Raw genomic sequence first — 57,671 nt, forward strand, 5'->3', positions numbered from 1 at the left:
GATATTTGTGCTTTGATTGCACCCAGCATCGCTCAAGGGTTATATGGGATTGTTAGTCAGATATGTCCTTCGACCGACGTCAGATCGGTGAGCCGCGCAAAACGACGCGTTTGTTTGAAGCGAGCCGGCGATTGGTCTGTTGCGAGTTTGCCGATTGCGATTTACGGTCTTATAATAATCTCCGATGGCACTTCTATTTCCTGGTATCCTTGCCCCGGGAACCAAAGTCTTAATGCCGCGTGGTTACCCCGGATCCGCAGAAGCTGCCAAGGCTTATCAGTTCCCATTCTCAACTTACGTGTCGAGCCATCGGGATATACGAATGGAATATCGATCGGTCGTGCAATTGCTGCCAGATGTGCCGTGTTGTGCCAGGCGATAAAGCTGTAAATCGACGCCATGGTAAGAAACAGCAGTGTGGTCGAAGAGAAAAGTCTGCCAATTTGTATACGTTTGAAGATCGCGTTTACTCTCGCTGCGAGTGGCGCGCGATAATGACGCCGGGACGAAAGGTCCGTCCTCAACGAACGTGTCAATCGTAAAGCGTCTGCGCGAGTGAGCAGCGGATCGGCAAAGTGGGCGATCCGCTCGCTCGGCAGCAATTGTAATAATTTATTTAGGCGCGCCTGGCTTGAGCGTTCTACAGCGTGGAGTACGCGCGCGAAGCGCTCCGCCGCTTCGGCGTACTTCGCCTCCATCTGCTGTTTTGCGGTGGGCATGCCCGTTACCCAACCAGCCATTCAGCCAGCGGCCTCACTGCCTGCATGGCCTCCAGCCGGAATTTTTCGAGATCGCGATGGATGCGAAGGGAAGGGCCGATCCCATGCTTTTCCCGCAGCTTCGCCGGATCGAGCTTGGCGATTGTAGATAAACCGCCGGCCTGCAAATATCCATCCGCACCTTCCTCAAGGGACTGGTGCTCAAAGGATGAAACGATGACGCCTTCGGTCATCTTCTTGAGCGCGTTTGGGAGCACGACGCCGTGCAGGCGATTTTCGATTAGGAAGAGAGCCTTGGCCCACGGTTTAGCGAGCGTCAGCAGGTTCGGAGCTTCAGCGAGGGCGCCCGGTTCGTTGGTCACCACCACGCACACACCGAACTCGATGCCTTCGCTTGCGAAGAGGGGGGCGGCTTCCGACAGGACCTTGAGGAACGTCACGGACGTGTTGGCGCCGACGTCAACGATGGTTGCTATCGAGGCTTTCTCGATCGCGCTCAGAACGGCGTCGAACTCGGCGCGTGAGGCTTTCCCACCCGTCTTCTCGATCGCCTCCCGGTCCGCACGCATTTTGAAGAACTTTACGCGGTCACCCAGTTCACGCATGCGATGGCTCGAGTCAATCTCGATGACGGGAGCACCGTCAACGGCTTCGGCGAGGGCGCGCGCGAAAACCGTTTTGCCAACGCCACCTTTTTCTTGCGCGATCAACAAAATACGAGCCATCGATTAGTCCTTTTTCAATACGCTTTTGATGTTTTCATAAGCCGCGCTACGAAGCTCGTCCTCGGTCGAAGACGGCTGAGAATCAGGCGGCAAGGGACGCGTTGCGAGATCCGGTGACAGAGATGGACGAAGGGATGGCCCGGTTGGAAGAAGCGGGGTGTCGCTCCTGACGCGGTTGCTGGCCTTGCTTGCCTTTTTGCGGTCTTGATCTTCGATCTGGCTAACAATCGCTGTGAGCCTTTTCGTCGTCAGGGGTATCCGGTCTTTGCCTTGTACGACGCCTTGAGCGGCAAGAGCCTCAGCGATCGCCGGCCAGGATACGCCGTCCTTGCGTAGCTGGTAGATGACCGGCAGGGCGGTCCTGATGGCTTTGGTCGTGCCCGTGCTCTCCCGACCGACTGGACGGGCGTCCTGGAGGCGTCTGGCGTCTTGGCGGAGTTGTTTGGGATCGAGGGACATCTGCGGACCAGACTATAGGCCGCAAAGCTAAACTAGCCAGCACTAGTGGGACTAGCGGTTACCAGTGTCAGGACTAGTCAATTACCATTTATTCTTATTTGCACACCATACGCACTAAATTGCTTAACCCAGGCCAAAGGCCCTTTGCGGAGCGGCTTGCCGTATGCCCCGCGGGGTGCGAGGTCTAAGGATAGATTGTTCTATTAATAGCTGTACGAGAGAACTTTTTATGCCTTCGGTTGAGTATAAATTCCAGGTGGACCGTGATTTTGCTGACCGACTCGAGAAAGCGTCAAAGACCGCCAAGATTCCAGTGGAGGAGTTGATCATCGAGTGTCTCGGCCAACACCTCGATTTTGCGACCCGGCATCGGCTGCTTTTCGAGCGAATAGAGATCGTTGACCAAGCGCTCGTCGAGCTCGCGGAGTTCATTGGTGAAGCAACCGCGGAAAGCGGTCAAGTCGATCTCTCACACCTTTGCAAGTACGCCTCCGTAAAACCATGACGGCCTCTCTTCATGCTCTCGGCACCGGAAGAGACGCCGGCCTGTACTATGTCAATGATCCCAATCGTGAAGCACGTCCGCACGCACGGGACGAGTATTATGTGCGCGACGGTGGTGGGCTATGGTGGTCGAGTGGCCAGCGGATCGTCCGGCACGGAGCCGAAATCGATCGCGACACTTTTCGCGACTTGTGTGCAGGCAATAGCCCCACGACTGGAAAACCTCTTGTTCGCGGTTCCGGCGCAATGCACCGCGCCGGTTGGGATATAACCTTCTCGGCACCGAAAACATTATCGATTTTGTGGCTCGCCGGCGATAAACAGCAACGCGAGATGCTGCATGAGATTCACCGCGACGCCGTCGAGAAAGCCTTGCAATTTCTCGTTGACGACAAAATGCTCCAAGTTCGCCTGGGAGAAGGCGGTTACCTCCGGGAAGAACCCAACGACGTTATCGTCGGGCGATTCGACCATTTTACTTCGCGTGAAGGCGACCCGAATATTCACACGCACTCCGTGGTACTCAACGTAAGCGGCTCACGTGACAAATTCCGCACACTTGAACCTAAAAAGGCTTTCCAGAACCTGATGGTCCTTGGACTCGTCTATCGTAGCAGCCTCGCCAAAAGTTTAAGTGAGCGTGAATTTCAGCTACGTGCCGCCGGCCGAGGGCAATTTGAAATCGCCGGAATTCATGAAGACATGATTCGAAGCTTCTCGAAACGCTCTTTACAAATCGAGGAATTGGTCGGCCGCGACGCCAGCACCGCTCAAAAAGAAATCGCAGCTCTCTCCACGCGTGGCGCAAAAAGCGAAGTGCCTGTCGGTGAAGCCCTGGAGGAGCGTTGGAAAGATGAGCTTGCCCAGTTCAAGATTGATCCCTGGGTTGCTACGCGCGACTTCGTCGCGCAGAGAAACGAAGAGCAACAGATTGATCGCGATTTTGATCCACCGGCTATCGAAGGAAGCGGTCCTGTCGCGATCGCAGCGTCCGCACTTTTCAAACATCAGAGCGTTGTCAGCAGAAAGGAGCTCCTCGTTCGTTCACTGGCAGAAGCAACGTTTATGTCGAAAGGAATCGACGACGTCATCTCGGAACTCAGTTTGCACGAGACGCAAGGTCTTCTCCTTAAATTGAACCAAGAAGATTTGGCGGAATGCTGGACAACGCCAACGATCGCAGCGGCCGAGGCGAGCCTTCTCAGAGCAGCAGACAGACCGAATGAGAGAAATTGGTTTGACGATGCGGCTCTCGACATCGTTCTTGATAACGCATCCCATCTGTCAGAAGAACAGTCCCAGGCCGTTCGATTTGCATGTAACCGCGACGGTGTAACCATATGTGATTCGGCTGCGGGTACAGGGAAAACAGTTCTTGCAAATTCTCTGGTAGCCGCTGCGCATAGTTCCGGCCTCCGCGTTTTAGGCTTGTCACCAACCTGGATTGCCGCAGACGAACTTTCACGATCGTGCGGTATTGAAGCCGTCGCAATTGCGAAATGGAGATACGACCACAGCAAAGGTCTCGGCCAGACCGTCGACAAAAGCACATTGATCGTCGTTGACGAAATTGCAATGGCAGGCATTCACGATCTCGCGTTCACCCTGAATACTGCGCGAGACGCGGGGGCAAAGGTGGTCTGTTTCGGCGACAGGCGTCAGCTCGAATCCGTGGCGGGAGGCAGCGGTCTAAAGGCGATATCAGATGTTGTTTCGCGTCGTACGATTTTGTCCGAAATCCGCCGTCAGCTCGTCCCGTGGCAACGAGCGGCATCGACAGTGATGGCGCAGGGAGACTCCGAGGCAGGTCTGAGAGCTTACGCCAACAAAAATAAGATCGAACTTGTTTCTGGTGAAGCCGTAGCCCGAGATCGGACAATCGAAGCATGGACTGAGCTTCGCCAAAAGTACGGCAGCGACGTTTTAATCATCACACGTCGTAATTCCGATGCAAAACAACTCAATAGTGCAGCCAGAACTAAACTGCTCTCTGAAGGCGTCTTGCAGGGACCGGAATTCACGTTGCGCGCAGTTGATCGAGATAAGAAGGTCGTTTCGATTGACCTAGCCGTCGGCGACCAGCTTCGCTTCGGCGAAAACTTAGAGCAGTACAATATTAGAAATGGTACTCGCGGCAGAGTTGAAGCGATGCAGGAAACGAAGGAAGGTCTGCGAATAACTATTAGGCTCGAAGATGGCCGGCTGGTCGACGACATGTGGTCATCCTTCGTTCGACAATATCCCGGTAGCGCGAAGTCGCCGCCGCGGATTAGCTTGGCGTACGCTGGAACCGCGTACTCGGTGCAAGGTCGCACAGCAGCAGCATCCGTTTTACACATAGCGAGGCAGACCAACGCGAGGGAGGTTTATGTAGGGCTCACTCGCCATCGAAAAGAGGCTCGAATCATCGTTGAGAAAGATCGGTTATCCGCAGCCGCAGTTCAGAAGCGGCCGGAGTTGAAAAGATTTCCATCCGATTTTGTTGCCAGAGAACAATTATTTGCTGAGTCGCGATCTTACTCAGAGAAGGCGAATGTCGTCGACTACGTGCGGGATCGTCTGAATTTTATTCGTAGTGGCGAAATCGTTCTCATATCCCAGCGGCCATCACTTCATCTTGGTCGAATTGCCACATCGGTCAAACGAGCTGTTGAGATTGCGCGCAATATCGGCGGGGACATTGATCGAGCTAAATCTCTCCGGCGTTTCTTACGACGTTCCAATGTACTGAGCCGCACCGTCCCAGAAAAGGTCGCGCAATTAATTGCGGCAATTAAAAGCAGACTTGGGTCACACGATCGAAGCCGCCGGGCTCCTCAGCAGGAGCGAGACAGTTCGCGAACTCCGGAAAGGTAGAAAAAAGTTTCATTAAACGGGATTACCTCCCATATTCCGGTCGCCATTGACCACGTCGTTTCTTTCTGCTCCTGAACCTATGAAAGCCGCATATCGAACCCTGGGCAATAATGGCGTTCAATCTGGGTGGCAAAATCACATCTTCTTCACGGCATCTCCGGGCATGCCGTCCCTAACATTGGGTAGCAATCCGCTCCGCTGCGCTTACGTCCTCCGACATTGATCCGCTCAAAGGGTCGGGCAGCTACGCGCTGGCCCCCCCGCCGGGTTCAATTATGCGCTGCCCTCTTGCCTCGGTTGCCGGCTTTGAAGCCGACATATCCTTTCTGAGCATGATCGAGAGGAATGCGACCCTGCCCCCAACGCGGCCCTTATAGACGCTGATATTGAAGGAGGCCGTACAGACCTCGGCACCGTGCGGGCACGATTTGGCTACGGCATTGCCATGATAACCAGTCTGCATGAACGAGGCGCAATGGCGCCATCGCTTGCTTGCCGATCATGGTGTTCGCTGCAACGTTTTACATTGGGAAGCCGTCGAAGAGTTATGAAGGTCATTCAAAGACGCCATCCATCCTATGCGTTCAGCGACTTGCATCTGACCCTTGGGCTGGATCGCGTCGGGTGATCAAGCGCAGCTATCCGGACTTGCATCATGCCCACCTGATCCAGAACTGCATTCCTGAATTACAGACCCGTACCGCATGCCGGGCGCCGCAAGCGGCAGCATTTCCTTCTACGACAGTCGATAACCTATCGCCTGCCGTGACCGACGGGGGCGAGGATCGCTGCAAGTCATCCCACAAGACGATGTCGGCAGCGCCATGGAATTCGGGTTTCCAGTCGCATCAATTCTATGGGCCGTTGGACAGCCGCCGAACGGCAACGCTGGTCGAGACGCCGAGCAACACCCAAAACACTAAGCTTGTCAGCGTTACCGCCACGACGAACCTGTGTGACAGCGCTGCGGGGACGTCGGTATGTGCAGCGGCGACGACCGGCGCGCCGATCAAATGGGGGATGACAATCAGGGCGAGACCAAGACCCGCGGCCCACGGTTGTCGCTTGAAGACGAGCAGGCAGATGCCGGCCGCCGTCGCCGCAGCGGTGGAGAACCACCATAACTGACGCGCGGCGAGCTCCGCTACCGGCATGCCTGGAAGTTCCGGTGGAAGCCCCAATCCGGGCGCTACGGTGAAGACTACGAAGCCGCCGAGCCCCCATATCATGCCATCACGCCAGCTCACGGAGTGACGACGTAACGTGAAGGCGCCTCCCAAGAGCAGGGAGAATCCTATCGCGGTCAGGATGTTGGCGCCGAGCGTAAAGCTCGTCCGCTGGAAGCCATCGGCAGGCTCCCATTCCGCTGCATGGTGGCTATTCGCGGCAGCAGGTGCCGCACTCTCCAGAGCCACGGCTTCGCTCATAAAATGGCCGTGCGTGGCACCCAGCGCTTTCTCGTAGGTTTCCGCCTGCTGGATCAGCGGAATGGTGCCGATGGATTGGACGGCTGTGATCGTTATGCCGACCGCGATGCCGGCCAGCACGGCGGAAAATACGATAGACCTGAAAACGGACATCGGAAATCGGACCGAATGTCAGTGGCAGGGAAAAGCGTTGGCGTGGCGGACATCGTGCGCGGCGTTATGCACGGCGCTTATATGGGAGAATCCGACCATCCCGACGACGATCAATCCGAGCGCCATAGCCATGGCCGCCTGCACTACGACGTTGGCGGTGGTCGTCACCCGGATCGCGGTGTCCGATTCTGGATTCAAGGTGTGGGCGTTGCTCATGACATTCCTGCTTTCGGCCGCAAACTAACATGTAATACAAGTCGGCGCGAGACCTGATTTACGCATCTGTCTCAACACGTCCCGACTGGTGATGTGGAAATTGTCGAAATCGGTGATCTTGGCGCGCAGCACCTTGGCGCAAGCCGCGGCCTCGAAGGTCTCTCGGTGACCGATGAAGAATTCGGAGCAGTCCTTTTCGGACGGCAACCGTCTCAGCAGCGTTCGGAACGCGTGACGGTGTACCACGCAGAAACCGTCGCGCCCGCCAAACCGGAAAGCCAGCGCCTCGACGTCTTCACGCCAAACGTAATCCTCAATCATCGATTGCAAAAACTCTTTCGTGGCGCGTTCCCATCGCGGAACATAAAATCAACCTGCGCCTACTGCGCGAACGTAGGGCTAGAGTTGGCGGGAACTGCATGGGTGGGATCCTGTTCGGTTCCGGTAGATTTCGAGCAGCACCAACTGCCTCAGCGCCGAGACTGAATACCTAACTCGCGCCATCCGTTGATTTGCTCGACTAGCGAACAGCTTGACTTATGTTCGTCTTCGATCTCTTTCAAGGCAACCCAAAAGTCATCTTCGAGGCTCAAGCTGATCCTGTGACGGAGCAAATTGACTGACCGCCCTGCGATCTGCAACTTCATTATTTTCTCACCCGTGTCTACCTGAGAAAATTCAGTCCTTTTCCGCCGATCGCAGAAGAGACAACTCAGCCCTTGAAGAAGATAGGGGCGCGCATCCTGTTGCAGATCGCGTCAAAGTTTGCCCGCGGCCTTTGTTTGACGTCGTTGCATTTTTTTTGCTGTAGAGAGGTCGCCTGCCATGTCGATTCGATAGATCTCGAACGATGCCGCACAAGTTGCCCAACATTTGACGGAACCGGTTGTAATTCCTCATCTGAAGCGGCAATTTCAATCTTCCGCCCCGAATCGCGATCCGTTGTCAGTCCTATATATTGTGGCGCGATGACATCGCCCACCGTGTGTACACGGGCGCCCGAAGGCGCCCGTTCAAATTGGCCGAGGCTTACTTATCTGTGGTCATGACCGCCGTCGCCATGGCCTCCTCCACCGTGACCGATGTAGCCGCCGTGATGCCCGCCGCCGTGACCGAAGTCGTGGTGGCCATGTCCGAAGCCGCTGCCGTAACTGTAGCTTGTTCCGAAGCCGCCGAACGAGCTGCCGTAGTAGCCTGCACCATAGTAGGAAGGCTGATATCTGCCGTAATCGCCGTAGCCATAGTTTTCGGAATACGCCGGCTGGCGATAGTACGACCGCTGATACGTACGCGGGTAAGTGACATAGTGCTGTTGCCCGTGCACGTGTCGGCGATGCGAGTGATGATGATGGCGTCGACTGGCGCTGATGTCGGTTGCATTGTCCGGCTTTCCGGAAGTCGCCTTCTGCGACGGCTGCAGAGCGGCATTTGCGCCGGTGCTCGCGAGCGTACCACCGAAGGATAGGGCTGCTGTCAAGAGGGTGGCATTTATTAAAATCATCATCGTAGTTCCTTTAGTGGCTCCCAGCACAGACCAATGTTTCTTTTGCCCGCTGTTCCCGCGACAGAGCGACGCGGCAGTCGAACCAATGCAGGATGGACATACGTTTTTCATCAAACCTGTTCTGCATTATCCAACGACGAGAAGCTCGACAGACTCTAAGCCGGTCTCTCGGCAGATGCCAAGCGTCGGTTATGAAAAAATCCGATCGTCAGCATGACGACAATGGCGAGCTGCGCTGAGATTGTTTCCAGCGTCGGATATAGGCCAAGCAACTCGCTCCTCGGAACGCCAGCCCAAAGAGTGACAGGCAGATAGCCAGCCTCCTGGAGCGCCGCCGATCCCTTGCCCATAAGCACCACGGCCAGCACGGCGATCAGCCCGGAACTGTACGCGAAGAACTTCCCGATCGGGAGCGCGCGGCTGTACCGGAGAATCACGAAAGCGATGAATGCCAGCACGACGGTCGCGGCGGCCCCGCCTCCGACGACGGCACCACCATTTCCCTGCCCCCAGATCGCTGCGTAGAACAGGATCGTCTCGAACACCTCGCGGTAGACGACGATGAAGGCGAGCGCGAACAGGAACCACGCGGAGCGCCGGTTCAGCGCGCTACCTAGTCTCTCGCGGATATAGCGCTGCCAAGTATCCGCGTGGCTCTTGCCGTGCATCCAGATGCCGACCCACAATAGCACCAGAGCAGCAAACACGCCGCCGAACCCTTCCGTCAGCTCGCGGCTCGCCCCGCTGATCGAAATCAGCCAGGTGGCCGCGCCCCATGTGCCAGCGCCGGCGACGAGCGCGGCGATCCAGCCGCCGTGCACGTATGGCAGGACGTCCCGGCGGTCGGCCTTGGCAAGAAACGAGAGCATCGCGGTCACGATCAGGATCGCTTCGAGCCCTTCTCGGACAAGGATCGTGAAGGATGCCAGGAAACTCGAGGTCGGCGACGCAGCCCCTGCGCCGAGCACGGCTTCGGCGTTCGCGAACAATCCGTCGAGCGCCGCGACGCGGCCGGCCACGACGTCCGCGGGATCGCTCCGCGCGATGGCGGACCGCAGGTCCGCCATCGCACTTTCGATCCGAATCATGAGCGGCTTGTCGCGAGCCGACAATATGGCTTCCACCGGCTCGAAACCGTCGAGATAGGCCGACAGAGCGAGATCGGTGGCGGACCTACGCTCTCCCTTGCGGTACGCTGCCATGGCTTCGTCGAGCCGGGTGCGCGCCAGAGTGAGCGAGGCCGCGGCTGGAACCGCCGATTTGGTCGCTTCGGGATGACGTCTGAGGTAGGCGACGAGCTGCCGCGCTTTTTCATCGCCGATCTGAGACGCGAGGACCGCGGGGCGCAGGCCGACGAGATTCTGAAGATCGAACTGGGTACGCAGCGGAGGTTCGGTATCCCAGATCGACTGGCCTTGAGTCGCCATGTCGGCCGGGTATGCAAGCGTACCGACGTAGAACGCCAATGCCCACCTGTCGGCCGCCGGCAGATCGGCGAAGCTTGCCATGCTGGTGCCGTCGATTCCCTGCTCGATCACCTGATAAAGCGCGAGGACGCTGCGTTCGCGGGCCCGGGCCGCGTCCGTGAATGCGATCGGCGGAGGCTCGAGCCCGGCGGCCTGAGCTCCATCCCCCCTTCCGTCTGCGCCGTGACAGGCCCCACAATGCTGGGCGTATAGGGCCTGGCCACGCGCCAGATCGGGCGCTGCGGCCGGTGACAGCGGGATGGGGTAGGCCTTCACGAGGTCGACACCCAGACTGCGCGCGGCGACCGCGATCTCAGCAGGCGTGGCCTTCGACGCGATGTTCTGCTCCAGCGCGCGTGCCTTCGCTTTCAGGTCCGGGCTGTTCGGCGTTTCCGGAAGGCCGCCGATGAGCTTGCTTGCCGTCGCCGAGAACTCCTTCATCTCGTCGTATTCGGTCTGACTGACGATCTTTCCGTCCTGGACGGCTTCGGGGTAGTCGACCGCGACGTAATCCAGCAGGCGCCAGATGGTCTGGGGCGCGGTGCTCTGGGCCGAAGATGGCGTCGCCAAAACGACCGAGATCATAAAGACGAGCGCCAGCCCAAGCATCGGAAAAAAGGACAAGTGCAGGATCGTTCTGGCACCACTTTCGGCAGGCCTTATGCGAGCGGATGAACACGGCGTGTACATTCAAAACTCTTTCGGTTGGCGACGAGTTTGGCATTCAAATGAAGCCCAAGTCGTCCTTGGTCCAAGCGGTTCGCAGCTTGCACACTGCGCCCTCCATGGACCTGCGGATCTGGGGTCACCGACCTTCGCCGGACGGACGGTTTAGCGGCCGAAGAATTCTAATACGCGGCTTCGTCGCCGTCACTTCCGGATAGCGGCATTAGCCGGATGTAGACGAGCGAGGCGGTCAACTTCACCAGCGTCTGCGCTACTATGACAGCCGATATTATCGAAATGGCACCCGGCACGGCGAGCGCAAGGGGGAGGACGACGAGCGGATTGCGTGTGGCACCGCTGAACGCTACGGCGCGACCGGCGGGCGCCCCCAAGCCGGCGATACGGGCGATGACCAGGCCCGCCCGCGGGCCAGTTCCGCAAAAACAACGTAAAGCGGTGCGGCATTGAGTATGGCCGCCTGTGCCGGGGTCCACGGGAGCACCGCCTAGATCACGATGGATCGGACGACCGCTGCCGCCGGCAAGTCGAGAACAGCGGGGCAAGGCTTACGACTCCCATTCCATCGTCATGACATACTTTCCCGTTGCCAAACGCAGCGCAGCATGCCCTTTCTCCGTCAATCTGTAGAGGGTTGATATGAGGCAAATCATTGTCATCGTTGTCTGTGTGGCAGAGATTGCATCTGACATAGCGGTCGCAGATGTGAGCCGAGCTCAGTCTAAAAATAGAATAAACTGGTCCGGGCCATTCATGGGTGCCAACGTTGGCTATTCGGTCGTAAATTCTCAGTTTTCATCGAGCAGCCCTGCATCTTCGATTTCAACCGGGGCGCTGAGCACGTCCGATCTTGATGCTTTTAAAGGGACGGGCAGCTACGCGATCGGACTCGCCGCCGGGTTCAATTATGCGCTGCCCTCTCGCCTGGTCGCCGGCTTCGAAGCCGACATATCCTTTCCGAGCACGATCGAGGGGAATGCAACCCTGCCCTCGGTGCGGCCCTTGTCGATGCTGAATGAGGCCGTACAGACCTCCGGCACCGTGCGCGCAAGATTTGGCTATGCGCCAGGAGCATGGCTTTTCTATGCCACGGGTGGTCTGGCATGGACCAAAAATCAGGTGACGCTTGAACCGCTCGCGGCATCGGATGGCGAGATACATGATCTGACCAGACTTGGCTATGCATGGGGCGCGGGGGCGGAATTCGGGTTGACACCAAACTGGTCGGCAAAATTCGAGTATCTCGACACGAGGTTCGGGTCGCAAGCAGCGACATTTTCTCGAGGCGCGCAGCAGGTCACGTCGGATTGGACGGTCCATACGGCACGCTTAGGGTTCAACTATCGGCTTGGCGGGGACGACCGGCAACTGCTCTCCGAGGGAGTGAAGCCACTGGAAACCGATTGGTTCAGTTTGCGGGGGCAGACAACGTATCTGTAGCAATATGCAGCGCCCTTCCGCACTCCGTATCGCGGCGCGAACAGTCTCATTCCCAACCAGACCCGCGAGACGTGGGACGTCACCCTCTATGCCGGCATTCGGCCATGGGAGGGAGGTGAATTGTGGATCAATCCGGAGATCGATCAGGGGTTCGGTCTCAGCTCGACGCTGGGCGTCGCGGGATTTCCCAGCGGCGAAGCTTACAAGGTCGGCTCCGCCGTTCCCTATGCGCGGATACCACGGGCCTTCTTTCGCCAGACGTTCGACCTAGGCGGCGAAAAGAAGAAGGTCGACGGCGACATCAATCAGTTCGCGGGCACCCAGATGAACGATCGAATCGTCTTGACAGTGGGCAAGTTCGCCGTGACCGACGTGTTCGACACCAACAAATACGCGCACGACCCACGGAAGGACTTCATGAACTGGTCGCTGGTGGACACCGGGACCTTCGACTATGCGGCGGATGCCTGGGGCTACACGTACGGCGCGGCGATCGAATGGTACACTGGAGCCTGGACGTTCCGTGGAGGCGTCTTCGACTTGTCCCGTGTGCCCAATAGTTCCGAGCTCGATCCACGCTTCGAGCAATTCCAGCTGGTCGGGGAAGCAGAACACAGGCATGAGATCTTGGGCAAGCCCGGTAAGATCGCGGTAACCGGCTTCGTCTCGAGGGGGCGCATGGGGCGCTTCGACGACGCCGTGGCGCTTGCCCAGGCGATCGGCGGGCCGGCCGACACCGCCTCCGTCCGGACCTATCGCAGCCGTTCGGGGCTCAGCCTGAACATCGAACAAGAAATTGCCGATGATCTGGGGATCTTCGCACGCGCAGGCCTCGCGGACGGTTCGGTGGAGTCGTATGAGTTCACGGACATCGACAGTACAGTCGCCGCAGGGCTCCTGCTCTCAGGTACCCGGTGGAAGAGACCGGACGACACGGTAGCTTTGGCCGGAGTAGTGAACGGCATTTCAAGCGCGCGGCGTTCCTATCTCGATGCCGGAGGGCTCGGCATCCTCGTCGGTGACGGCAAGCTGCCCAATCCGGGTCCTGAAAAGATAGTCGAAACCTCTTATAGCTTCCCAATATCGATATGGCGCGCGACCTTGAATTATCAGTTCATCGCAAATCCAGCGTACAACCGGGATCGGGGACCGGTGTCGATCTTCGGCGCCCGGCTGCGCGCGCAGTTTTAGCATCTCAATCCGGCGCCTGCCGTCGGAACGAAGCTCGACGATGACTCTTGGAAGTCACGAATTATGGAGGGCCGCCGTTCCGGCGGGACGAAACTCTTTTCAAAGCATTCCGTGTCGTTCCAAAATGGGCGCTTTACTTCGACCATGTTCTTGAGAGTTGGCTAGATGATTTTGCAGGATACCGACAAGGCAGGTCCCAGTCCCGTCGTAAGCGGCAGCAAACCGCGGTTGCTCGGTGCCCTCGGTCCGGGTCTCATCACAGGCGCATCGGACGACGATCCGAGCGGCATCGCCACCTACAGCCAGGCGGGCGCCCAGTTCGGGTACTCGCTCACTTGGACCATGTTGTTGACGTACCCGCTGATGGCGGCGGTCCAGATGATCAGCGGCAGAATCGGAAGGACGACCGGCCGGGGTCTGGCGGGCAATCTTCGCCAACACTATCCGAACTGGCTTTTGCAGACGTTTGTGGCCCTGTTGACGACCGCCAACACGATCAACATCGGCGCCGACCTCGGCGCGATGGCCGATTCCATCGGTCTGGTCGTTGGGGGGCCTAGAGCCCTTTATGTAGCGCTGTTCGGCGCCATTTGCATCGGCCTTCAGGTCCTTCTGCAATACACGCGCTATGTATCCTATCTGAAGTGGCTTACTCTGGCGCTGCTCGCCTACGTTGCGACCCTATTCATGGCGAATGTCCACTGGGGCGAAGCCCTACGCGAGCTCGTCCTGCCGACCTTCGTTTGGAAGACCGAGTACATACAGACGATCGTCGCCGTCTTCGGCACGACGATCAGTCCCTACCTGCTCTTCTGGCAAGCCTCCCAAGAGGCCGAGGACATTCGCTCCGTGCCCGAGCGACAGGTCCTCAAGCGCGCGCCAGAACAGGGTCCGGACGCGATAAAACGGATCGAGATCGATACCCTGATCGGCATGGGGATCTCGAACTTCATCGCCTTGGCCATCATCCTGACGACGGCTGCGACGCTCAACGTTTCCGGCGTGACCAACATCGAGACGTCCGCCCAGGCGGCCGAGGCGCTTCGCCCGATCGCGGGAAACTACGCCGCGACGATATTCGCGTTGGGCGTGGTGGCGACAGGCCTTCTCGCCATTCCCGTGCTTGCCGGTTCCGCCGCCTACGCGGTCGGCGAAGCTCGCAGGTGGCCGATTGGCCTGGCCCGCCAGCCTCGGGAAGCGAAGGCTTTCTATGCGACGATCGTGGTGGCGACAGCGGTAGGCGTGCTGCTGAACTTCACGCCGATCAACCCTATCAAGGCGCTGATCTGGTGCGCCGTGATCAACGGCGTCGTCGCCGTCCCGGTGATGGCTCTGATGATGCTGATGGCCGCCAACGAGAAGATCATGGGTCAGTTCACGATCGGCGGTTGGCTGACGTGGCTAGGCTGGACCGCAACCGCCACCATGGCCTTGGCTGCGCTTGCGATGGGTGTCACTTACCTCATGTAATTGCATCGATGTGGACGGCGATAAGATGCGAAACGGCGGATAATACCGAGAGCACGATCGCTTCGTGCCATTCCGACAGGCGGCCGACCAGCGGTCTTCCTCTCCCAACGGCAAGACCCGCCTGCACAATCGAGCTCAGGCCACCGAACCCTGCCAGGTAACGAAATGCCGACGAAAGTGTGCCGTTCGTTCCAAGTGCAAGCGCCGCCGCTAGAGCAACGACAAGGCCGATCTTCCAACCGACTTTAACGAGCCATTCGCGTAAGGAGGTGGTCAGCATGATAAATCCTACGAAATGCCTCAGCCAGCTCCGGATTCTTTGATTAGAAAGCGATCCCGGTCCTCAAGCTGAATTTGCGTTGCATGAAAACGCAACCTAATCGCTTCCGGCGCGTTTTTCACTCCCGAACCCGAAGGAGTCATCATGACCGATACCTCTCAGATCAAAGAGCACATGGATGTTATGTCGTCCGACAGGAAGACAGTAGGCAAAGTCGATCACATGGACGGCGCGGACAAGATCAAGTTGACGAAGCAAAGCTCGCCCGATGGGGCTCACCATCATTTTATTCCCGTTGCCTGGATCGATCACGTCGATCAGCACGTTCATCTCAGCAAATCGGCTGATGAAGTCGCGAAGCATTGGGAGCACGGAACAAGCTAACTGAGGGGAAGGGGGTCGGCGGACGAGGCCGGCCCCACCTTCGAACACCGCCAATGGCTTCTTTCTCCCGAAGTTCAGGTGTATTCAAACATCTTTCAATTTCAGTCCGGCCAGCGAGCCTCGTTTATGAAGCTATTTTTCAGCCATTGATTCCTTCGCATGCAAGTCGGCCCCATCGCCCTTAGCCGAATATCTAAGCGTCAGGTATGTGACAGCACTCAATATGACTGCGATATCGTAGAGACCGTAGCCGACCGCAGCTCCCAGTGCGCCGATCGCCCATAGGCTGGCTGCTGTCGCGGTGCCGAGAGCTTTCGTTCCGTGCTTGAGGATGGCGCCGCCGCCGATGAAGCCGATGCCTGTGATGAGCCCCTCGATGATCCGCGCTTGCCCCATGGATTCGGCTCCCAAAACCCGCACGGCTATGAGCACGAAGCCGCAGGCAGCCATCGCGACGAGCGGGAAGGTGCGCACGCCAGCGCTCCTCTCAGAGCGCTCCCGGTTCCAGCCTATCGGCCACGCAAGGGAATATGCAATCGCGAGATTGACGAGGTGGGACAGTGCTTCCCAAGCGTTCGCGGCGAGCGACATCTACGTTCCTAAATGCAAGATTGGCATCGAATTTCAGACAACATCAGTCAGACCATCTTCAAATCATGCTGGGATGCCCCTAACGTCTACCGTCGGCGTCGTGGTCGGCTAGTTCGCCCCCACACCATCAGGCCGGCGGCGGTCTTGGTTCTAACAGATCGCCACCAACTCACGGAGGCAGTGGCCTCGCGAGATCATTGTTTCACCTCGTCGGGTCTCTTTCCGCGTGCACGGATCAACGACCGCCTGCGGCTTACCAGTATTGCAAGGCCGACCCCCGCTGCGGCCGCGCCGAAGGGGCCTACGACAGTGAACCAATAGCTATCCGGTGGCGCCCTTAACAGGATAGCTCCTATCGCGGACAAAGTGCCTCCGATAAGAACGCCTATCGTCAATACGGTGAATTGGCCTGCATTCATGCTTCAATCTCGCTTTTGCCTGTTTGCAGCAGCCGCGTAGGACAGATCATGCGGTCCGTACGGTGCCAGATGTACTCACGGGTTCGGTGCGGCGACGCACCATTCTTGGCAACGCTCGGCCGACCCTCTGAGCTCGTCGAAGGTGGCTCATTCAACGTCGTCATCATCGTTCTCAAAAGACTCGTTTTGCGGTCGATCTCATTGCTTCCTCGACAGATCTACGCACGTCGGAATACCCCGGCGCTCGAGCCAGCCCGTGCCCCAATCATACAGACCGAGCAGTAGAGGTCCGATCGACCGCCCTTCTTCCGTAAGTGAGTAGTCGACCCTGGGAGGCATCGCGGCGAAGACGCCGCGCTTAACGAGCCCCTCGTCCTCCAGCTCGCGCAACTCCTTCATGAGAAGTCGGGGCGAACAGCCCGGCATATGTGCCTTCAGGATATTGAAACGTAGCGTCCCTTCGAGCAGGCGATACAAGATTACGCCCTTCCAGGATCCGCCGCCGATGAGGTTCATCACGGTTTCCATCGAGCAATCAGGCGCGGCCTCTTGGTGTCGGTATTTCGGCATATGTTTCTCCGTTCGGCCTCAATGGTAGACAGATCGAAACGAAACCGTGGGTTGGCCGCCTCAAGAACATCGGTCGCACTCCAATCGAAGGAAGTTCCTTGCGCGATTTCGACATTCCCGCATCGACGTTCGTCGATGACGGCGCATCCTGCCTACCTCATCGAAGACATCGCCCCTCAAGTCTTCGCCGGCTGAATGTGCTGACCTCTGGTTCGTTGGTACGAATGACTAGGCACGCTGATGCGCTACACGTGAAGCTCTGCCTCATCCCTTCTCAAGGCCTCATCTTCGACCTGGATCGTCGTGTGATCTATTTTAAAGTCGTCCTTCATGGCGCGCCGGGCTTCCCGCAGGACTTCACTGGCTCCGGACATGTCCGCAACGACGAGGTGACAACTCATCGCGTCGAACCCGGAGGTCACCGTCCAGACGTGTAGGTCGCGCACCGCGGTCACGCCTGATATGCGCGCCAGCTTTTTCTCAAGCAGCGTGATATCGACGTTCGCGGGCGTGCCTTCCATGAGGATATGCGTCACTTGCTTCAGCAATATCCAGGTGCGGGGGACGATGAACAGTCCGATGCCCGCCCCGATGATGGGGTCGGCCAGAACCCACCCCTTCCACATCATGAGCAGCGCGGCGACGATGACTCCGATTGAACCTAGCATGTCGCCGAGGACTTCCAGATAAGCGCCCTTGACGTTGAGACTTTCGGACGAGCCTCCAGCCAAGAGCTTCATGCTTATCAGGTTCACGACGAGCCCGATCGACGCTACGATGAGCATCGGCCCGCTGAGAATTTCGGGGGGCGCCTGAAAGCGCTGGTAGGCTTCGTAGAGGATGTAGACCGTGAGAAGCAGCAGGACGACCGCGTTCGCCAGCGCCGACAGCACTTCCATCCGCAGGTAGCCGTATGTCCGCTGCGGAGTGGCCTCCTTGGCCGCGAAGCGGATGGCCAGCAGCGCGAGCCCGAGTCCGCCGACGTCCGTCAGCATGTGCGCTGCGTCTGCCAGCAGGGCAAGACTGCCGGTGACGAGCCCGCCGATCACCTCGGCGATCATATAGGTCGCTGTCAGGCCGAGCGCCCAAGCGAGCCGCGTCGCGTGTTTGGCCGCCGCCGTTCCTGTCGATCCGCCGCCGTGCATTTCAAGTCTCCGTATGTAAGTGGGTTGGCGGCGGTACGACGTCTCCGAGAGATTTCCGCAGACTGGCTTCGAGTTCGTCCAAAAGGAAGAAGCTGACGTCGTCGAGCGAGCCGTGCCCCTTTGCGAAGGGTTGCTCGAGAAGTCTGATCAGATAGAGGGCATAGACGAACATGTAGGAGATGAAACCGAACATAATCGCCGAGGCGGGGTCGCCTTCAGTCTTCAGAAGTAGCATCATCAGGACGATCGCAAAGACAAGGGTCTGAACGAGAACATGAACCGACGGGACAAATTCCACGCGCTGTATGTGATAAATCCTCAACATTGACCTGCGAAGCAAATCCTGGGCTCCTCTGAGCCTGACGACAAAGTTGGCCGCCATCCCCATGCCCTCGAGACGTCCCAGGATCGGGGTGAGCTTCGCTATTTCGGCGAGCACCGGCGGAAGGTTCGTGTGGTCGTGCGCGTGGCTAAGACCGGAGCGAAGCTTGTCGAGGATTGAAACCAGTATCTGGCGGCAGGCGGCCAGATCGAATTCCGGCCTGACCGCCGAGAAGGATTCCAAGTCTCCGTCGATCGCTTCGATAGACATGCGAACATCCGCAGGAATGCGTTCCGCTTCCTTGTAGTCGGCGAGGATGCTCGAAAGCAGAAAGCCAATGATGAAGATCGCGCCGCCGATCCCGCTAGTCAGCAAAGCGTTCAGCTCAAGGAATTCCATGCCGAAGTAATGGACGGCCGTCTTGACGCATCCGAGCAGGAGCACAACGATGGCAACGACAAAAAACAGCCTGAACTTCTTGCGGTAGCTCAAATTCGCGCCTCCGAGGTGAAGATGCTGCAGTATCGAAAAGTGCATTCCTAATGTCCGTCTCTCGTTTTCACCGGCACGAAGGCCCGTCCACTCCAGAGTAAATTCCGCCACTTCCCGCCCTGCGAGACCTCGATGCCGACGACGCCTCCCGCGTTGGTCATCTTGACGTCCTCCACGTAGGCGCTGAATACTACCCGGTGCCGCCCGCCGGACTCCGCGAAGATTTCATGGAGACAGGCATCGCCTCGGCATATTTGCGCGCGGTCAGCGCAAGAGAAGTCTTCAAAATGCAGCGATATGAACCGCTGCCCGCGCCCCTCGATCGAGACCGCGAAATAGTGCCCGGCAAACGCGCTGCTTCCGCAGGCGCGCGCGCGTCCAATCACTTCGCGGCGGATGTCTTGAGGTAGCTTGTCGATGTGTTCCGCCGCCCACGGATTTTCCGTGGCGAAGCTTGCCGCGGCCGGGGCGGATGCAATGATGACGAGGGCCGTGCATGTGGCCCACAAGTTGACGATTGACCGTATTTTCATGCCACCCTCCTTCGCGCGACGGTGCTCTTAGTCGACGCTCTTCTCCGCCTTCTCTCCGAGCTCCACGATGTCGCCATCCTTGAACAGGATGCCTTGAAGCTCCTTTCTCCAGTCACCCTTCTTTCGCAACAGGAACTCGAGGTTCATGCCGAAATGCTTGAACTCTTCCTTCTGGGCGTTCGCCATGATCGCCTTCGCGTCCTTGTCCTGCTCGACGGACATCCGCTGTTCGTACCAAATGTTGGCTTCCGCCTCTTCGATCAGAGAGGTGATCATGCGTGCGAAGGTGCGCGTCTCCTGCGAGAGTTCTTCCGGCGGCTCATGATACTGATCGAAACCCATGTCTTTCTCCTCCTCGATTAGATTCAATATGTGCGGGCTAGGTCTTGGACGGCTTCAGAAGTCTCAGGGCATTCATCGTCACAAGGACGGTCGCCCCGGTGTCCGCGAGGATGGCGGGCCACAGCCCGGTCAAGCCGATCACCGTGGTGACGAGAAATACGGCTTTCAAGCCGAGTGCGACGGTGATGTTCTGCTTGATGTTGAGCATCGTGCGTTTCGAGAGGTCGACCATTGCGGCCACATCGGAGACCCTGCCGTGAAGAACGGCCGCATCGGCGGTCTCAAGGGCGACGTCGGTGCCGCCGCCCATGGCGATCCCGACGTCTGCGGCAGCGAGCGCTGGTGCGTCGTTGATGCCGTCGCCGACCTTCGCGACCGTGAAGCCCTGCGCCTGGAATTCCGCGACGATCCGCTGCTTGTCCTGAGGCAGAAGCTCCGCCTTCGCTTCGATCCCGAGCTGCTTCCCGATGGCGGTCGCCGTGCGCCGATTGTCGCCGGTCAGCATGATCGTCCGGATTCCAAGGTCGCCCAGAAGCTTCAGACCCACGGCCGCGTCGGGACGAGGCTCGTCCCGCATGGCGATGGCGCCCGCCGCCGCGTCGCCGATCACCACGATGGAGACCGTCTTGCCCTCGTCGTTAAGAGCCGCGATGCGACCTTGGTGCTCGATGTCCAGGACGGCGATGTCCAAAGCGGCCTGGGGCGATCCCAGAAATATCTGCCTGCCATCGACGGTGGCCCGGACGCCCTTGCCGCCGACCGCCTGCGATCCCAAGGTCGGCGGCGGCAGGATCCCGCGTCTAGATGCTTCGGCAAGGATCGCGATCGCCAGCGGATGGCTGGAACCCGTCTCCAGCGCCGCTGCAAGGCGCAGCACCTCGTCTTCAGAAGCGCCGAACGACAGCACGTCGGTCACGACCGGCTTCCCGGCCGTCAGGGTGCCGGTCTTATCGAAGCAGGCGATCGTGATCTTGCCTACCTGCTCGAGGACTGCTCCGCCCTTCAACAGCAACCCGCGCCGGGCGCCGGCGGACAGGCTGGCCGCGATGGCAGCCGGGGTGGAGATCACCAGGGCACATGGACATCCGATCAGAAGGATCGCGAGCCCCTTATAGACCCATTCGTTCCAGACGCCGCCGAAAAGCAGGGGCGGAGCGACAGCGACCAGGAAGGCGACCACGACCACCCCTGGCGTATAGTACCGCGAGAAGCGGTCGATGAACCGCTCGGTGGGCGCCTTGGATTCCTGCGCCTCCTCGACCAGCCGGACGACCCGCGCGATGGTGTTGTCAGCCGCGGCGGCGGTGACGCGAACACTGAGCAGGCCATCGCCGTTGATGGTGCCTGCGAAGAGATTTTCATCAGGGCCCTTGCGGACAGGCGTGCTCTCCCCAGTCACCGGGGCCTCGTCGATCGAACTCTCACCGGCCACGATCGCACCGTCGGCCGGGATACGGTCGCCGGGTCTGACCTGGATCATCGACCCCACCACCAGCGTGTCCGCCTGGACCTCGCGGACTTGGCCGTTCTCTTCGAGCCTGGCCGTCTTCGGGACCAGTTTGGTGAGGTCCTGGATGCTCGCCCGCGCCCGGCTTGCGGCGACGCCTTCCAGCAGTTCGCCGATCAAAAACAGGAAGACGACGGCAGCGGCCTCTTCCGTCGCGCCGATGAAGACCGCGCCGATCGCCGCGATGGTCATCAGCATCTCGATCGAAAACGGCGTTCCCGAGACCGCTGCGGCGAATGCGCGGCGCCCTATCGGGATCAGTCCGACCAGCATCGCGAGCAGAAAAGCCCACTTCTCCGTCGCCGGCGCGACCTTCCCCACCAGGAAGGCCGCACCCAAGGCAGCACCCGAAGCGATCGTCAAAATGCCTTTGGAAGTCCGCCACCACGATCCGTCGGTTGGTCCGTGGTCGTGACCGTGCGCGTTGCCGTGGTCATGGTCGTGATCATGAGAGGCACCGCCGTGGTCATAAGACGCTTGGACGCCCTTCTTGTCGGCAGCCGCGACCTTGTAGCCTAGTCCGGCGATCCGAGAGCCCATCGTGCCGATGTCCGCACCATCGTGTCTTACGGTCACGTTCCCGGCCGCGACCGAGACTTTGACGTCGGTCACTCCGGGCACACGCCGGAGCGCGTTCTCGATTTTGACCGCGCAGGACGCGCAGTCCATGCCTTCGACGCGCATCCGGGTCTCTTCGGCACCACCAACGTTCGTCATGACAATCTCCGCGATCTCGTTAAATGGTCCGCCAGAAACGATGTGGCGTCCTGATGTATCTCCGTATCCCGCTGGACACGGGCATTCAGAATGGGCAGCGCCGGCAGCCGAGGGCGCACATAGAAGTCGCGACGGGACCCGACGCCGGGTCCAGGAAATATGCTATTCCGGGACATCAGCTGTCCCCCGCCAATTTGCGGAGCTCTTCAGGAGGATCTCCCTTGAAGACGGCGTTCGCCATCACGTCGTAGGCGCGCGTCGCCGCCATCAACCTGCTGACCTCGTCGGCCGGGTTGACGTTCGCCGTCTCCAGGACGCCGATAGCCAGTCTTCCTTTTCCGGAAGGGACATCGACCGGAGACGAGACGGAAGAAAACAGGCCGCTGCCTTCTGGCTGCAATTGCCGCCGATCCGCGAACGTTACCAACCGCAAGCCTGCGATGCGGCCCTTTGCCGTCGACACGGTGCCATCGGATCCGATGTTGACGGCACCGTCGCGCGGCTGGACAACTAACTGCCCGGTCGACGTCACGACCGGAAGGCCATCAAGCGTTACCAGCTTTCCGGTGTCGTTCAGCGTGAACGCGCCCGAGCGCGTGTAACGCCGTCCCGCCGGCGTATCTACGACGAAGAACGCGTCGTCGGTGATGGCGACGTCCAGCGGATTGCCCGTCGCACGGAGTCCTCCCGTGGAGAAGTCAGTGAAATGACTGGTGTCCACCAGCGAACGCTTTTCGTAGGATGGCGCCTCGCCCTCCTTGGCCGCTGTCAGATACTCGCGGAACTGCGTTCTTTGGGCCTTGAATCCCGATGTGGTCTGATTGGCGACGTTGTTCGCGAGCGTGTCCACGTGACGCCGCAGGGCCATCAATCCCGAAAGGCCGATCATCAGCTTATCGCCCATGGAAACCTCCTATCGGCTTCATCGACTTACCGTTGGCCACCAGTTCATCCGGATCCGCGATTGGGCGCTCTCCCGCGCCCTGGCCTTCGCCTAGCGACCTGCTCTTCTTGGACCAACTCCGGAAGTAGGCGACGCCGACCATCGCGCCGATGCCCGCCGCGCTCACTACGAATTGGGCCAGAAGCGAACCGTCGACCAAGTCGAGCGCGAAATAGGCGACGGCTGCGAAGAACGTTCCCGCGCAGAAAACTTCGAGCGAATGCTGCCCGCTGACGATCAACGGCCGCCAGACCGGCCAAGCCAGCGCCGGCGCGTTTCTCGGAACGAGACGCGCCACGATGATTGCCAGGGACAGGAAGTGGGCGATGCGGTACGGGGCGAGGTTCGTCTTGTCGTTCATCGAGAAGACGAGGCGCAACGTATCCGGCATCATCCAGTCGTTTCCAGTGCGCAGCGCGACGGTCACGATCGCCGAAAACGCGACGACCGCGATGGCCAGCGGCAGCACGATGCCCGAGCGCAAAGTCCTATCCAGCGTGCCGCGATCGACGGTCGCCGTCCACGCACCGATCACGAACAACAACTGCCATGCAAAAGGGTTGAAATACCACGACCCGGACGGGTACCCGGGCAGATTCCAGCCGAACGACCGGGCCGCCGCGTAGAGGGCGATCGAGCCCGCCAAGGTGACGCCTGGCGCCTTGGTCAACGACCAGAGCACCGCGGGAAACGGAGCCATCAGGGCGATGTATAGCGGCAGGACGTCGAGGTTGAGGGGACGGTACTCGAGCAGCAGACCGTGCTTCAGGAATTCGACCGGATCGGCGATCAGGCTGCGGATGTTGTATTCGTCGAGCAGATGGGCGTGGCCATAACGCTGCGCGACGTAGCCGACCGCGACCACATAGAATACGAAAAGGAGCACGTAGGCGACGTAGATCTGCCAGACACGGCCGAGAATTCCGGCGGCCGCCGCGAGAAGCCCCTTCGCACGCAGCATCTTCGAGTATACGAAAGCGACTGTGAACCCCGATACGAAGACGAACAGTTCCGCCGCATCGCTGAATCCGTAGTTCCGCATGGTGAGCCAGGCGACCACGTTGTTGGGCACGTGATCCAGGAAGATCGCCCAGTTCGCCATGCCACGGAACAGATCGAGACGCAGGTCCCGTCCCGTACCGCTTGATTTCGTTGCGTCGTTCATGATGTCCATTCGGAGCGCCGCCGATACGGCGCTCCCATCGGTTGTCGAGTTTCCGGCCTAGTTCTTGAACTTCGCCTGACCCGACTTTCCGTCGGCGGCCTTGAGGGTGACCGTGACAGCAGATCCGGGGGCGATGTCCTTCTTCGCTTCGGCCTTGAGCGCATTGCCTTCCGCAACAAGCGGCAGCACTTCTCGGTCGCTTCCGGAGGTCAGCAAAGCGGTACCCGAAAATCCCGTAGTGGCGACCGGCTTCTTAGCTTCGTCGAAGACGTTGAACGTGAGGGTCTTGCCCTTGGCGACCATCTCGACATCGACGCCGGCGACGTCCTCCATCGGGCCGCCATTCGGGCCTTTCTCATGCGCGTGCTGCGCGATGGCAGGTGCAGCGAACAAAAGCGCGGACACGACGAGCAGTATCTTCTTCATTAGTGGTCTCCTTTGGTGGCGTGGACAGGCACCGCCTCGACTTCGGCAGGCGATGATTCTCGGCGGAACAGGATGTAAAGCGCCGGAAGTACAAGAAGCGTCAGGATGGTGGACGAGATGATCCCGCCGATGACGACGGTCGCCAGCGGACGCTGCACCTCGGCGCCGGCGCCAGTGGCGATTGCCATAGGCACGAAACCGAGCGAGGCGACAAGCGCCGTCATCAGGACGGGCCGCAGGCGGGTCAGCGCTCCTTCGTGGACGGCCTCCATGATGGTCTTACCCTCATGACGCAGCCGCTCGATGAAGGTGATGATCACCAGACCGTTGAGCACCGCGACCCCTGAAAGGGCAATGAACCCGATGCCCGCGCTGATCGACAGGGGTATGCCCCGCAGAACCAACGCGAAGATGCCGCCAGTCAGCGCGAGCGGCACGCCGCTGAAGACCAGGAACGCATCGGCGGCCGATCCCAGGCTGATGAACAGCAGAAGCAGGATCAGAAGTAGTGCGATCGGGACCACGATCGTCAGGCGCTGCGTCGCCGAAACGAGCTGCTCGAACTGGCCGCCCCACCCGATCCAGTACCCCGCAGGCAGCTTTACCTTCTGGCCGATCTGACTCTGGGCATCCGTCACGAACGAACCGAGATCCCTGCCCCGGACGTTAGCAGAAACAACGATGCGCCGCTTGCCATCCTCGCGGCTGATCTGGTTCGGACCAGGCGCAACGGAGATTTCGGCGAGTTCCGACAGCGGCGCGTAGCGCATCTGGTTGAGCGGCGAAGAGCCGAGGACCGCCGTTTGCACCTTGGCCTGGCCATCGAGAGGCGGCAACGGAATCGGCAGCGCCTTCATCGCTTCGATGTCCGAGCGCCTGTCTTCGGGTAACCGGACCACCAGATCGAACCGGCGGTCACCTTCGAAGACGAGACCGGCGCTCTTTCCGCCGACCGCGATCTCGACCAGGCTTTGGACGTCGGTCACGCTGATCCCGAGACGGGCAAGGGCCTTGCGGTCGAGCTTCACCGTCAGCACCGGCAGACCGTCGACCTGCTCGGTCTTTACGTCCGCGGCCCCCGGCACTGCCTGCAGCACCGTCTGTACCTGGCCGGCGACCTGCGTCAGCACCTCCAGATCGTCTCCGAAGATCTTCACGCCGACGTCGCTCCGGACCCCGGATATCAGTTCGTTGAAGCGCAGCTGGATCGGCTGGGACAGTTCGTAGCTGCTGCCGGCGACCTCCTCGGAAGCCTCTTCGATCGACTTTACGACTTCGGCTTTCGGCTTCTTCGGGTCCGGCCACTGGTCGCGCGGTTTGAGCATCACGTAGCCGTCCGAAATCGAAGGCGGCATCGGATCGGTGGCGACCTCGGCGGTACCGGTGCGCGCGAAAGTCTCCTTCACCTCCGGTATCTTCAGCAGACGCTTCTCCAGAGCCTGCTGCATCTCCAGCGACTGGGTCAGGCTCGTTCCCGGTATGCGGATCGCCTGAATAGAAACGTCGCCCTCGTCCAGGCTCGGGATAAATTCGCCGCCCATGCGGGAAGCCGCATATCCGCTCGCGACCATCAGCACTACGGCAACCACGGCAACCACGGCCCGGAAGCGGATGGCCAAGTCCAGCATCGGCACGTAGGACCGATGGGCCAGTCGCATGAACCAGTTCTCCTTCTCCGACACCCTGCCCGTGACCATCAGCGCGACGGCAGCGGGAACGAACGTCATCGAAAGCAGGCTGGCGCCCAACAGCGCGATCAAAACCGTCAACGCCATCGGCGTAAACATCTTGCCTTCGACGCCCGTCAGCGTCAGGACCGGCAGATAGACGACGGCGATTATCAACGTGCCGAAAAGGCTCGGCTTGATCACCTCGCGCGAGCCCGCGATGATCGTCTCGAAGCGCTCTTCTCGCGTAAGAATCCGGCCCTGCTTCGCTTGTTCATGGGCAAGCAGGCGCAGGCAGTTCTCCACGATGATCACGGCACCGTCGATGATGATGCCGAAGTCGATCGCGCCGAGGCTCATCAGATTGGCGCTGACCTTGTTCTCAAACATGCCCGTGATCGTGAACAACATCGCCAGCGGAATGACCAACGCCGTGGCGATCGCCGCCTTGAAGTTGCCGAGGATCAGAAACAGGATGACGATGACCAGCAGAGCGCCTTCGACGAGGTTCTTCTCCACGGTTGCGATCGTCGCATCGACCAGATGGGTCCGGTCGTAGATCGCCCGGACGGTCACGCCATCGGGAAGCGACTTGCCGATCTGCTCCAGTTTGGCGGCCACGCGCTGCGCCACTGTCCGGCTGTTCTCGCCGATCAGGAGCATCGCGGTGCCCATGACCATTTCGTTGCCATCGAGGGTTGCCGCGCCGGTGCGCAGGTCTTTGCCTTCTTTCACTTCGGCGACGTCGAATATCCGCACGGGAACGCCGCTGCGGGACCCGATCACGATCTGCCGAATCTCTTCGAGGTTCGCGACTTGGCCGGGCGTCCGGACGAGGTACTGCTCGCCGTTCTTCTCGATGTAGCCTGCGCCGACGTTCGCATTGTTCGCCGCCAGCGCGGCCATCACGTCGCGGAAGCTGAGGCGGTACGCCATGAGCTTGCTGGTGTCCGGAAGGACATGGAATTGCTTCTCGAAACCGCCGATCGTGTTGACCTCGTTCACGCCGGTGACGTTACGAAGCTGAGGTTTGATGATCCAATCCTGGACCGTCCGTAGGTCCGTCGGGCTAAACGGCTGGCCCTCGGCGTTCTTCGTGCCCGGCTTGGCTTCCACCGTGTAGAGATAGATCTCGCCGAGGCCGGTCGAAACCGGACCCATCGCCGTCTCGATCCCCGTCGGAAGAACGTCTTTCACCCGCTGCACGCGCTCATTGACGAGCTGCCGCGCGAAGTAGATGTCGATTCCGTCCTTGAAGACGATCGTCACCTGGCTCAGGCCATAGCGGGACAACGAGCGGGTGTTGACGAGGTTTGGCAGGCCACCCATCGCGGTCTCGATGGGAAAGGTGATGCGCTGCTCGACTTCGAGCGGGGAGTAGCCCGGCGCGTTGGTGTTGATCTGCACCTGCACGTTCGTGATGTCCGGAACGGCGTCAATCGGCAGTCGGCTGAAATTCCAGGCTCCGAACGCGGCCATCAGCAGGACGCCGATCATCACCAGCCAGCGCTGGCGGACCGAAAAGGCTAGGATGGCATCGATCATAGCAAGGCTCCGGAAACGAAGTAGTGCGGCCGGTCCCCGACGGCGGAGAGCAGATACTGAAATGCGAGCGCGCGCGACGACGGCGCGCTAGGGCGGAATTTAGTGCTCATGACCGGCACTGCCCTTCCCGAGTTCCGCCTTGACGATGAAGCTGTTCTTGGCGGCGTACTTGTCACCCTCCAGAACGCCGAACACGATCTCCACGTTTTCAGGATCGCGCGCGCCGATCTCGACGTCCCGAGCCTCGAACTTCGTCCCGTTCCGGACGAACACGACGTTCCGGTTCTCGACCGACTGGATCGCGGCCGCCTTCACGGCGACCTGGACCTTCTTTGCGGACAGGATCAGCCGAGCGGACACGAACAGTCCCGTGCGCAGGCGGAGGCCTTCGTTCTGGACGACGGCGCGCACCAGCGCGCTCTGGGTGTCGCTGCTACCCACCGGCGAGACGTAGGAAATCTTGGCTTCGATCGGTTTTCCTCCGTCTCCGACGTCGATGACGACGGTATCACCCACCTTCACGCGCGACAGGTCGCGCCGGTAGACGGACAGGTCGACCCAGACGGTCGAGATGTCGGCCACGATGAAGGAGGGCTTCTGCTCGGAAGCGTACTCGCCGAGCGAAATCTGGCGGTCGATCACCGTTCCGGAGATCGGAGCGCGCATTTCGTACGTGGTGAGGCTCTGGTTGCTCTCGATCTTGGCAAGCAGTTCGCCCTTCTCGACGGGATCGCCGATGCGCTTCTTGATCTCGCGGACGACGCCCGGAAAGCGCGGCGTGACCTGCACCAGCATCTCCTGATTGGGCTGAATGATGCCGTTCAGGACGATCGAGTCGTTCAACGTCGCCTGCGAAGCGGAAAGGATTTCGATGTTCGAGGACGAGACCTTCGCGTCGGCCATTTCGACGACGCCCTCCTCCTCACGTCCCTTCTCCTCTTGCTTCGCTTCCTTCGAGGCCGGTTCGGACGACTTGCCGGGCGTTGCGGCATAGAGCGCGGCACCGGCCGCAAGAACGGCGAGTGCGCCGACGATCATTACGATAGGTTTCTTCATCGTGCGCTCTCCCGCGCCAGTGCGAATGGATTGCCGACGAGCCCCTCGATGATCGCGACGGCGACGTGGAAGTTCTGCTGGGCCTCCTGCTCGCGCAGGCGCGCCTGAGCGACGCTGGCCTGGGCGTCGAGGACCTCGAGCAGCGTGAAGCGTCCCTGGCCATATCCCTCGAAGATCGCATCGGATGCCTGACGCGATTTCGGGATCGCCGAATCCCTGAGGATGGCCAACTCGCGCAGAGATCCCTGCAGGGTGTCGTAGGCCCGCCCGGCCAGCACGATCAGAGAATTGCGGTTGGCCTCCCGCTCGGCTCGGGTCTTGGCGAGGCTTTCCTGCGCCGAAAGGATGTTCCCCTGGTTCTGGTCGAAAACGGGGATCGCGACGGTGACGCCCAGCCGGACGGCGTCGTCGCCGGTGTCGTTGAAGTGGCGCCAGCCTGCGTTGACCCGTACGTCCGGATAGGGACGCAGCCTGGCGATCAGCAGCTCCGCATTGCGCTGCGCGTATACGGCGGTCCAGCGCATCAATTGAGGGTTTGCATCGATCGCCGCGATCACGGCGTTGAACGACGGCGGGCGACCGGTGGCGTCCAGCCGTCCGGAAACCGCCGAAAACTTCGGCGCGGTGTCCCCCATAAGCACTGCCAGTTCCCGTCTCGAAGTGGCAAGCAGCGATCGGACGCGCTCACGGTCGGCCTTCACAAGAGCCGAAGCCACTTCCGCGCGTCCTATCTCGGCGACCGAAGAGGCGCCGGCATCCACGCGCCGCTGCAGCAGCGGCGTGATGCGGTCGATCTCGGCGATCTGTTCGTCGAGTATCTGAATGCGGCGCTGTCCTCCGAGCACATTGAGGAACGCGCCTGCGGTCTCGGCCAGTACCTCCAGGCGGATCGCCTTGCGCTGGATCGCGGCGGTCTCGACGCCCGCTTGGCCTGCCGCGATGCGGGCGTCGCGTTTGCCGAAAAGCTCGAAAAGCTGACTGATCTGCAGCGTGGTCTCCGCCGAACGGGTCCCGCGATAGTTACGTGAGCCGAACGAGTTGTCCTGCTCATAGGACAGTTCCGGATTGATCAGCGCGCCGGCCTGGATGCGCTGGCCGGAGGCGATCCCGATATCGCGTTCCGCCGCCGTCAGACGCGGGCTGGTGGTCAGCGCGCGTTGCAAGGCGGTCTGCAGAGTGATGGTCTGCGAGTAGGACACACCGGTCAGCACTGGACTGACAAGCAATGTCGTCGCGCACGCGATGAGCGTGGCGGCGCTTCTGATGGACATGAATCTAGAAACCTGAAGAACGACCGAGTCTAGGCGCTCGCGCGCCCGGCGAATGCGTTCAGGTCAGGAATTTGGGTGGAGGGGTGTCGAGCCGCGAAAGACCGGCGATGATCACTGAAGCTGCTGTCACGACTGGCGCGGCAGGAACGGCGGTTGGGGCATACGCAACCGAAGCCGCCGGCATCATGGCGGGAGCGCAGGTCGGGCAATGATCGCAGATGGCAATACCGGTCTTGGTGCCGTCATCGCTGGCATCGGACATCTGCTCGAAAGCAATGCCCGAAGCGACCACCTGGTCGAGGCATGAAATATTGTGGGCAATGCCCACGAACAGATAGACGAAGGCAAGGAACATTAGCATCGAACGGCGGAAACCGCTCGACTGCTTTACCGGCGAACCATGATAGGCTGTACGATCCATTCCACCCACATACCAAACTTTGTTGGCGAATACTATTACAGCGGCAAAGAAATCCCCTCTTTATTGTCGTTCCGCGTGACCTACCGCCTAACACGCCGTTCCTCGGATCGACAGTCGGATAGTCCGAGCAGCCCACATCCGAAGGCTTCACGATCGTCGCATCTATGCGCCGATTTCCAAAGATTCCGACCAGATTACGCACCATGCGACCGGTTGCGAGTGGTCTATTCGCCTGCGGCAACTAGAAGCACCGCCCGTCTCAAGCGGCGGCGCATAGTGACCAGCGCTTCGGAGAGTTCCTCGATCGAGCGCTCTTCCAGCCCGCCGCACATGTGATCCTCAAGGGTGTATTTGGACCGGTCAAGTTCCTCCAAGTTCGGAACTGCATATTCGGTCAGAGACAGGAGGACAATCCGTCGATCCGCCGCGGATTGGGTTCGGAGTACGATCCCCTTCTTTTCCAAAATCTTCGATTGCGCAGAAACGAACGACGTGTCGAGGTTCAGGATCGAAGCGACGTCACTGACAGACACGCCATCGCCTTGGTCGAGCCCGTCGATCGTCATGATCGTGAGCCACTGCGACCCCGTGACGCCTATTCTGTTTCCGAGGAGATCGGCAATGCGAGCCATGCAGGCGCTGATGGCCGAGATGTCCCACACCAGCCTTCGGCCGACGTGCGCCTGCTTCGCCGGCCCGTCGCGCGCCGGCACGGACATCCCGGTCAGCATTGGTCTGCCGCTCGTCATCGTAGCACCCTAAGAGGTCCACGATGGCCGACAGGCTGCATTTTGGGCTGCCATCGCTTGCGGAAAGGGATGGCTATCCTCGCACCGTCCGGCGAAACACAATGAGACGACCTCGTGATTTCCTCACGCACGCGCATAGCCGGCCGGCACGCGATACGCGTGATACCGTTTGAATTGAACATAATATCCTACCTGAAACCGAACGATCGAGACGCAGAGCGCCTGGCGAAACTTGTTCAGGTCAACATTTTAGGTGGGGGACTATCCGGCCTTTTGCCCGGAAGGGCCGGCATTTTGAAACCGATATTCGTTCTCTCGGAAATCGCCTTGATCCTGGCGCCGGTTTCGCAGGCGGGGAGAAGGGCGCCGGAACAGGACGGACAATCGTCGCAAAGCGAGCCAACGAAGCTGCGGCTGGCGCCTTCTGAGTCAGCAGTCGCATAATCGATGCCGCTTCCACCCGCCGGGGGAAAGTGATAACATTCCCAATGATGGAGTATGCCGACGAAAACATAGGCGAAAGCGATCAGCAAGAGTACCGCTCGGCGGATCTTAAGCCGCGGTTGGAAAGGCGGAAAATGTTGGATCGAGCCTGTCATTTGCCTCCGTAGCAAATCGTCCTACTTATGCATAGCCAAAACGAAGTGATCACCATTCCCTGGAGCGCGCGACTGCCGCTAACGTGAAGCGCTCATCAACCAATTTCGCGGCCGCAACGAGAGCGCCGCGAGCTTCCCGCCCTAGACTGGCTCGACTCACAGGTCGTCCCCGGAACTCCTCCGGTCGAAACGATCATCTTCCAAGATTTTCTTCGCAATCACGCTCTCGTCCCCCCGGAAGATGGGCTACGGCACCATCAGCCATCCGTACAAGGGCGCCTTGGATTCAAGTACGTTGCGCATCATTCCAGGAGAGACGTCGAGAATCTTCCGGCGTTCGCTGATATGCGGCAGCACGTTCCTTAAGGGTGCAACCTCCGTACATCGGGCTTTGCCTTTCTAATTGATCTTCAAATCTCATCGACGAAGTGCGCCGCCATCAAGCTAGTGCTCCGAGAGGAGCGGTCGTCGGCACCTTGGTGATGCGAATGCGATAGAGGAAGCGTCTCAGGCGTCGCTTCGTGAGATTCAGGAACTCATTCGGCGCGAAGCGCAAGATCTCCGCATCGCCTGCACGTAGTCTCTCACAGCTGAAGAAGCGGCGTGCTCCCGTCCTTCTCGAGCTCCCAGCGCACGGTCCATTCACCGGACCAGCGTTCGAGCACCAAGTAGTTGCGCTGCGAGATGTAAATCGAGGTCTTCCCCGGCAGCGGATGCAAGCGGATCGGCTTGCCCGGCAGCGGGGTCTCTCCGAAGCGAGCCAGGACATCGAGCGCCAGTGCGTAGGCGACGGTCGGGGCTGGGTGCGAGATGCCCGAAGCGACCAATTGGTGCATGGGCGCAGGCGCCGTGTCGAACGTCGCGCGGGTCGCCAGATGGATTTCGCCCGACAGCAGCGTGACGGGCGTCGCCGGGTTGCGGTGTATCTCCGCCAGCCTTTCTAGGAAGCGTCGCCATTCGGTGCGATGCGCGCGGCTTTGCCATTGGTCCCGCAGATCGTCTTCGTACTTGTGCATGTTCGGCAGCAGATTCAGCGCCGCTTCGACCCACGATAGGCGGGGACCGAGACCGGGTACGCTCGAGAGAAGCAGCACCCGTCCGGCGTCTACTTGCGCCATGGCCACTTCGAAGGCGTGCCAGCCCTCTTCGCCCATCACTCTGTCCCAGCGCCGTTCCGAACGCAGGTCAGGAGCGATCACATGGAGACCAGGCAACTTCACGTGCCAGGTCAGGCTAGTACCGGTCTGATCGATGACGCTTTCGGGTAGACCGTCCGGGTCGCTTCCGAACTGGAAGACGAGATAGAATTCGCGCGCAATCTTGAACATTGCCCGACCGGGGCGTCGAGCTTCGCCGCGTTCATCGATCCCCATCCGTCACAGATGTCATGGTCGTCCCAGACGGCAAGCGATGGAATGCGAGCCATCAACCAAGCGGTCTCCGGCTCCGCGAGGACTCCGAGATATCGAGTGAAGAACGTGACGCGGAGCACCTCGGCGAGTTTTTCGAGTTCCGATGCCGAAGTCTGCGATGCTCCGGCCTCGGCATCGTCCGCCCATCTCCGGATCAGCGGATGCGCGTCGAGGACCTCGTCGGCATAGATCTGATCGCCGCCGTGAAGGAGAAGCTTGAACGGGCTTGCGGCGTGCTCGTCGGCCAACCGTCGCCACATCGTGTTGCGTTCGCTGCGGTCTCGCCCCCGATCGCCGGCCTCTTGGCCGTTGCAAGACACGAAGGCGATGCGAAGGTCACGGTCGAACGCAGTGTCCAAAGCATAGCTTCGGCCGTCGATCTCGTAGGACAGGTCCGAGGACGGCGCGACATCGAAGGCGTACCGCAGAACGCGCCGGCCGTCGCATTCGAGAATGGAGGCCGCAGTGACTAAGCGGTCGTCGATACGAAGGATCGGAAAGGCTGCCGCGAGCGGCATCACCATCAGGCTGACGAGATAGATGCGTCCCTCACGCTGCCCTTGAAGGTAGAGCAGGGGGCCGACGACTTCGGTTTGGGAGCGCGTCGACGGTTCGTCGCCGCCGTCGGGCGCGATCCGTCCTGACGAATCGGTGCTGTGATGGTTGAGTGCTGCTAATCGTTGCATGCGACGCAGATAGCAACGTTGCGCGGGTGATGCCAGTGATTCCGAGAATTGTCTGAAAGGATGATATTCGACAAAGTGATGCCCAAAGGGGGGGCCTGTTTCCTACTGCAGGTCATTCCCAAGAGCCGACCTGCAGTAGCGCTGGGTGATTTAACGCGCGGCGGTCGAGCTTCAAAGCGTACCCAGTTCCGCTGGCACTGGCCCCGGTGCCCGATCTGGCGCGGGGCAAAGCGCCCTATTCCGAGCAATGCGTGGCTTGTCATGGCGCGAGCGGGCGCGGCGACGGAGCCAAAGCGGCCGGGGTCGAGCTCCGGCCGATCGCCTTCACGGACGAAGCCCGGCACGCGAACGAATCGTTCTCGCGCTTTAATAGGTGATCGAGCAGGGAATCGACGGCATCAGCATGACCAGCTTCGCGGATCTGCCTGCTGCGGATCGATGGGCGCTTGCCTTTTACATCAGAACACTCGCCTATTCCGCGGACAAGGCAGTCGATAGCAAGGCGCAGTGGGAGGCGGACGCCCTGCCTCGGACCGAATTCGATCTGCAGAAACTCGTCCGCCTTCGAGCCGCAGTCCGCGCATCGCAACTCGGCGAACCTAAGCCCCCCCTCGGCGACCTCCAGCTTCCACGCATCCTTCACCACCCATACGACGATGTATATGATGGCCATCGTCGCGCAATTTACCACACTTCGCGTTTAGGCAAACCGGTACTGAGGCGTTTGTTGAACTTAAAGGCGGATAACGCATCGCGGTCGGAATCGCACGCTCTGTGAGAGCGGCCTGTTTTGTTCTGTGGTGAAGACGCTCGCTCTGTTGCACAAGAAATAGGACGAGATGACGCTCCTGTTGGCTTGTGATCCTTCTGTCAGCCTAAGCTTCATTCCGTCTTGTATCGCGCCGCAGACCGGCTGAAAGAAATGCCGTGCGCAAAATTGCGACAAGTCGGCGCCCGTTGATCGAGAATACAGCCAGAGCGATGACCAGATACACCCAAGCCAACCATGTCAGGGTCAAGATCGTGCGAGCCTCATCATTCCGGTAATAAAATGCCAGAACGACCTGCACGGAGAACATTGCGGCGAGCAACGCCGCCGAGGCGATACTGAGCCGCAGGCGCAACAGCAGGGCGATGCCTAACAAGGACTGCGCGGCAGTTAAAAAGAACTCTTCACTTTGCCGGGCGTCAAGCGGAAGCGATGAGATCGTGCCGGCGCCGACGCTCATGGCGAGCGGCAGCATTCCGACGAGCAATGTCCATTGATTGATCTTGTCGCTAATCATAGCCGTCAAACCATTGCCCGAGCGATTTGCCAGCACGAACAGAATGGCTATCGAGACCGCAGGAGCTTCGCTTGCCAGCGGTGCCAGCCACTGGATCAAAAGGAATTCGTTAATGCCGAGCACACGCCCGCTGCTCACCATGGCTTCGGCGAAGGGTTCGGCTGCTGCGAGGATAACGCCGCAGGCGACGATGACGAGACCGATCATGATGGCCCATTGGGTGGCAATGGGCAGGGTCGTGAGAGCAGCAGCCGGTCCGGCCTCTTCGGCCTCGTCGGGATTGTCCGTCTTTGGTGTGTTGCGGACTCTCCAGACATAGGCAAAAAAGATGGCAGCGAGTACGGCGAAATCGACAAGAGTGATTCGGCCCATATATAAAATGACAAAGGCGTAAACGCTCGCCAGCAGAAGAAAACCGATTTCTATCGCGTTGGATGGGGATAGTTCGATCGCACGATGCCGATCTTTCATCCAATGTAGTAGCACAATCACGGGCCAAGCGAGCCCGACGAGCAATCGATTTGCACCCGTCATATTGGCCGCTGCGTAATGGACGTATTGTGAGTCCGGTCCGGCCTTGCCGGCTTGATAGGCGTAATAAAGATCGACCGCATATTCCGGCAGAACCGTAACAAGCGCGACGACGGCGAGGATGAGGCCTTGTGAGATATATTGCTCGGCGGCCTCAGCACCCCTGCGAAACTGGGAATGATAACGTGCGAGTTAAACAGTGACCTTAGCACTGCCCTTTCATTTTGTTGCGACTAGTCTAGAGTTTCGCTGGTGTCTGCTTGGGGCCTGAATTCGGTACGCATCCGCAAATCGCAGGAATCTCCCAATCAGCCTATTTCTGCGGTCCATCGCGACTTACCGTGCCGTTCTTTCTCGCTTGGCTCGATTAGGGTGTGAGAATGGTGGCGCATGCTTTTCGCGAACCCACTGGAAAATATTGGTCGGATGTGCGACTAAATTTTCGGTCACGACGGGCATTTTGCAGACTAGCTCGTACATGGTTGAGATTTCGGTTGCCTCGCAGTACCGCTCGGAAGTTTCCGTTTTCCCGCGATGTCCCAACAGATCGGCCCGAAGTTCATCTCGAACATTGCGTTTTTTCAAGATGGCTCCAAACGCATGCCTGATTGCGTGCGACCCCAAGCCGTCTTCGGTGATACCTGCCGATAGTAGAACAGGTTTGAACAATTTGTAGAATCTACTTCCCAGTAAGGACTTCGTCGTTGGTGAAAACAAGTCTGGGAAGACGAGTTCATAGTCAAGCGATCTGATTAAAGCGACGTATCGCAGAAATCCAAGTCGAATTAGCTCAGGGTGAATCACGATATTACGTTTGGATGCCGCGTTCTTAATTCGCCGATACTTATTCTTCGCGATATGAAGATAAGGGTGCGCGCCGTTGGTTTCGATGACGTCATCCATTATCAAACCGCAGTATTCTTCCAGCCGCCCCCCACCATAGAATATCAACATCGGAATAAAATACAGAGCACCATGATAGACAAGGGAGTGTCCATCGGCGCCAAATTGGGAGAGTTTGTCCCAGCGGGCGCAGTTCACAAAAGGCGCCTGTTCAAAAAGCTTTTCGATTTGGCCGAGTGAAAATTTTGTCCGCTCTTCCCGAGCGCGTGTCTCGGAGCTGTCGATAGCACGAAGCTTCGACAAACTGAGCCTAGGATCCATCTCGACCCCCTCGGCTACGGCGCAATCGAAGAGTTGATCGATGAAAGTCAAATGGCGGTTTAAAGTGCCAGCTTCGACACCGCGCATATTTTCCGGCTTCGACATCGCGATGACTCTCATCTCAGCGATGGACCGAAATTCGTCTTTGCTGCTTTTACCATGATGTTTATAGATTTCGGCTTCTAGAAAGCTCGTAAATGCGGCTAAGTCCTTTTGACGCACTAGGCTCATCTTCTCAACCGAGCGCTCTTCCAGCATAAACTTTTCCATTAGGGAGAAGATTTGCTCGGCTTGTTTCTTGCTTTTTATAGTCCACCGTCTCGCCTTCAGTCGTTTCTTGACCAGAATATCTGCAATCGATTCGAAGCGGTCGTCGACGTCATCAGGCTGGTTTCGCTCGACAACAGTTTCGAACGGCTGTTGTTGTTCAGATTCCGCCATTGCGGCGTGGGCAAACATCTCACGCTCGTCTTGGACGCGCTGAACCGGTTGGACTCGATCACGAAATATCTGCGCAACGAAATCGTCCGCCTCGACGATATTTCCGCCGTACCGACGATCGGATTGCGCGAGCGCCATCCACATGCCGCGAAAATAGATATCTTGCGCTGTTGCCATATTCATCGCGGTGGCTGGCGCTCCATGGGCGCCGACCAGATCTTGCAAAATATCAGGCCGCGTCGGCACCAAATTGTTCTTACGAAGCAGGGACAAGTGGTTGCGAATTGCCGCGATGTCCTGAAGGGTCATACCCTCGGCAGACATCTGCTGCTCATCTAGCGAACCCACGATTGCCGCCGAACCCTGCGAATGCAGCAGACGATAGGTCCACGCGGCGCGACGATCGTCGCGCTTCGCCTGGTCTGCATCGAAGCTAGAACAAGATTTTCCGGCTGCAGCCAAGCGTTCCAGTTTGTCCAGATGCGTCCTAACGACGTCGCGGAGCAATCCGTCAACCTGCTGGGAGGTGAGATGCAAGTCTGCCTGCTCGAACGCCGTCACGATCTCCTCCAGCTTCGCATCGAGAAGGACAGCAAGACGCCGGGCAAAGACCGTGTCCGCAGTCCCCAAACCTAGGAATAGGTGCCGTTTATGAAACCAGCTCTTTAGCGGGCGGGGAAGTCGGCGCCGCCAGTAGTACATGGCTTTTCTGCGAAGGAGGTGAGTTGCAGCTGACACGTTTGCCCCACTGTGAAGCAGTCATGTGTCGCAGCGCTGTGAACCAGCGCCCCAGCTTGGAACGATATGCAAGCGTTTTCAGCGGCTTGCGGACTGCCTGGCTGGGGCGGGAGGGATCGAACCTCCGCATGGGGGAATCAAAATCCCCTGCCTTACCGCTTGGCTACGCCCCATCGGCAGGACCGGCCACGCAAAGGCGGCCGCTCGGCGGAATCGCTGTCGACCCCGTCGGTCTATAGAGACGGCGGCCGGTTTTCAACCGCTGAAGGCCCTCGCGGAGGCGCGAAAGTCCGGGCAAGGGGGCGGCCGTGACGAAAGGTTGAGGGCGGCGGGTTTTCATGGAAGAAGGCTGGCCAATTCTCCGTCAGCCGGGATCATGCCATGACTTATCGCGCTCCGATCGAAGATATCCTGCTCTCCCTCAATCACGGCGCCGGCCTGCAGGCTGCCGTGGCGGCCGGGCATCTGGGCGACTATGACAGCGAGATCACCGCTCAGGTGCTCGAAGAGGCCGGCAAGTTCGCCAGCGATATTCTGGCGCCGCTGAACCGGATCGGCGACAAGCACGGCATCAAGCTCGAGCACAACAAGGTCACCACCGCGCCGGGCTGGCCGGACGCCTATCAGCGCTGGATCGCGGCGGGCTGGAACGCCGTGTCGGGACCGGAGCAATTCGGCGGCCAGGGTCTGCCGAGCGCGGTCAACGCGGTGTGCACCGAAATCTGGGCGTCGTCGAACATGGCGTTCGGGCTGTGCCCGCTGCTGACGCTCTCGGCCATCGACGCGCTGCATGCGCACGGCAGCGACGCGCTGAAGAACATCTATCTCGGCAAGCTGGTGTCGGGCGAATGGACCGGCACGATGCAACTGACCGAGCCGCAGGCCGGCTCCGACGTCGGCGCGCTGCGGACCCGCGCCGAGCGCGCCGCCGACGGCAGCTACAAGATCTTCGGCAGCAAGATCTTCATTACTTACGGCGACCACGACATGACCGACAACATCGTGCATTTCGTGCTCGCGCGATTGCCCGATGCGCCCGCTGGCACCAAGGGCATTTCGCTGTTTCTGATTCCGAAATTCCTGGTGAACGCCGACGGCTCGCTGGGCGCGCGCAACGACATCTTCCCGAGCGGCGTCGAGCACAAGCTCGGCATCCACGCCTCGCCGACCTGCACGATGACAATGGGCGATCACGGCGGCGCGATCGGCTATCTGATCGGCGAAGAAAATCGCGGCATGCAGTGCATGTTCACTATGATGAATCAGGCCCGTCTCGGCGTCGCTCTCGAAGGCGTCGGCATCGCCGATCGCGCCTATCAGCAGGCTCTGGCCTACGCGCAGGAGCGCAAGCAGGGCCGCGCCATCGGCAGCACCAGCACAGGCTCCGATCCGATCCTCAAGCATCCCGACGTCAAGCGGACGCTGCTGCTGATGCGCGCGCTGACCGGCGCGGCGCGGACGATCTGCTATTCGACGGCGGTCGCGCTCGATGTCGCCGCGCGCAGCGACGATCCGAAGATCAAGGCCGACGCCGCCGCGCGCGCCGCGCTGCTGACGCCGATCGCGAAGGCGTTCTCCACCGACATCGGCACCGAGGTCGCCTCGTTCGGCGTGCAGATCCACGGCGGCATGGGCTTCATCGAGGAAACCGGCGCAGCGCAGCATTATCGCGACGCCCGCATCGCGCCGATCTACGAAGGCACCAACGGCATCCAGTCGATCGACCTCGTCACCCGCAAGCTCGGCGTCAATGGCGGCGCGTCGGTGTGGGCGCTGCTCGACGAATTGTCGGTGATCGTCAAGAACGTCGAAGCCTGCAACGATCCGGCGTTCGGCGCGACCGGGCCGCGTCTGCGCGATGCGCTCGAGGCGCTGACCCGCGCCAGCAAGTACTTGCTGGAGAAGCTCGGCTCCTCGACCAATGAGGCTCTGGCGGGCGCGACGCCGTATCTGCGGCTGTTCGGATCGACGCTCGGCGGCTGTGCGCTGGCGGCGGAAGCCTTGGCGGCGCGCGATCTCGACAATGTCGGCGATCCGGCGCGCTATGTGACGCTGGCGCGATTCTTCGCCGAGAACGTCGCGGTGCAGGCGGGAGCGCTGGAGCGCAGCGTGGTCGACAGCGCCGGGGCGCTGGCCTCCGCCGATGCGGTGCTGACCGCCTGACGGCCCGCCAAAGCCCTGCGGCCAACCCGAGGCGCCGACGGCAGGATTGTGGCGGCGTTTCGCCGCTGCCCGCAACCGGTTGAAAAACAGCCTGTTTTACGGAAGTCGGAGTCTGACCTCGCGGCGCCTCATGGTAGAGTGCCGCGAGGACGTCACGGCCGCAACGGTCGCGCGCCGGGTTTCGGGGGGAATGCCATGTCGGAGCACTTGATCGTCACCGATGAAGACGCCACGCGCGTGATCACGATGCGGCGGCCGGAGAAGAAGAACGCGCTGACGCAGGAGATGTATCGCGACATGAGCGCGGCGATCGACACCGCGCAGAACAATCCCGACATCCGCTGCCTGATCATCACCGGCAGCTCCGGCGTGTTCACCGCCGGCAACGACCTCGACGATTTCCTGAAAGCCGGCACCGACACCAGCGGCGCGGCGCGCGCCAGCAACGCCACCAAGTTTCTGTACTCGCTGGCGCACAATGTGAAGCCGATCATCGCCGCGGTCGACGGCATCGCGATCGGCATCGGCACCACGCTGCTGTTTCACTGCGACTACGTGCTGGCCTCGACCACGGCGACGTTCTCGACGCCGTTCATTCAGCTCGGGCTGGTGCCGGAGGGCGCGTCCAGCCTGCTGGCGCCGCGCACGATGGGCACCCACCGCGCCTTCAGCATGCTGGTGATGGGCCACAAGGTCTCGGCCGAACAGGCCCGCGAAGCCGGTTTCGTCAATGTCGTGGTCGCGCCCGGCCACACCGAGGCCGAAGCCAGGAAAGCCGCCCGCGAAATCTGCGCGCTGCCGGCCGAAGCCGTCGCGATCTCCCGCAAGCTGATCAGGCCCGCGCCCGAAGACCTCACCCGAAGGATCGATCAGGAAAGCCATTTGTTCGGCGAGCGGATGAAATCGCAGGAAGCGATCAGCGCCTTCATGCGGTTCTTCCAGCGGAAGAAGGCGTAGCCGAATTATCGCTTAGCGCCGACAGCGAAAGGCGGGACGTCACCACGCGTATCGCACCACGCCCTTGCCGGCGTAGCTCTGCGTGACGTTGGAGAACTCGCCTTCGAAGGCGCCGGCGACGGACCAGCCGTTCAGCCATTTGGTTTCCGCGGATGCGGTGACGCGTGCGGCGTCGCGGGCCTGCGCGGCGCCGTTGACCAGGAAGGATGCGCCCGGCAGCACCTGGAAGGTCGCCAGCGCCGAGCGATCGGTGTTGAAGTCGTGCGCCCAGGCGGCGCGACCGCGTAGCGTCAGGGTCGCATCGGTCAGCGCGAAGGAAATGTCGGAGCGCAGCCCCAGCTCGCTGCGCGTAGCGGTGGCGACCTTGGCGCCGTAGCTCAACGCAAAGGTGTCGACGCCGGCCAGGACCTGCTCCGCATAGGCCGGCAGCTCGAACGCCGTGACCTGGATGGCGGCGTAGGGCGTCAACCCGACGCCGCCGAACAGCGGCGCGACGATGCGATTGCCGCCCTCGATCCGTCCGGAAAATGCATTGGCGTTGAAATGCGCGCGGAACTGATTCAATCCGGCGATGCCGACCATGCGATCGGTGGTGATGTCCTGCCAGCCATAGGCTGCGGCCGCCGTCAGATAGGTCGCGCCCACGGTGTGACGAACAAAGCCGCCGGCCTGAAACAGATCCGAGTTGCCCGCGCCCAGCGCATTGGCGAGACCGAAATTGGTGCCGCCGCCCGCCAGCGCGAAGCCGGCCACGGTGTACGGTGACAGCCAGTAATCAGCCCCCACCGCCGTTCCATAAATGCGGCTGGTCGCCGTGCTGCTCCCGAGCGTGGCGTTGCCGTCGGTGGTCTGCGAGCCGCCAAAGCCGGCGGCCCAGACGTTCCAGCGGGGTTCCGGCGGCGCGCGCCAACTCGCCTTGGTGATCATCGCATAGGCATCGCGCGCGGGGCCTCGTCCGGCCGCGGCGTCGGCGAAGTGCGACGCGCCGCCCGGCATGTCGGGCGTACGTCCCGCCGAGAACGGATCGGTCAGCAATCCCAAGAACAGGTCCATGGCGTCGAAGGTGGTTTGCTGCGTCGCCGTGGCAACCTCGCCCGCCACCATGCCGAGCCCGGTCGGCGTCAACGCGCCGAACACGATCGGAATCCGTCCGACCCGGGCGAAGTAATCGCTCAGCGCGTTGGCGGTCCGGGTCTGGTTGACGTTGAGGCCGCTGTTGATCGGCAGCGGCGCCGGGGCGGGTGCGGGGGTGGGTGCAGGGCCAGGTGTAGGTGTAGGTGTAGGTGTAGGAGTGGGCGTTGGCGTGGGTGTCGGTGTCAGATCGAGCACCAAATTGAGATAGGCGTTGTGAAGGTCATAGCCGAGGCTGGACTTGAAGCCCGACGGCAGATTGCTCATCGCAAGCGTGCTGAAACTGCCGACGATGCCGCCCGCGGCATTGACGATGGTGTACTGCCGCTCGACATAGCCTCCGCCCGTGAAGATCGCGTTCACCGTGGCGCCCCCGAGCGTCGCGGTGCCGGTGACGTTGGTGCGATCGGCGGCCGACGGCGAGACGTCGACGGCATAGAAGCCGCCGGCGCCGAAGGTCAGATTGCCCGAGACCGTGATGGTCCCGACCGAATTGCCGGGGGCGAGCGTGCCGCCATTGGCCACGGTCACCGCGCCCACGGTCCCCACGCCGGCAAGGGTGCCGCCATTGTTCACGGTCATGGTCGCATTCGCCATCGCGGCGTTCACCGCGAGAGTGCCGGCATTCACCGCCCAGGGCATCGCCTCGCTGGTGTTGCCGGTCAGCGACCAGACGCTCACGCCGGTTTTCTCGAACACGCCGAAATTCTGATACTGAGCGGCGGCGCCGATCTGCGCGACGTCGAAGCTGGCATTGCCGGCGCCGCCGAGCCGCAGCGTGTCGGCGCCGCCGAAGGCCACGACGTTCCCGATGATGTGCGAGCCGGCCTGCAGCTCGAGGATATTGATCCCGCCGGCAAAGGTGATCGCGTTGGCGCGAGTTACGCCATCGCCGGAGAGGCCCCCGCTGATTGTGCCGGCATTGATAATTGTACTTCCGGCAGCAAGATAGACGCCAACACCTCCAGCACCGGAGGTGACGCCGCCATTGCCACCGTTGCCGCCAGTGATGACCGCGTTTGCAGTGAATATGCCCGTACTTCCGGCCGCGATATAGATACCAGCGCCGCCAGCGCCGCCGTTCGCACCGGTGCCGCCTTGGCCACCACTTACGACCGCGTTTGCGGTGAATGAGGCGCCACCGGAGTGGTGCAGGCCGATGCCGCCCGTTCCGCCGTCTCCCCAGAGAAAGCCCAGTCCGCCGTTTCCGCCGTTTCCGCCGGTCACCGTAGAAGTCAGCGTGCCTCCGCCGCCGCCGGTGACAACGGCGCCATACCCGCCGGCGCCACCGCCGCCGCCATCGCCGTAGGAAGAAACGTTGGTCCCAACTCCCCCGTTGCCGCCATTTCCGCCGATTGAGAGGACTACCGGTAACGTCGCGCCCACGTACCCGTGAGCGCCGCCTCCGCCTCCGCCTCCGCCCGCCTGACCACCGGATGGGGTGCCATTGCCTCCGACCTGCCCAGCGGAGCCGGCCGCGACACCTCCCGCGCCTCCAAGACCCGCGACGCCTGTCCAGGCGTCGCCGTTACCGCCTGCTCCACCCGTAGCGCCCGCGCCACCACCGCCACCGCTGCCGCCTCCGGGGGCGACTGGCGCATTGCCACCAAGACCGCCAATGCCCGGGGCGCTATCGCCCCCCCCAACACCGCCGTATGCATAGCCAGCGCTGCCAGCCCCACCATCGGCAAGCGCCGAGGTCGCGGCGAGTGAACTCAGGAGAATGATTCCGGGAAGCCCCGCCGCGACGGAGATCGAAAAGCCGACAAGCGCTGTTGTCCCGAGCACGACGCGGCGGATGCGCTTGCCGGAAGGAACGTCGGCATCCGATCCGCAAGGGGCCGCCAACCGCCTGATCGTCCGATCATCCGCTCTGAACGTCATTCCACCCCCCGCAACGCGGCTGCCGGAATCAGAACCGCCATTCACTGAAACGATTCATAGAGCATCGAGATGGCGAGAAAAATCGCCGCGTCGCGTGACTGGTAACCCTACGTAGTCCGGCTTCTCTTCGTAGTGATTTGCAATTGCACGATGTGCTCTTTTGACGCCCGAAGGCATCGCGGCGGCGCGCTCATTCGAGCCGATCGGGCAAGCGGATTCGTCGTGCTACTTCATCTTCGCCGGCGCGAAGTTCTGATCACTGATCGGATTTGCCGTCGGCGTCTGCGTGAGCAGATCAGCCCGATCTCAGATTTCGACTCGAAACGCGACCTGTCGAAACAGCCGCCTTGGCACTGATCATCGGATGCGACTGTCGTATCGGCATTGCCCGGCGCTGTCTGAACACACAGCGTATATGACCGATACAGGCGTGCGGAGTAATTCCGAAGAGGACTTCATCTCGGTATTGACTAGTATAACGCCTAGTGAGTGCAGAAGATTGAAGAGACACGCCTCTCCTTAATCCCCCAGCAACATTCACACTTCAAACCGGATTCACAAAGCGCGAATATTCGGCTTGGAGAGTTGAAGCTCGCCACTTTCGTTCGCGGCCACTCCCACCAGCAGACTTACGCAAAACTCAAGCCAACCCACGTCCGACGATGTTCGGGCGATTGCGATCGTTCGCGCCCTGAGGAAAGAACATAATGACAATTCCGGCGAGCTACTCTTTCAAAACAATCCGGTCGATGCAGTTGAAGATTGCGCTGATCTCAGGGCTCTGCCTCGCGGGCACCAGTGCCGCCCTGATCGCCTACAGCGTGTTCTCCACCAGCAACACGATGCAATATGTCGGCAGCGAAGTGTCACAGCTGGTCGATCGGCAGACAAAAGAGCTCCTGCTCAACAGGGCCGCAAGCGAGGCCAGTGCGATCAAGGCGGAGCTCGAGCTCGGCCTGAATGCGGCGCGTGTGATGGCGGAATCGTTCGCCGAACTCGCTGGCAACAAGACAGCCGCCACACCGAACGAGCTGCGCCGGACCCAATTGAACGCCGTGCTCCGCAACGTCCTTCATCTCAATCCCGCATTCAACGGAACCTACTCGGCCTGGGAACCGGACAGCCTCGACGGCAAAGACGAGTCGTTCCAAGGACGGAAAGATCTCGGATCCGACGGCACCGGCCGCTTTCTGCCGTACTGGACCCGCGACTCCAAAGGCTCGATCGCGCTTCAACCGTTGGTGGAATACGACAGCGCCGACCGGCATCCCAACGGCCTGGTGAAGGGCGCCTGGTACATCAATCCGCGCACGACCGGCAAAGAGAATATTCTGGGTCCTCTGCCCTACATCGTGCAGGGCCAGCAGGTCTTCCTTGCGACCATGTCGGTTCCGATCGTGATCAACGGCAGCTTCCACGGTGTCGCCGGCGCCGACTACAATCTGGATTTCGTTCAGAAATTGACCGAGCGGATCAACGGATCGATGTTCGAAGGCAAGGGGAAGGTCACGATCGTCAACGATACAGGATTGACCGTCGCGAACAGCGTCGGCGCGGAGTTCATCGGGAAGAATGCGAGTAACGGGGATTCACGCTGGACCGAAGCCATGGCCGGCGTCAACGCAGGCAAGACAATGGTGCAGGACGACCCGCAATCGTCCAACGTCGATGTCTATTCCCCGATCAAGATCGGACGCACAGGCGCTTCCTGGGTTGTGGTGATTTCAGTTCCGCGTGCGGTCGTCATGGCCAGCGTTCGGCAGCTCGACGCCTCACTCGCATCGCGCGCGGCGGCCACCACCTATTGGCAGCTCGGCGTTGGATTGATGATTGTCTCGATCGCCATCGTTCTGATCACTTTGTCGGCGGGCGGCATCGCTCGTCCCACCAAGCGATGCGCGGAATTCGCCCAGGGGATCTCGAAGGGCGACTTCGAGCAGAAGCTGGATATCGAGCAGGCGGATGAAGTGGGAATTCTCGCAAGCGCCCTGCGCGGCATGCAAGACGACCTCAAGCGCAGTATCGCGCAGCGAATTGAGGATCAGGCCGCCGCGGACGCACAACGGCGGGATACGATGCATAAACTCGCCAATGCCTTCGAAGCGTCGGTCGGGGAGATCGTCGAGACGGTGTCGTCCTCTTCAACCGAACTGGAGGCCTCTGCTGCGACGCTGACCGGGACTGCGGATCGGTCTCAGAAAATGGCTACCGCAGTCGCCGCCGCCTCGGAAGAGGCGTCCACGAATGTGCAGTCCGTGGCGTCGGCCACCGAGCAAATGGCGTCCTCGGTCGACGAGATCAGCCGCCAGGTGCAAGAGTCCGCCCGCATTGCCCGTGATGCAGTGGAGCAGGCGAAGACCACCAACGATCGCGTCGGAGAACTGTCGCAGGCAGCCAGCCGGATTGGTGCGGTCGTCGAACTCATCAACACCATCGCCGGCCAAACCAACCTGTTGGCGTTGAATGCGACGATCGAGGCTGCCCGTGCCGGCGACGCCGGTCGGGGCTTTGCGGTGGTCGCCTCGGAAGTGAAGGCGCTCGCGGAACAGACAGCAAAAGCCACCGGCGAAATCAGCCAACAGATCGGCGGCATCCAGGCAGCCACCGAATCTTCGGTCGGCGCCATCAAGGAGATCAGCGCCACCATCAATGGGATTTCGGAGATTTCCTCGACCATCGCTTCGGCGGTGGAAGAGCAAGGCGCGGCGACCCAGGAGATTTCCCGCAACGTGCAGCAGGCCGCACAAGGCACCCAAGAGGTGAGCGCCAACATCACCGAAGTGCAGCGCGGCGCCGCCGAGACCGGGGCGGCCTCCTCTCAGGTCCTGTCGGCGGCACAATCGTTGTCGCGCGACAGCAAGCGCCTGAGGCTGGAGGTCGGAAGATTCCTGGACTCGGTGCGCGCCGCCTGAATTGACGACGTCTCGGTCACGATCGGGTCACGCATACTGACAACCCCCGCCGCCTTTCCGGCGGGGTTTGCTTTTCAGCAATGACTTCGCTGGCGTCCGGCCCGGAAGCTGCTCGGCGGCGAAGATCCCAAGGTGAAGCCCCAGAACGCTGGTCGAGCCTGTCAGCGCCCTCTGGGGCCGGATTCCGCGATCCTGACAGGATGCCGTCTTGACCGGCAGGACGAAGTCCAATTTGTCGTCGGATGACCCGTCACCTGTGTCGGTGTACGACGGTCGCAGCCTGCTACTTCTTCTTCGCCGGCGCGAAGTTCTGATCGCTGATTGGATTCACCGTCGGGGTCTGCAGAACGATGAATCCGAGCTTCACCGACTCGTGGCAGGAATTGCAGCCGGCGGTCAGCTCGCCATAGGCCTTGACGAAAGCCTTGCTGTCCTCGGCGGCGATCGCCGCCGCCACCGCGTCGAGCGGCTTCGCCATGGTGGTGACGTCGTTGACGGCGAGGCTCTGATACAGCGACGCCGCCTCCTGCAGCCGCGCCTTGATCTGCCGGGTCTGATAGCCGGCGAGTTTCCAGTTTGCCGCCTTGCCTGCGAACCACAGCTTGATGTGGCGCAACTGCGCCGCCTCCATCAGATCGGCGAGCCGCGGGTTGCTGGCCCTGGCGGCGTCGCCGGCGAGCGGCTGGGTTGGAGGCTGCTGCGCGCCGGCCGGCGCAATCGCAGCGGCCAGCATCAGGCTGGCGAGGAGGAGTGTGATCGGCTTCGAGCGCATACGGCACCTGTGCGGGGAGCGCGCCCACCGGCGCGGCGCGACGGAATTCGTCTCCGTCAAGGAGTATCGCGGCAACCGCCGCATAAGCAATCACCCACCGCCGCGCGGCGGTAATCAGCGGCAGTCAGTCGCGGCGGGGCGGCGCGAGACCACTCTTGGCTGCGCAGGCTGGCGCGTTTGCCGGCTCTGATCACATCAGAACCGAAACTCTCGAATCTCGTCTTGACGGGCTTTCTTCCTCCGGACCGGCGTCCACTTCGCGCGAAAACGCTTTTGAGCATGATTCCGAAAAGTGGACGCCGGTTTCCGGAAATGATCATGCTCGACCAAGAACCTGGAGCGGGACGGCGATTCGACGATCAGTCATCCGGCTCTGGAGAGCGATCCCCACCCCATGCGCTGCATCCCGGACCCTCGATGACCCCTCGCCCGCTTCGCCTTGCCCTTCTCGCGCCCGTGGTGGCACTGACGCTCGCCTCGACCCCGCTGTTTGCCGACCACGCGGCGGCGCCCGTCGATCTGCGGATTCTCGCGATCAACGACTTCCACGGCTATCTGCGGCCGCCGCAGAGCGGCATCGCGATCGACGACCCGGCCGATCCGGCGAAGAAGATCACTGTGCCGGCCGGCGGCGCCGAGCATATGGCGACGCTGATCCGGCAATTGCGCGACGGCCACCCCAACAGCATCTTCGTCGCCGCCGGCGATTTGATCGGCGCCAGCCCGTTTCTGTCGGCGATGTTTCACGACGAGCCGACAATCGAGTCGCTGTCGCTGATGGGGCTGGCGCTGTCCGCGGTCGGCAATCACGAATTCGACGAGGGCAAGACCGAACTGATGCGGATGCAGAACGGCGGCTGCCATCCGGTCGACAAATGCCTCGGGCCGCAGCCGTTCACCGGCGCGAAATTCCAGTATCTCGCCGCCTCCACCGTCGAGACCGCGACCGGCAACACCATCTTGCCCGCTTATGCGATCCGCGAATTCGGCGGCATCCCGGTCGCCTTCATCGGGCTGACGCTGAAGGCGACGCCAACCATGGTGTCGCCGCCCGGCGTCGCCGGACTGCAATTCAAGGACGAGGCCGACACCGTCAATGCGCTGGTGCCGGAGTTGAAGGCGCGCGGCGTCGAGGCGATCGTGGTGCTGATCCACGAAGGCGGATTTCCGAGCGGCGGACTCAACGAGTGTCCGGGAATCTCCGGGCCGATCGTCGATATTGTCAGGAAGTTCGACAAGGCCGTCGACGTGGTGATCAGCGGCCACACCCATCGCGCCTATCGCTGCACGATCGACGGACGACTCGTCACCAGCGGCGACAAATACGGCACGCTCGTCACCGCGATCGATCTCGTGCTCGATCCGAAGACGCGCGACATCGTCCGCGCCAAGGCGGACAATGTCATTGTGCACACCGCGACGCTGGCGAAGGACCCGGCCCAGACCGCGCTGATCGAGACCTATGACAGGCTCGCCGGACCGATCGCGGCGCGGCCGGCGGGCGCGATCACCGCGGCGCTGTCGCGCGTTCCGAATGCGGCCGGCGAAAGCCCGCTCGGCGATCTCGTCGCCGACGCCCATCTCGCGGCGACCAGCGACCGGGAAACCGGCGGCGCCGCAATCGCGATCACCAATCCGGGCGGTCTGCGCGCGGATATCAACCCCGCCTCCGGCGGCCAGGCGCCGTTCCGGGTGACGTTCGGTGACGTGTTCGCGGCGCAGCCGTTCCGCAATCAGCTGGTGACGATGACGCTGACCGGCGCGCAGCTGAAAGCGGCGCTGGAGCTGCAATGGCAGGATCCGGCGCGGCCGCGCATCCTGCCGGTGTCGAAGGGATTCAGCTATGCGTGGGACAATTCCGGCGCGCCGGGCGCGCGCATCATCGCCGAGCGGATGACGCTCAACGGCCAGCCGATCGCGGCCGATCGAAGCTACCGCGTCACGGTCAACGCCTATCTGGCCGCCGGCGGCGACGGCTTCAGCCCATTCACGCAGGGGACGGATCGGCTGACCGGCGTCTACGACGTCGACGCCTTGTTCGGCTATTTCAAGGCGCACAGTCCGATCGCGCCCGCTCCGCTGGACCGCATCATGCGATTGAACTGAGTGGGTCCACGTATCACCGAAACGTGGTTACCGGTTTTCGCGCCATGCTGCACTGCTGATCGCGCGCAACATTTTCTTTCGGCGAACCGGTTTCCACTTTGCTGAAAAATGCTCTAAGCCTTAAGCTGCCCTTCCGCGAAACGCGGCGAATAACTAAGTTCATCTCATCTTGTTGTCGTCATCATTGATCGGACGTTCAGGCGCTCCCGAATGACCACACTGTTTCTGACCCATTCCGCGTGTCTCGAGCATCATACGCCGGAGGGCCATCCCGAACGCGCCGAGCGGCTGATCGCCGTCAACAAAACGCTGACCGCGGAGCGGTTCGCGACGCTGGCGCGCGGCGAGGCGCCGATCGGTTCGCTCGAGCACATCGCGCTGTGCCACACCGATCACCACATCGTCGAGATGCGCCACATGTCGCCCTCGACCGGCATCGTCTATGTCGACGGCGACACCTCGATGTCGCCGGGCACGTTCGAAGCGGCGCTACGCGGCGTCGGCGGCGCGGTCTCCGCGGTCGACGCGGTGATGAAAGGCAGCGCCGCCAACGCCTTCGTTGCGACGCGGCCGCCCGGTCACCACGCCGAAGTGACCAAGCCGATGGGCTTCTGCTTCTTCGGCAACGCCGCGATCGCGGCGCGCTACGCCCAGCGCAAATACGGCATCGAACGCGCCGCGGTGGTGGATTTCGACGTCCATCACGGCAACGGCACGCAGGACATCTTCTGGGGCGACCGCACCGTGATGTATTGCTCGACCCACCAGATGCCGCTGTTTCCCGGCACCGGCTCGGCCGGCGAACGCGGCGAGCACGACAACATCGTCAACGCCCCGCTCGCCTCGGAAGACGGCGGCAAGGAATTCCGCTTCGCGTTCGAGACCGCGATCCTGCCCCAGCTCAAGCGCTTCGCGCCGGAACTGATCGTGATCTCGGCCGGCTTCGACGCGCACTACCGCGACCCGCTGGCGAGCCTCAATCTGCACGCCGAGGATTTCGCCTGGGTGACGCAGCAGCTGATGGAGGTCGCCGACCAGACCGCAGGCGGCCGCATTGTTTCGGTGCTCGAGGGCGGTTATGATCTGCAGGGCCTGAGTGAATCAGTCGCCGCCCATGTCGGCGCGCTGATGGGCGCCTGAGCGGCGCCTCAGCCCCACAGTCCCCAACGCCAAGACCGCCGCGCCGCGGCGCATCCAGGAGCCCGCCGATGGCCGACGCCGCCCCCGCCGATGTCAAGAAGCTCAGCTTCGAACGCGCGATGGAGGAACTCGAAACCATCGTCAAACGGCTCGAAGACGGCAAGGTGCCGCTGGAGGAGTCGGTGGCGATCTACGAGCGCGGCGAAGCGCTGAAGCGGCGCTGCGATGAATTGCTGCGTCAGGCCGAAGCCAGGGTCGACAAGATCACCACCGACGCCCAGGGCAAGCCGGTGGGAACCGAGCCGCTCGACGTTCAGTAATCCTGCAGCAGTCCTTGCAGCCCTGCAGGAACCCTGCAGCGGCCCGGGCGTTCAGCAAACCGACAGCTTGCCGGTATTATCTGAAGGTCGATCGCCTTTGGCCGGTCGGCGTCGCAAGGCCGTGACCGGCATGCAACAGCCGGTTCCCATATTCGCGGATCAACCCTATTGGCCGAAAGTTTGCGCAGACTGGCCAGGCCGTGGGCGGCCCACGGTTGGCTTTGAATTGAGCTTTGTGTAAAGGTATGACCTTATGCGCCGAGAGTGACACATTGCCGGGATGGCAGTGTCAGGTTCGGTGGACGTGTGCGGCCGCAATAAAGTGATCCAGATCACTTCAACTGAACGAGGCGCACCGTAACGCTTCGTTCGTTGATTTCTCCTGAGCAAGGAGGCGGAAGTCAGGTGGGCTTTCGCGGATTGGACAGTTCGGACCATTCGTCGCGGGCCCTCACCAGCCCCATAGTCAAGACTGGAATATCGCCGTGACCGAATTGAGTAAAACTCCGCTTCTCGACACCATCCGCACGCCGGAAGATTTACGCAAGCTCCGGGTCGATCAGGTCCAGCAGGTCGCCGACGAATTGCGTCAGGAAACCATCGACGCCGTTTCGGTCACGGGCGGCCATTTCGGCGCCGGTCTCGGCGTCGTCGAACTGACCACCGCCATTCACTATGTCTTCGACACCCCGCGCGACCGCCTGATCTGGGACGTCGGCCACCAGGCCTATCCCCACAAGATCCTGACCGGCCGCCGCGACCGCATCCGTACGCTGCGCACCGCTGGCGGCCTGTCCGGCTTCACCAAGCGCACCGAGAGCGACTACGATCCGTTCGGCGCTGCGCATTCCTCGACCTCGATCTCCGCCGGCCTCGGCATGGCGGTGGCGCGTGATCTCGCCGGCGGCAACAACAACGTCATCGCGGTGATCGGCGACGGTTCGATCTCGGCCGGCATGGCCTATGAGGCGATGAACAACGCCGGCGCGATGAACTCCCGTCTTATCGTCATTCTTAATGACAACAACATGTCGATCGCGCCGCCGGTCGGCGCGATGTCGGCGTATCTGTCGCGGCTGTACTCCGGCAAGACCTACCGCTCGCTGCGCGAGGCCGGCAAGCAGATCGGCAAGCACCTGCCGAAGCTGATCGCCGACCGCGCCGCCCGCGCCGAGGAATATTCCCGCGGCTTCATGATGGGCGGCGGCACGCTGTTCGAGGAGCTCGGCTTCTATTATGTCGGCCCGATCGACGGTCACAACCTCGATCATCTGCTGCCGATCCTGCAGAACGTCCGCGACGCCGAGACCGGCCCGTTCCTGATCCATGTCGTGACCCAGAAGGGCAAGGGCTACGCCCCGGCGGAAGCCGCGTCCGACAAATATCACGCGGTGGTCAAGTTCGACATCGCCACCGGCACCCAGGCCAAGGCCAAGTCGAACGCGCCGTCGTATCAGAACGTGTTCGGCCAGAGCCTGGTCAAGGAAGCCGCCAAGGACGACAAGATCGTCGGCATCACCGCGGCGATGCCGTCCGGCACCGGCATCGACATCTTCGAGAAGGCGTTCCCGGCCCGCACTTTCGACGTCGGCATCGCCGAGCAGCATGCGGTGACCTTCGCCGCCGGTCTGGCGACCGAAGGCTACAAGCCGTTCTGCGCGATCTATTCGACCTTCCTGCAGCGCGCCTATGACCAGGTGGTCCACGACGTCGCGCTGCAGAGCCTGCCGGTCCGCTTCGCGATCGATCGCGCCGGCCTGGTCGGCGCCGACGGCGCGACCCATGCGGGTTCGTTCGACAACGCCTATCTGGGCTGCCTGCCGAACATGGTGATCATGGCGGCCTCCGACGAAGCCGAGCTGGTGCACATGGTGGCGACGCAGGTCGCGATCAACGACCGGCCGAGCGCGCTGCGCTATCCGCGCGGCGAAGGCCGCGGCGTCGAGATGCCCGACGTCGGCGTGCCGCTGGAAGTCGGCAAGGGCCGCGTCGTCCGCCAGGGCAATAAGGTCGCGCTGCTGTCGTTCGGAACCCGGCTCGCCGAGTGCGAGAAGGCCGCCGAGGAACTGGCGGCGCTCGGCCTCTCCACCACCGTCGCCGACGCGCGCTTCATGAAGCCGCTCGACGTCGATCTGGTGCTGAAGCTCGCCAACGAGCACGAGATCCTGATCACCATCGAGGAAGGCTCGATCGGCGGCTTCGGCACCCATGTGATGCAGACGCTGGCCGAACACGGCAAGCTCGACGGCGAGGTCAAGATGCGGGCGATGGTGCTGCCCGACGTGTTCCTCGACCACGACACTCCGACGGCGATGTATGCCAATGCCGGCCTCGACGCCAAGGCGATCGTCAAGAAGGTGTTCGAGGCGCTCGGCAAGGAACACAAGGCCGAGACCGTCAAGCTGGCCTGAGCGCGTGAGCTGCATCAGCCTTTCCGCGAGTCATTCCAGCGCGCTCACCAACGGGTCCGGCCTTCGGCCGGCCCGATGACAGGCTCCGTGAGCGAACCCGGAATCCATAACCCCTGCAGGGAGTATGGATTCCGGGCCTTCGCCACGATCGGCTGACGCCGACCGTGACGAATCCCGGAATGACGAACATCTACCTCGCCGGTCCCGACGTTTTCCTGCCCGATGCTATCGAGGTCGGGCGGCGCAAGGCTGAGCTGTGCGCACGGTACGGCCTTGTCGGCCTGTTCCCGCTCGACAATGCGGTGGCGCTGGCGACGCATGATGCGTCGATGCAGATCTTCCGTGGCAACGAGGCGATGATGGATCAGGCCGACGCGGTCATCGCCAATCTGACCCCGTTTCGCGGTCCCAGCGCCGACGCCGGCACCGTGTACGAACTCGGCTACATGGCCGGACGCCGCAAGCTCGTGCTCGGCTACAGCAACGATCCCGCGACCTATGCGGAGCGCGTCGCGCGCCACCAACCGATCACGCCAAGCGACGGCCTGCTGATCGGCGCTGACGGCCTTGCGGTCGAGGATTTCGGCCTGCCGGACAATCTGATGCTGATCCATTCCCTTGAATTGCACGGCGCGCCGCTGGTGACGCCGCGCAAGGCGCCGGGCGATGTTTGGCGCGACCTCGCCGCGTTCGAAGCCTGTCTGCGCATCGCCGCCGAGCGGCTGACGCCGGACGCGGCGCGCTGATCATGGCCGGGCCGGCCGATCCATCGCCCCGCAAACGCGCCGATGTGGTGCTGGTCGAGCGCGGCCTGTTCGAGAGCCGCGCCCGCGCGCAGGCGGCGATCGAAGCCGGGCTGGTGTTCGCGGACGGCAAGCCGGTGACCAAGGTCTCCGAGCCGATCGCGCTCGACGCCGCGCTCGACGCGCAGCCGGCGCATCCATGGGTGTCGCGCGGCGGCGTCAAGCTCGCCGGCGCGCTGGAGCGCTATCCGATCGAGATCGAGGATCATGTCTGCCTCGATGTCGGCGCCTCCACCGGCGGCTTCACCGAGGTGCTGCTCGCCAACGGCGCGGCGCTGGTGTTCGCGGTCGATGTCGGCCGCGCGCAGTTGCACCCCTCGCTGCGCGGCCATCCGAAAATCGTGTCGATGGAAGCCACCGACATCCGCAGCCTCGACGGCAAGCGGCTGCCGCAGCGGCCCGATGTGGTGGTGATCGACGCCAGTTTCATCTCGCTGAAGCTGATCCTTCCGACCGCGCTGACGCTCGCCGCCGCGCCGATGAGCCTGCTGGCGCTGATCAAGCCGCAATTCGAAGCGCCGTCGAAGCACGGCATCGTCCGCGACGCCGCGGTGCATCGCGCGGTATGCCGCGACATCGAAGCGCTCGCCGCCTCGCACGGCTGCAACGACATCGCCGTATTCCCATCAAGCATCGCGGGCGGCGACGGCAACAGCGAGTTCTTCCTCGGCGCCCGGCGCGGCTGAAGGCGCGACGACTAATAGCGTTTTCGAGCGAAGTGGGGACCGGTTCGCGTGAAGAAAACGCGTCAGAACAAAAAGCTGGAGCTCGGGTTCTGATTTGATCAGAACCCGAACGCGAGCCAGAACCAAAGTCTTACTCCGGCCGCAAGTTCGGTTATGGTGCGCGCCATGACCTCCTCGGATCTGGATCTTGCCGCCGGCGCGCCCGCGCCGGCGAAATCGTCTGCGTGGCGGACTGAAATCGTCGAGACGTTGTGGCTCGCGGTGCCGATGGCGCTGACGCAGCTCGGCCAGATCGCGATGATGACCACCGACCTCGCGCTGATCGGCCGGCTCGGCGACGCCGCCGTGGCCGCGGCGGCGCTTGCGCATACGGTGTGGCTGGTGGCTTTCATGCTCGGCATCGGCCTGGCGTCGGCGGTGGCGCCGCTGGCGGCGCAGGCCTATGGCGCGCGCTCGCCGCGGAAGGTCCGCGCCTCGTTGCGGGTCGGGCTGTGGGCGTCGCTGATCGCCGGCGTCCCGCTGACGCTGAGCCAGTTCTACGGCGAGGAACTGTTGCGGGCCGCCGGCCAGGACGCGCGCACCGCGCAGCTCGCGGGCCACTATCTGCACGGGCTCGCATGGTCGCTGGTGCCGGGCTGGATGTTCATCGCGTTCCGCAGCTTCATGGGCGCGGTCAACCGCCCGGAGCCGGCGCTGTGGATCATGTTCGCCGCGGTGCCGATCAACGCCGTGCTCGCTTACGCGCTGATCCATGGCGAGTTCGGCCTGCCGGCCCTCGGCATCCTCGGCGCCGGCCTCGCCACCGCGCTGGTGTCGATGGGGAACTGCGTCGCCGCAGCCGTGGTGTGCGTCAGCATGCAGCCGTTCCGCAAATATCGGGTGTTCGGCCAGTTGTGGCGGCTGGATGCGCCGCTGATGAAACGGCTGCTCGGCCTCGGCCTGCCGATCTCAGGCGCCTCGGTGCTCGAATATGGGCTGTTCGGCGCCGCCGCGTTGCTGATGGGCCAGATCAGCACCACTGCACTGGCCGCGCATCAGATCGCGCTGCAGGTGGCGGCGATCATGTTCATGGTGCCGATGGGCATCTCGCTCGCCGCGACCGTGCGGGTCGGCCACGCGGTCGGCCGCCACGATCCGGCCGGCGCACGGCGGGCCGGCTTTGCCGCGATCGGGCTCGGCCTCGCCTTCATGGCCTTGATGACGCTGCTGGTGGCGCTGACGCGGTACGACATTCCGCAGCTGTTCCTCGGCGACACCGTCACCGCCGCCGAGACCGCGCAGCTCACCGCCTCGCTGCTGGTGGTGGGCGCCAGCTTCTTCATGGCGGACGGCCTGCAGGTGGTCGCCAACGGCGCGCTGCGCGGCCGCAACGACACCCGCATCCCGCTGCTGTTCGCGGCGCTCAGCTTCTGGGCGATCGGTTTTCCGTGCAGCTACCTGCTGGCTTTTCCCGCCGGCTTCGGACCGTTCGGCGTCTGGATCGGGCTGGCGATCGGGCTCACGGTCTATGCCGCGCTGCTGGTGTGGCGATTCCATCTGCTGACGCGCGAGCCGCTGCCGGGCCTGGCGCGCGGGTAAGCCCTGCCGGCTTGCCGCCGCCGGGCGCGCCGGGGGATGTTCCGGCGCGATTTCTTCACGCGAAGCGGTATCCACTCCGCTCGAAAACGCCTATCGCATCACCATGACTGAAATTCTTGCGATCGATCACGTCGGCCACCGCGGCGACGGCGTCAGCCTCGCTCAAGGCGGCGCCGTCTATGTGCCCTACGCGCTCGGCGGCGAGACGGTCGAGGCCGCGCCGGTCGCCGGCCATCCCGACCGCCGCAAATTGCTGCGCGTCGATCGCGCGAGCCCGCAGCGGATCGCGCCGTTCTGCCCGCATTTCGGCATCTGCGGCGGCTGCGCGATCCAGCACTGGCAGCCCGACGCGTACCAGGCGTGGAAACGCGATCTGGTGATCGAGACGCTGCGCCAGGCGAAGATCGATTGCGCCGTCGATCCGCTGATCGACGCGCATGGCACGGGCCGCCGCCGCATCACGCTGCACGCCCGCAAGGGCACGCATGACGTGTTGAAGGTCGGCTTCAGCGCGGTCGCGAGCCACGACGTGATCGCGATCGATGCCTGCCCGATCCTCGATCCGGCGCTGGACGGCGCCATCGAGGCGGCG

50 protein-coding genes and 1 tRNA gene (1 of these 51 only partly in view) are annotated in these 57,671 nt (G+C 61.6%); 18 read left to right on the forward strand and 33 right to left on the reverse strand.

Going from position 1 to position 57,671, the window contains the following annotated elements:
* Positions 1 to 161: 161 nt before the first annotated feature.
* The 4 genes from BMY71_RS24255 to BMY71_RS24735 form a co-directional block, all read right to left on the reverse strand.
* Positions 162 to 719 (reverse strand): hypothetical protein, encoded by a 558-nt coding sequence (locus tag BMY71_RS24255; RefSeq protein WP_139202578.1) that lies wholly within the window; start codon positions 717 to 719, stop codon positions 162 to 164.
* Between the two features lie 5 nt (positions 720 to 724).
* On the reverse strand, positions 725 to 1,444 hold the full coding sequence (locus BMY71_RS01095; RefSeq protein WP_092681124.1) for a P-loop NTPase family protein: 720 nt from the start codon (positions 1,442 to 1,444) through the stop codon (positions 725 to 727).
* A gap of 3 nt (positions 1,445 to 1,447) precedes the next feature.
* Positions 1,448 to 1,903, reverse strand: a complete 456-nt coding sequence (locus tag BMY71_RS01100) for a hypothetical protein (protein ID WP_092681126.1) — start codon at positions 1,901 to 1,903, stop codon at positions 1,448 to 1,450.
* 292 nt (positions 1,904 to 2,195) lie between these two features.
* The gene (locus BMY71_RS24735; protein WP_175557578.1) at positions 2,196 to 2,363 is read right to left on the reverse strand and encodes a hypothetical protein; all 168 of its coding nucleotides are present in this window, start codon (positions 2,361 to 2,363) and stop codon (positions 2,196 to 2,198) included.
* Between the two features lie 41 nt (positions 2,364 to 2,404).
* Here BMY71_RS24735 and mobF point away from each other — a divergent pair, with 41 nt between their 5' ends.
* Positions 2,405 to 5,263 (forward strand): MobF family relaxase, encoded by a 2,859-nt coding sequence (gene mobF / locus BMY71_RS01105; protein ID WP_092681128.1) that lies wholly within the window; start codon positions 2,405 to 2,407, stop codon positions 5,261 to 5,263.
* Positions 5,264 to 6,117: 854 nt separating this feature from the next.
* Here mobF and BMY71_RS01115 read toward each other — a convergent pair.
* Positions 6,118 to 6,843 carry a CbtA family protein gene (locus tag BMY71_RS01115; RefSeq protein ID WP_092681132.1) on the reverse strand — a complete coding sequence of 242 codons (726 nt, stop codon included), beginning with the start codon at positions 6,841 to 6,843 and terminating at the stop codon, positions 6,118 to 6,120.
* An 18-nt stretch (positions 6,844 to 6,861) separates the two neighbouring features.
* Positions 6,862 to 7,059: a CbtB domain-containing protein gene (locus BMY71_RS01120; RefSeq protein WP_092681134.1), complete on the reverse strand. Its 198-nt coding sequence runs from the start codon at positions 7,057 to 7,059 to the stop codon at positions 6,862 to 6,864.
* A gap of 93 nt (positions 7,060 to 7,152) precedes the next feature.
* Here BMY71_RS01120 and BMY71_RS24740 point away from each other — a divergent pair, with 93 nt between their 5' ends.
* Positions 7,153 to 7,545, forward strand: a complete 393-nt coding sequence (locus BMY71_RS24740) for a hypothetical protein (protein ID WP_175557579.1) — start codon at positions 7,153 to 7,155, stop codon at positions 7,543 to 7,545.
* Here the strand turns inward: BMY71_RS24740 and BMY71_RS25550 are convergent.
* From BMY71_RS25550 to BMY71_RS01135, 3 genes are all read right to left on the reverse strand, one after another.
* Positions 7,530 to 7,706: a ribbon-helix-helix domain-containing protein gene (locus BMY71_RS25550; protein WP_139202580.1), complete on the reverse strand. Its 177-nt coding sequence runs from the start codon at positions 7,704 to 7,706 to the stop codon at positions 7,530 to 7,532. The two genes, BMY71_RS24740 and BMY71_RS25550, sit on opposite strands and share 16 nt — an antisense overlap.
* A 386-nt stretch (positions 7,707 to 8,092) precedes the next feature.
* Complete coding sequence (locus BMY71_RS01130; protein ID WP_139202581.1) at positions 8,093 to 8,563, reverse strand: hypothetical protein; 471 nt, start codon at positions 8,561 to 8,563, stop codon at positions 8,093 to 8,095.
* 155 nt (positions 8,564 to 8,718) lie between these two features.
* Positions 8,719 to 10,653 (reverse strand): FTR1 family protein, encoded by a 1,935-nt coding sequence (locus tag BMY71_RS01135; RefSeq protein ID WP_244525947.1) that lies wholly within the window; start codon positions 10,651 to 10,653, stop codon positions 8,719 to 8,721.
* Between the two features lie 699 nt (positions 10,654 to 11,352).
* On the opposite strand from BMY71_RS01135, the gene BMY71_RS01145 reads away from it, so the two are divergent.
* The 3 genes from BMY71_RS01145 (at position 11,353) to BMY71_RS01155 (ending at position 14,814) form a co-directional block, all read left to right on the forward strand.
* Positions 11,353 to 12,153 carry an outer membrane protein gene (locus tag BMY71_RS01145; RefSeq protein WP_092681141.1) on the forward strand — a complete coding sequence of 267 codons (801 nt, stop codon included), beginning with the start codon at positions 11,353 to 11,355 and terminating at the stop codon, positions 12,151 to 12,153.
* A 48-nt stretch (positions 12,154 to 12,201) separates the two neighbouring features.
* The gene (locus BMY71_RS01150; RefSeq protein ID WP_092681143.1) at positions 12,202 to 13,344 is read left to right on the forward strand and encodes a carbohydrate porin; all 1,143 of its coding nucleotides are present in this window, start codon (positions 12,202 to 12,204) and stop codon (positions 13,342 to 13,344) included.
* Positions 13,345 to 13,509: 165 nt separating this feature from the next.
* Positions 13,510 to 14,814, forward strand: coding sequence for an Nramp family divalent metal transporter (locus tag BMY71_RS01155; RefSeq protein WP_092681145.1), 1,305 nt, complete (start codon positions 13,510 to 13,512; stop codon positions 14,812 to 14,814).
* On the opposite strand, the gene BMY71_RS24265 is transcribed toward BMY71_RS01155, so the two are convergent.
* Positions 14,807 to 15,094, reverse strand: a complete 288-nt coding sequence (locus tag BMY71_RS24265; RefSeq protein ID WP_139202582.1) for a hypothetical protein — start codon at positions 15,092 to 15,094, stop codon at positions 14,807 to 14,809. The two genes, BMY71_RS01155 and BMY71_RS24265, sit on opposite strands and share 8 nt — an antisense overlap.
* 144 nt (positions 15,095 to 15,238) lie before the next feature.
* On the opposite strand from BMY71_RS24265, the gene BMY71_RS01160 reads away from it, so the two are divergent.
* The gene (locus tag BMY71_RS01160; protein WP_092681147.1) at positions 15,239 to 15,478 is read left to right on the forward strand and encodes a DUF2171 domain-containing protein; all 240 of its coding nucleotides are present in this window, start codon (positions 15,239 to 15,241) and stop codon (positions 15,476 to 15,478) included.
* A 132-nt stretch (positions 15,479 to 15,610) separates the two neighbouring features.
* Here BMY71_RS01160 and BMY71_RS01165 read toward each other — a convergent pair whose 3' ends face one another.
* From BMY71_RS01165 to BMY71_RS25160, 18 genes are all read right to left on the reverse strand, one after another.
* Positions 15,611 to 16,069 carry an MgtC/SapB family protein gene (locus tag BMY71_RS01165; protein WP_092681149.1) on the reverse strand — a complete coding sequence of 153 codons (459 nt, stop codon included), beginning with the start codon at positions 16,067 to 16,069 and terminating at the stop codon, positions 15,611 to 15,613.
* A 617-nt stretch (positions 16,070 to 16,686) separates the two neighbouring features.
* The gene (locus BMY71_RS01170) at positions 16,687 to 17,058 is read right to left on the reverse strand and encodes a winged helix-turn-helix transcriptional regulator (protein WP_092681151.1); all 372 of its coding nucleotides are present in this window, start codon (positions 17,056 to 17,058) and stop codon (positions 16,687 to 16,689) included.
* Positions 17,059 to 17,303: 245 nt separating this feature from the next.
* The gene (locus BMY71_RS01175; protein ID WP_092681153.1) at positions 17,304 to 18,203 is read right to left on the reverse strand and encodes a cation diffusion facilitator family transporter; all 900 of its coding nucleotides are present in this window, start codon (positions 18,201 to 18,203) and stop codon (positions 17,304 to 17,306) included.
* A gap of 1 nt (position 18,204) precedes the next feature.
* A complete protein-coding gene (locus tag BMY71_RS01180) occupies positions 18,205 to 19,062 on the reverse strand; it encodes a hypothetical protein (protein ID WP_092681155.1) in 858 nt (285 codons plus the stop codon).
* Positions 19,063 to 19,064: 2 nt separating this feature from the next.
* Positions 19,065 to 19,550 carry a hypothetical protein gene (locus BMY71_RS01185; RefSeq protein WP_092681157.1) on the reverse strand — a complete coding sequence of 162 codons (486 nt, stop codon included), beginning with the start codon at positions 19,548 to 19,550 and terminating at the stop codon, positions 19,065 to 19,067.
* Positions 19,551 to 19,577: 27 nt separating this feature from the next.
* Positions 19,578 to 19,892 (reverse strand): ferritin family protein, encoded by a 315-nt coding sequence (locus BMY71_RS01190; RefSeq protein ID WP_092681159.1) that lies wholly within the window; start codon positions 19,890 to 19,892, stop codon positions 19,578 to 19,580.
* 37 nt (positions 19,893 to 19,929) lie between these two features.
* A complete protein-coding gene (locus tag BMY71_RS01195) occupies positions 19,930 to 22,116 on the reverse strand; it encodes a heavy metal translocating P-type ATPase (protein ID WP_092681161.1) in 2,187 nt (728 codons plus the stop codon).
* 175 nt (positions 22,117 to 22,291) lie between these two features.
* Positions 22,292 to 23,020 (reverse strand): flagellar basal-body rod protein FlgF, encoded by a 729-nt coding sequence (flgF, locus tag BMY71_RS01200; protein WP_092681163.1) that lies wholly within the window; start codon positions 23,018 to 23,020, stop codon positions 22,292 to 22,294.
* Positions 23,010 to 24,233, reverse strand: coding sequence for an OpgC family protein (locus BMY71_RS01205; protein WP_244525949.1), 1,224 nt, complete (start codon positions 24,231 to 24,233; stop codon positions 23,010 to 23,012). The genes flgF and BMY71_RS01205 overlap by 11 nt, the downstream gene beginning before the upstream one ends.
* Before the next feature lie 48 nt (positions 24,234 to 24,281).
* Positions 24,282 to 24,650, reverse strand: coding sequence for a hypothetical protein (locus tag BMY71_RS01210; protein ID WP_092681164.1), 369 nt, complete (start codon positions 24,648 to 24,650; stop codon positions 24,282 to 24,284).
* Positions 24,650 to 27,862, reverse strand: coding sequence for an efflux RND transporter permease subunit (locus BMY71_RS01215; protein WP_092681166.1), 3,213 nt, complete (start codon positions 27,860 to 27,862; stop codon positions 24,650 to 24,652). The genes BMY71_RS01210 and BMY71_RS01215 overlap by 1 nt, the downstream gene beginning before the upstream one ends.
* A gap of 99 nt (positions 27,863 to 27,961) precedes the next feature.
* A complete protein-coding gene (gene ihpB, locus BMY71_RS01220) occupies positions 27,962 to 28,918 on the reverse strand; it encodes a divalent metal ion exporter adaptor subunit IhpB (protein ID WP_092681168.1) in 957 nt (318 codons plus the stop codon).
* Entirely contained in the window at positions 28,915 to 30,189 is a 1,275-nt protein-coding gene (gene ihpA, locus BMY71_RS01225) for a divalent metal ion exporter subunit IhpA (protein ID WP_092681170.1), read from the reverse strand. Before ihpA ends, ihpB begins: the two co-directional genes overlap by 4 nt.
* 58 nt (positions 30,190 to 30,247) lie before the next feature.
* Positions 30,248 to 30,610 carry a hypothetical protein gene (locus tag BMY71_RS01230; RefSeq protein WP_139202583.1) on the reverse strand — a complete coding sequence of 121 codons (363 nt, stop codon included), beginning with the start codon at positions 30,608 to 30,610 and terminating at the stop codon, positions 30,248 to 30,250.
* 224 nt (positions 30,611 to 30,834) lie between these two features.
* A complete protein-coding gene (locus BMY71_RS01235; RefSeq protein WP_175557581.1) occupies positions 30,835 to 31,341 on the reverse strand; it encodes a MarR family winged helix-turn-helix transcriptional regulator in 507 nt (168 codons plus the stop codon).
* Between the two features lie 254 nt (positions 31,342 to 31,595).
* Complete coding sequence (locus tag BMY71_RS24270) at positions 31,596 to 31,958, reverse strand: hypothetical protein (protein WP_139202584.1); 363 nt, start codon at positions 31,956 to 31,958, stop codon at positions 31,596 to 31,598.
* A 584-nt stretch (positions 31,959 to 32,542) separates the two neighbouring features.
* A complete protein-coding gene (locus tag BMY71_RS25155; protein WP_244525950.1) occupies positions 32,543 to 33,286 on the reverse strand; it encodes an alkaline phosphatase D family protein in 744 nt (247 codons plus the stop codon).
* The gene (locus BMY71_RS25160; RefSeq protein WP_347336013.1) at positions 33,187 to 34,056 is read right to left on the reverse strand and encodes an alkaline phosphatase D family protein; all 870 of its coding nucleotides are present in this window, start codon (positions 34,054 to 34,056) and stop codon (positions 33,187 to 33,189) included. Before BMY71_RS25160 ends, BMY71_RS25155 begins: the two co-directional genes overlap by 100 nt.
* A 251-nt stretch (positions 34,057 to 34,307) precedes the next feature.
* Between BMY71_RS25160 and BMY71_RS01245 the strand changes: the two genes are divergently transcribed.
* Positions 34,308 to 34,433 (forward strand): hypothetical protein, encoded by a 126-nt coding sequence (locus tag BMY71_RS01245; RefSeq protein ID WP_244525965.1) that lies wholly within the window; start codon positions 34,308 to 34,310, stop codon positions 34,431 to 34,433.
* A 498-nt stretch (positions 34,434 to 34,931) separates the two neighbouring features.
* Here BMY71_RS01245 and BMY71_RS01255 read toward each other — a convergent pair whose 3' ends face one another.
* From BMY71_RS01255 to BMY71_RS01265, 3 genes are all read right to left on the reverse strand, one after another.
* Positions 34,932 to 36,011: a sodium:proton exchanger gene (locus tag BMY71_RS01255; RefSeq protein ID WP_092681180.1), complete on the reverse strand. Its 1,080-nt coding sequence runs from the start codon at positions 36,009 to 36,011 to the stop codon at positions 34,932 to 34,934.
* A gap of 198 nt (positions 36,012 to 36,209) precedes the next feature.
* Complete coding sequence (locus tag BMY71_RS01260) at positions 36,210 to 38,216, reverse strand: DUF6538 domain-containing protein (protein ID WP_347336014.1); 2,007 nt, start codon at positions 38,214 to 38,216, stop codon at positions 36,210 to 36,212.
* A gap of 98 nt (positions 38,217 to 38,314) precedes the next feature.
* Positions 38,315 to 38,389, reverse strand: a tRNA-Gln gene (locus BMY71_RS01265).
* 208 nt (positions 38,390 to 38,597) lie between these two features.
* On the opposite strand from BMY71_RS01265, the gene BMY71_RS01270 reads away from it, so the two are divergent.
* Both BMY71_RS01270 and BMY71_RS01275 read left to right on the forward strand, forming a co-directional pair.
* Entirely contained in the window at positions 38,598 to 40,379 is a 1,782-nt protein-coding gene (locus BMY71_RS01270; protein ID WP_092681184.1) for an acyl-CoA dehydrogenase family protein, read from the forward strand.
* 195 nt (positions 40,380 to 40,574) lie between these two features.
* Positions 40,575 to 41,336 carry a crotonase/enoyl-CoA hydratase family protein gene (locus BMY71_RS01275; protein ID WP_092681186.1) on the forward strand — a complete coding sequence of 254 codons (762 nt, stop codon included), beginning with the start codon at positions 40,575 to 40,577 and terminating at the stop codon, positions 41,334 to 41,336.
* A gap of 39 nt (positions 41,337 to 41,375) precedes the next feature.
* Here the strand turns inward: BMY71_RS01275 and BMY71_RS01280 are convergent, their stop codons facing one another.
* Positions 41,376 to 43,694, reverse strand: coding sequence for an autotransporter domain-containing protein (locus BMY71_RS01280; protein WP_244525951.1), 2,319 nt, complete (start codon positions 43,692 to 43,694; stop codon positions 41,376 to 41,378).
* 1,364 nt (positions 43,695 to 45,058) lie between these two features.
* Here BMY71_RS01280 and BMY71_RS01285 point away from each other — a divergent pair.
* Positions 45,059 to 47,263 (forward strand): methyl-accepting chemotaxis protein, encoded by a 2,205-nt coding sequence (locus BMY71_RS01285; protein WP_092681190.1) that lies wholly within the window; start codon positions 45,059 to 45,061, stop codon positions 47,261 to 47,263.
* Between the two features lie 283 nt (positions 47,264 to 47,546).
* Here the strand turns inward: BMY71_RS01285 and BMY71_RS01290 are convergent, their stop codons facing one another.
* Positions 47,547 to 48,035 carry a hypothetical protein gene (locus tag BMY71_RS01290; RefSeq protein ID WP_092681192.1) on the reverse strand — a complete coding sequence of 163 codons (489 nt, stop codon included), beginning with the start codon at positions 48,033 to 48,035 and terminating at the stop codon, positions 47,547 to 47,549.
* Between the two features lie 417 nt (positions 48,036 to 48,452).
* Here BMY71_RS01290 and BMY71_RS01295 point away from each other — a divergent pair, with 417 nt between their 5' ends.
* The 8 genes from BMY71_RS01295 to BMY71_RS01330 form a co-directional block, all read left to right on the forward strand.
* Complete coding sequence (locus BMY71_RS01295) at positions 48,453 to 50,141, forward strand: bifunctional metallophosphatase/5'-nucleotidase (protein ID WP_092681194.1); 1,689 nt, start codon at positions 48,453 to 48,455, stop codon at positions 50,139 to 50,141.
* Positions 50,142 to 50,351: 210 nt separating this feature from the next.
* Positions 50,352 to 51,281: a histone deacetylase family protein gene (locus tag BMY71_RS01300; RefSeq protein WP_011504681.1), complete on the forward strand. Its 930-nt coding sequence runs from the start codon at positions 50,352 to 50,354 to the stop codon at positions 51,279 to 51,281.
* 68 nt (positions 51,282 to 51,349) lie between these two features.
* Positions 51,350 to 51,601, forward strand: coding sequence for an exodeoxyribonuclease VII small subunit (locus BMY71_RS01305; RefSeq protein ID WP_011504682.1), 252 nt, complete (start codon positions 51,350 to 51,352; stop codon positions 51,599 to 51,601).
* Between the two features lie 494 nt (positions 51,602 to 52,095).
* The gene (gene dxs / locus BMY71_RS01310; RefSeq protein WP_175557598.1) at positions 52,096 to 54,012 is read left to right on the forward strand and encodes a 1-deoxy-D-xylulose-5-phosphate synthase; all 1,917 of its coding nucleotides are present in this window, start codon (positions 52,096 to 52,098) and stop codon (positions 54,010 to 54,012) included.
* A gap of 179 nt (positions 54,013 to 54,191) precedes the next feature.
* On the forward strand, positions 54,192 to 54,758 hold the full coding sequence (locus BMY71_RS01315) for a nucleoside 2-deoxyribosyltransferase (RefSeq protein WP_092681198.1): 567 nt from the start codon (positions 54,192 to 54,194) through the stop codon (positions 54,756 to 54,758).
* 2 nt (positions 54,759 to 54,760) lie between these two features.
* Entirely contained in the window at positions 54,761 to 55,501 is a 741-nt protein-coding gene (locus BMY71_RS01320; RefSeq protein WP_092681200.1) for a TlyA family RNA methyltransferase, read from the forward strand.
* A gap of 165 nt (positions 55,502 to 55,666) precedes the next feature.
* Positions 55,667 to 57,079 carry an MATE family efflux transporter gene (locus BMY71_RS01325; protein ID WP_244525952.1) on the forward strand — a complete coding sequence of 471 codons (1,413 nt, stop codon included), beginning with the start codon at positions 55,667 to 55,669 and terminating at the stop codon, positions 57,077 to 57,079.
* A 103-nt stretch (positions 57,080 to 57,182) separates the two neighbouring features.
* Positions 57,183 to 57,671: the 5' end (the start) of a class I SAM-dependent RNA methyltransferase gene (locus BMY71_RS01330; RefSeq protein ID WP_092681204.1), read on the forward strand. 750 nt of this gene lie beyond the right edge of the window; only the first 489 of its 1,239 coding nucleotides appear in the window; it begins with the start codon at positions 57,183 to 57,185; its stop codon lies off the right edge, out of view.

It is taken from the genome of Rhodopseudomonas pseudopalustris (assembly GCF_900110435.1).
Classification (GTDB): domain Bacteria; phylum Pseudomonadota; class Alphaproteobacteria; order Rhizobiales; family Xanthobacteraceae; genus Rhodopseudomonas; species Rhodopseudomonas pseudopalustris.

Bases quoted from the DNA above. Each gene is read 5' to 3' on its own strand.
- BMY71_RS24255 (WP_139202578.1), bottom strand. From the start codon at position 719: ATGCCCACCGCAAAACAGCAGATGGAGGCGAAGTACGCCGAAGCGGCG.
- BMY71_RS01095 (WP_092681124.1), bottom strand. From the start codon at position 1,444: ATGGCTCGTATTTTGTTGATCGCGCAAGAAAAAGGTGGCGTTGGCAAA.
- BMY71_RS01100 (WP_092681126.1), bottom strand. From the start codon at position 1,903: ATGTCCCTCGATCCCAAACAACTCCGCCAAGACGCCAGACGCCTCCAG.
- mobF (WP_092681128.1), top strand. From the start codon at position 2,405: ATGACGGCCTCTCTTCATGCTCTCGGCACCGGAAGAGACGCCGGCCTG.
- BMY71_RS01115 (WP_092681132.1), bottom strand. From the start codon at position 6,843: ATGTCCGTTTTCAGGTCTATCGTATTTTCCGCCGTGCTGGCCGGCATC.
- BMY71_RS01120 (WP_092681134.1), bottom strand. From the start codon at position 7,059: ATGAGCAACGCCCACACCTTGAATCCAGAATCGGACACCGCGATCCGG.
- BMY71_RS25550 (WP_139202580.1), bottom strand. From the start codon at position 7,706: ATGAAGTTGCAGATCGCAGGGCGGTCAGTCAATTTGCTCCGTCACAGG.
- BMY71_RS01130 (WP_139202581.1), bottom strand. From the start codon at position 8,563: ATGATGATTTTAATAAATGCCACCCTCTTGACAGCAGCCCTATCCTTC.
- BMY71_RS01145 (WP_092681141.1), top strand. From the start codon at position 11,353: ATGAGGCAAATCATTGTCATCGTTGTCTGTGTGGCAGAGATTGCATCT.
- BMY71_RS01155 (WP_092681145.1), top strand. From the start codon at position 13,510: ATGATTTTGCAGGATACCGACAAGGCAGGTCCCAGTCCCGTCGTAAGC.
- BMY71_RS24265 (WP_139202582.1), bottom strand. From the start codon at position 15,094: ATGCTGACCACCTCCTTACGCGAATGGCTCGTTAAAGTCGGTTGGAAG.
- BMY71_RS01160 (WP_092681147.1), top strand. From the start codon at position 15,239: ATGACCGATACCTCTCAGATCAAAGAGCACATGGATGTTATGTCGTCC.
- BMY71_RS01165 (WP_092681149.1), bottom strand. From the start codon at position 16,069: ATGTCGCTCGCCGCGAACGCTTGGGAAGCACTGTCCCACCTCGTCAAT.
- BMY71_RS01170 (WP_092681151.1), bottom strand. From the start codon at position 17,058: ATGCCGAAATACCGACACCAAGAGGCCGCGCCTGATTGCTCGATGGAA.
- BMY71_RS01175 (WP_092681153.1), bottom strand. From the start codon at position 18,203: ATGCACGGCGGCGGATCGACAGGAACGGCGGCGGCCAAACACGCGACG.
- BMY71_RS01180 (WP_092681155.1), bottom strand. From the start codon at position 19,062: ATGCACTTTTCGATACTGCAGCATCTTCACCTCGGAGGCGCGAATTTG.
- BMY71_RS01185 (WP_092681157.1), bottom strand. From the start codon at position 19,550: ATGAAAATACGGTCAATCGTCAACTTGTGGGCCACATGCACGGCCCTC.
- BMY71_RS01190 (WP_092681159.1), bottom strand. From the start codon at position 19,892: ATGGGTTTCGATCAGTATCATGAGCCGCCGGAAGAACTCTCGCAGGAG.
- BMY71_RS01195 (WP_092681161.1), bottom strand. From the start codon at position 22,116: ATGACGAACGTTGGTGGTGCCGAAGAGACCCGGATGCGCGTCGAAGGC.
- flgF (WP_092681163.1), bottom strand. From the start codon at position 23,020: ATGGGCGATAAGCTGATGATCGGCCTTTCGGGATTGATGGCCCTGCGG.
- BMY71_RS01205 (WP_244525949.1), bottom strand. From the start codon at position 24,233: ATGGACATCATGAACGACGCAACGAAATCAAGCGGTACGGGACGGGAC.
- BMY71_RS01210 (WP_092681164.1), bottom strand. From the start codon at position 24,650: ATGAAGAAGATACTGCTCGTCGTGTCCGCGCTTTTGTTCGCTGCACCT.
- BMY71_RS01215 (WP_092681166.1), bottom strand. From the start codon at position 27,862: ATGATCGATGCCATCCTAGCCTTTTCGGTCCGCCAGCGCTGGCTGGTG.
- ihpB (WP_092681168.1), bottom strand. From the start codon at position 28,918: ATGAAGAAACCTATCGTAATGATCGTCGGCGCACTCGCCGTTCTTGCG.
- ihpA (WP_092681170.1), bottom strand. From the start codon at position 30,189: ATGTCCATCAGAAGCGCCGCCACGCTCATCGCGTGCGCGACGACATTG.
- BMY71_RS01230 (WP_139202583.1), bottom strand. From the start codon at position 30,610: ATGGATCGTACAGCCTATCATGGTTCGCCGGTAAAGCAGTCGAGCGGT.
- BMY71_RS01235 (WP_175557581.1), bottom strand. From the start codon at position 31,341: ATGCTGACCGGGATGTCCGTGCCGGCGCGCGACGGGCCGGCGAAGCAG.
- BMY71_RS24270 (WP_139202584.1), bottom strand. From the start codon at position 31,958: ATGACAGGCTCGATCCAACATTTTCCGCCTTTCCAACCGCGGCTTAAG.
- BMY71_RS25155 (WP_244525950.1), bottom strand. From the start codon at position 33,286: ATGTTCAAGATTGCGCGCGAATTCTATCTCGTCTTCCAGTTCGGAAGC.
- BMY71_RS25160 (WP_347336013.1), bottom strand. From the start codon at position 34,056: ATGCAACGATTAGCAGCACTCAACCATCACAGCACCGATTCGTCAGGA.
- BMY71_RS01270 (WP_092681184.1), top strand. From the start codon at position 38,598: ATGACTTATCGCGCTCCGATCGAAGATATCCTGCTCTCCCTCAATCAC.
- BMY71_RS01275 (WP_092681186.1), top strand. From the start codon at position 40,575: ATGTCGGAGCACTTGATCGTCACCGATGAAGACGCCACGCGCGTGATC.
- BMY71_RS01285 (WP_092681190.1), top strand. From the start codon at position 45,059: ATGACAATTCCGGCGAGCTACTCTTTCAAAACAATCCGGTCGATGCAG.
- BMY71_RS01290 (WP_092681192.1), bottom strand. From the start codon at position 48,035: ATGCGCTCGAAGCCGATCACACTCCTCCTCGCCAGCCTGATGCTGGCC.
- BMY71_RS01295 (WP_092681194.1), top strand. From the start codon at position 48,453: ATGACCCCTCGCCCGCTTCGCCTTGCCCTTCTCGCGCCCGTGGTGGCA.
- BMY71_RS01300 (WP_011504681.1), top strand. From the start codon at position 50,352: ATGACCACACTGTTTCTGACCCATTCCGCGTGTCTCGAGCATCATACG.
- BMY71_RS01305 (WP_011504682.1), top strand. From the start codon at position 51,350: ATGGCCGACGCCGCCCCCGCCGATGTCAAGAAGCTCAGCTTCGAACGC.
- BMY71_RS01315 (WP_092681198.1), top strand. From the start codon at position 54,192: ATGACGAACATCTACCTCGCCGGTCCCGACGTTTTCCTGCCCGATGCT.
- BMY71_RS01320 (WP_092681200.1), top strand. From the start codon at position 54,761: ATGGCCGGGCCGGCCGATCCATCGCCCCGCAAACGCGCCGATGTGGTG.
- BMY71_RS01325 (WP_244525952.1), top strand. From the start codon at position 55,667: ATGACCTCCTCGGATCTGGATCTTGCCGCCGGCGCGCCCGCGCCGGCG.